Annotated in this window: 62 protein-coding genes and 1 tRNA gene (1 of these 63 running past the window's edge); 35 read left to right on the plus strand and 28 right to left on the minus strand. The window is 37.9% G+C overall.

Annotation, left to right across the window (positions count from 1 at the left end):
- Nucleotides 1-191: 191 nt before the first annotated feature.
- From Q763_RS07230 to Q763_RS07250, 5 genes are all read right to left on the minus strand, one after another.
- On the minus strand, nucleotides 192-542 hold the full coding sequence (locus Q763_RS07230) for a hypothetical protein (RefSeq protein WP_035132713.1): 351 nt from the start codon (nucleotides 540-542) through the stop codon (nucleotides 192-194).
- Nucleotides 543-958: 416 nt separating this feature from the next.
- Nucleotides 959-1,034, minus strand: a tRNA-His gene (locus tag Q763_RS07235).
- A 75-nt stretch (nucleotides 1,035-1,109) separates the two neighbouring features.
- On the minus strand, nucleotides 1,110-1,826 hold the full coding sequence (bshB1, locus tag Q763_RS07240; RefSeq protein ID WP_035132715.1) for a bacillithiol biosynthesis deacetylase BshB1: 717 nt from the start codon (nucleotides 1,824-1,826) through the stop codon (nucleotides 1,110-1,112).
- 324 nt (nucleotides 1,827-2,150) lie between these two features.
- Nucleotides 2,151-3,212 (minus strand): chorismate-binding protein, encoded by a 1,062-nt coding sequence (locus Q763_RS07245; protein WP_052123290.1) that lies wholly within the window; start codon nucleotides 3,210-3,212, stop codon nucleotides 2,151-2,153.
- Between the two features lie 110 nt (nucleotides 3,213-3,322).
- Nucleotides 3,323-3,748 (minus strand): PaaI family thioesterase, encoded by a 426-nt coding sequence (locus Q763_RS07250; protein ID WP_035132716.1) that lies wholly within the window; start codon nucleotides 3,746-3,748, stop codon nucleotides 3,323-3,325.
- Between the two features lie 204 nt (nucleotides 3,749-3,952).
- On the opposite strand from Q763_RS07250, the gene Q763_RS07255 reads away from it, so the two are divergent.
- The 4 genes from Q763_RS07255 (at nucleotide 3,953) to lpxD (ending at nucleotide 8,040) form a co-directional block, all read left to right on the plus strand.
- Nucleotides 3,953-5,509, plus strand: coding sequence for a hypothetical protein (locus Q763_RS07255; RefSeq protein WP_035132718.1), 1,557 nt, complete (start codon nucleotides 3,953-3,955; stop codon nucleotides 5,507-5,509).
- Nucleotides 5,510-5,575: 66 nt separating this feature from the next.
- Entirely contained in the window at nucleotides 5,576-6,220 is a 645-nt protein-coding gene (locus Q763_RS07260) for a DUF1579 domain-containing protein (RefSeq protein WP_035132720.1), read from the plus strand.
- Between the two features lie 222 nt (nucleotides 6,221-6,442).
- Nucleotides 6,443-6,790, plus strand: coding sequence for a hypothetical protein (locus Q763_RS07265; RefSeq protein WP_035132722.1), 348 nt, complete (start codon nucleotides 6,443-6,445; stop codon nucleotides 6,788-6,790).
- Between the two features lie 260 nt (nucleotides 6,791-7,050).
- Complete coding sequence (gene lpxD, locus Q763_RS07270) at nucleotides 7,051-8,040, plus strand: UDP-3-O-(3-hydroxymyristoyl)glucosamine N-acyltransferase (RefSeq protein WP_035132724.1); 990 nt, start codon at nucleotides 7,051-7,053, stop codon at nucleotides 8,038-8,040.
- Nucleotide 8,041: 1 nt separating this feature from the next.
- Here the strand turns inward: lpxD and Q763_RS07275 are convergent, their stop codons facing one another.
- Nucleotides 8,042-8,794 carry an NYN domain-containing protein gene (locus Q763_RS07275; protein WP_035132726.1) on the minus strand — a complete coding sequence of 251 codons (753 nt, stop codon included), beginning with the start codon at nucleotides 8,792-8,794 and terminating at the stop codon, nucleotides 8,042-8,044.
- 489 nt (nucleotides 8,795-9,283) lie between these two features.
- Complete coding sequence (locus Q763_RS07285) at nucleotides 9,284-9,508, minus strand: hypothetical protein (protein ID WP_035132730.1); 225 nt, start codon at nucleotides 9,506-9,508, stop codon at nucleotides 9,284-9,286.
- A 126-nt stretch (nucleotides 9,509-9,634) separates the two neighbouring features.
- Between Q763_RS07285 and Q763_RS07290 the strand changes: the two genes are divergently transcribed.
- From Q763_RS07290 to Q763_RS07305, 4 genes are all read left to right on the plus strand, one after another.
- Nucleotides 9,635-10,108 (plus strand): hypothetical protein, encoded by a 474-nt coding sequence (locus Q763_RS07290; protein ID WP_035132732.1) that lies wholly within the window; start codon nucleotides 9,635-9,637, stop codon nucleotides 10,106-10,108.
- Nucleotides 10,109-10,378: 270 nt separating this feature from the next.
- Entirely contained in the window at nucleotides 10,379-10,762 is a 384-nt protein-coding gene (locus Q763_RS07295) for a hypothetical protein (protein ID WP_035132733.1), read from the plus strand.
- 146 nt (nucleotides 10,763-10,908) lie between these two features.
- The gene (purL, locus tag Q763_RS07300; protein ID WP_035132735.1) at nucleotides 10,909-14,571 is read left to right on the plus strand and encodes a phosphoribosylformylglycinamidine synthase; all 3,663 of its coding nucleotides are present in this window, start codon (nucleotides 10,909-10,911) and stop codon (nucleotides 14,569-14,571) included.
- Between the two features lie 86 nt (nucleotides 14,572-14,657).
- Nucleotides 14,658-15,056 (plus strand): hypothetical protein, encoded by a 399-nt coding sequence (locus Q763_RS07305; protein WP_052123292.1) that lies wholly within the window; start codon nucleotides 14,658-14,660, stop codon nucleotides 15,054-15,056.
- 1,329 nt (nucleotides 15,057-16,385) lie between these two features.
- Here the strand turns inward: Q763_RS07305 and Q763_RS07320 are convergent.
- From Q763_RS07320 to Q763_RS07330, 3 genes are all read right to left on the minus strand, one after another.
- Nucleotides 16,386-16,865 carry a hypothetical protein gene (locus Q763_RS07320; RefSeq protein WP_157499368.1) on the minus strand — a complete coding sequence of 160 codons (480 nt, stop codon included), beginning with the start codon at nucleotides 16,863-16,865 and terminating at the stop codon, nucleotides 16,386-16,388.
- 105 nt (nucleotides 16,866-16,970) lie between these two features.
- The gene (locus tag Q763_RS07325; protein ID WP_035132742.1) at nucleotides 16,971-17,165 is read right to left on the minus strand and encodes a hypothetical protein; all 195 of its coding nucleotides are present in this window, start codon (nucleotides 17,163-17,165) and stop codon (nucleotides 16,971-16,973) included.
- Between the two features lie 26 nt (nucleotides 17,166-17,191).
- On the minus strand, nucleotides 17,192-17,989 hold the full coding sequence (locus tag Q763_RS07330; RefSeq protein WP_232297508.1) for a polysaccharide deacetylase family protein: 798 nt from the start codon (nucleotides 17,987-17,989) through the stop codon (nucleotides 17,192-17,194).
- 106 nt (nucleotides 17,990-18,095) lie between these two features.
- On the opposite strand from Q763_RS07330, the gene Q763_RS07335 reads away from it, so the two are divergent.
- Both Q763_RS07335 and Q763_RS07340 read left to right on the plus strand, forming a co-directional pair.
- Entirely contained in the window at nucleotides 18,096-18,602 is a 507-nt protein-coding gene (locus tag Q763_RS07335) for a hypothetical protein (protein WP_035132744.1), read from the plus strand.
- A 2-nt stretch (nucleotides 18,603-18,604) separates the two neighbouring features.
- Nucleotides 18,605-18,985, plus strand: a complete 381-nt coding sequence (locus tag Q763_RS07340; RefSeq protein ID WP_035132746.1) for a hypothetical protein — start codon at nucleotides 18,605-18,607, stop codon at nucleotides 18,983-18,985.
- Nucleotides 18,986-18,987: 2 nt separating this feature from the next.
- Here Q763_RS07340 and Q763_RS07345 read toward each other — a convergent pair whose 3' ends face one another.
- Nucleotides 18,988-19,695: a hypothetical protein gene (locus Q763_RS07345; RefSeq protein WP_035132748.1), complete on the minus strand. Its 708-nt coding sequence runs from the start codon at nucleotides 19,693-19,695 to the stop codon at nucleotides 18,988-18,990.
- A 92-nt stretch (nucleotides 19,696-19,787) separates the two neighbouring features.
- Nucleotides 19,788-20,096 (minus strand): hypothetical protein, encoded by a 309-nt coding sequence (locus Q763_RS07350; protein ID WP_035132750.1) that lies wholly within the window; start codon nucleotides 20,094-20,096, stop codon nucleotides 19,788-19,790.
- Nucleotides 20,097-20,653: 557 nt separating this feature from the next.
- Between Q763_RS07350 and Q763_RS07355 the strand changes: the two genes are divergently transcribed.
- From Q763_RS07355 to Q763_RS07365, 3 genes are all read left to right on the plus strand, one after another.
- Entirely contained in the window at nucleotides 20,654-21,712 is a 1,059-nt protein-coding gene (locus Q763_RS07355; RefSeq protein ID WP_035132752.1) for an NAD(P)-dependent alcohol dehydrogenase, read from the plus strand.
- Between the two features lie 295 nt (nucleotides 21,713-22,007).
- Entirely contained in the window at nucleotides 22,008-23,537 is a 1,530-nt protein-coding gene (locus tag Q763_RS07360) for a hypothetical protein (RefSeq protein WP_157499370.1), read from the plus strand.
- A gap of 13 nt (nucleotides 23,538-23,550) precedes the next feature.
- Nucleotides 23,551-24,114: a hypothetical protein gene (locus tag Q763_RS07365; RefSeq protein WP_035132756.1), complete on the plus strand. Its 564-nt coding sequence runs from the start codon at nucleotides 23,551-23,553 to the stop codon at nucleotides 24,112-24,114.
- Nucleotides 24,115-24,218: 104 nt separating this feature from the next.
- On the opposite strand, the gene Q763_RS07370 is transcribed toward Q763_RS07365, so the two are convergent.
- The 5 genes from Q763_RS07370 to Q763_RS07390 form a co-directional block, all read right to left on the minus strand.
- Nucleotides 24,219-24,443, minus strand: coding sequence for a hypothetical protein (locus Q763_RS07370; protein ID WP_035132757.1), 225 nt, complete (start codon nucleotides 24,441-24,443; stop codon nucleotides 24,219-24,221).
- Between the two features lie 262 nt (nucleotides 24,444-24,705).
- Entirely contained in the window at nucleotides 24,706-25,386 is a 681-nt protein-coding gene (locus Q763_RS07375; RefSeq protein ID WP_035132759.1) for an ATP-dependent Clp protease proteolytic subunit, read from the minus strand.
- A 93-nt stretch (nucleotides 25,387-25,479) separates the two neighbouring features.
- Complete coding sequence (locus Q763_RS07380) at nucleotides 25,480-25,746, minus strand: hypothetical protein (RefSeq protein WP_157499372.1); 267 nt, start codon at nucleotides 25,744-25,746, stop codon at nucleotides 25,480-25,482.
- Complete coding sequence (locus Q763_RS07385; RefSeq protein ID WP_035132762.1) at nucleotides 25,727-26,254, minus strand: RNA polymerase sigma factor; 528 nt, start codon at nucleotides 26,252-26,254, stop codon at nucleotides 25,727-25,729. Before Q763_RS07385 ends, Q763_RS07380 begins: the two co-directional genes overlap by 20 nt.
- Before the next feature lie 54 nt (nucleotides 26,255-26,308).
- Nucleotides 26,309-27,838 carry an alpha-N-arabinofuranosidase gene (locus tag Q763_RS07390; protein ID WP_035132764.1) on the minus strand — a complete coding sequence of 510 codons (1,530 nt, stop codon included), beginning with the start codon at nucleotides 27,836-27,838 and terminating at the stop codon, nucleotides 26,309-26,311.
- A 417-nt stretch (nucleotides 27,839-28,255) separates the two neighbouring features.
- On the opposite strand from Q763_RS07390, the gene Q763_RS07395 reads away from it, so the two are divergent.
- Nucleotides 28,256-29,116: a hypothetical protein gene (locus Q763_RS07395; RefSeq protein WP_232297509.1), complete on the plus strand. Its 861-nt coding sequence runs from the start codon at nucleotides 28,256-28,258 to the stop codon at nucleotides 29,114-29,116.
- A 2-nt stretch (nucleotides 29,117-29,118) separates the two neighbouring features.
- Here Q763_RS07395 and Q763_RS07400 read toward each other — a convergent pair whose 3' ends face one another.
- Nucleotides 29,119-30,012, minus strand: coding sequence for a DUF4421 family protein (locus Q763_RS07400; protein WP_084596028.1), 894 nt, complete (start codon nucleotides 30,010-30,012; stop codon nucleotides 29,119-29,121).
- 323 nt (nucleotides 30,013-30,335) lie between these two features.
- On the opposite strand from Q763_RS07400, the gene Q763_RS07405 reads away from it, so the two are divergent.
- From Q763_RS07405 to Q763_RS07440, 8 genes are all read left to right on the plus strand, one after another.
- Complete coding sequence (locus Q763_RS07405) at nucleotides 30,336-32,117, plus strand: AMP-dependent synthetase/ligase (RefSeq protein ID WP_035132766.1); 1,782 nt, start codon at nucleotides 30,336-30,338, stop codon at nucleotides 32,115-32,117.
- 42 nt (nucleotides 32,118-32,159) lie between these two features.
- The gene (locus tag Q763_RS07410) at nucleotides 32,160-32,558 is read left to right on the plus strand and encodes a hypothetical protein (protein WP_035132768.1); all 399 of its coding nucleotides are present in this window, start codon (nucleotides 32,160-32,162) and stop codon (nucleotides 32,556-32,558) included.
- A complete protein-coding gene (locus Q763_RS07415) occupies nucleotides 32,548-32,892 on the plus strand; it encodes a hypothetical protein (RefSeq protein WP_157499374.1) in 345 nt (114 codons plus the stop codon). Before Q763_RS07410 ends, Q763_RS07415 begins: the two co-directional genes overlap by 11 nt.
- Before the next feature lie 78 nt (nucleotides 32,893-32,970).
- Nucleotides 32,971-33,435, plus strand: a complete 465-nt coding sequence (locus Q763_RS07420; protein ID WP_035132771.1) for a hypothetical protein — start codon at nucleotides 32,971-32,973, stop codon at nucleotides 33,433-33,435.
- A 66-nt stretch (nucleotides 33,436-33,501) separates the two neighbouring features.
- Nucleotides 33,502-34,473, plus strand: coding sequence for a hypothetical protein (locus Q763_RS07425; protein WP_035132774.1), 972 nt, complete (start codon nucleotides 33,502-33,504; stop codon nucleotides 34,471-34,473).
- Complete coding sequence (locus Q763_RS07430) at nucleotides 34,473-35,021, plus strand: RNA 2'-phosphotransferase (protein ID WP_035132776.1); 549 nt, start codon at nucleotides 34,473-34,475, stop codon at nucleotides 35,019-35,021. Before Q763_RS07425 ends, Q763_RS07430 begins: the two co-directional genes overlap by 1 nt.
- Before the next feature lie 161 nt (nucleotides 35,022-35,182).
- Nucleotides 35,183-35,644, plus strand: coding sequence for a hypothetical protein (locus Q763_RS07435; protein ID WP_035132777.1), 462 nt, complete (start codon nucleotides 35,183-35,185; stop codon nucleotides 35,642-35,644).
- Nucleotides 35,645-35,653: 9 nt separating this feature from the next.
- Nucleotides 35,654-36,244, plus strand: coding sequence for a hypothetical protein (locus Q763_RS07440; protein ID WP_035132779.1), 591 nt, complete (start codon nucleotides 35,654-35,656; stop codon nucleotides 36,242-36,244).
- 3 nt (nucleotides 36,245-36,247) lie between these two features.
- Here the strand turns inward: Q763_RS07440 and Q763_RS07445 are convergent, their stop codons facing one another.
- Nucleotides 36,248-36,631 (minus strand): hypothetical protein, encoded by a 384-nt coding sequence (locus tag Q763_RS07445; protein ID WP_035132781.1) that lies wholly within the window; start codon nucleotides 36,629-36,631, stop codon nucleotides 36,248-36,250.
- 233 nt (nucleotides 36,632-36,864) lie between these two features.
- Between Q763_RS07445 and Q763_RS07450 the strand changes: the two genes are divergently transcribed.
- The 5 genes from Q763_RS07450 to Q763_RS07470 all read left to right on the plus strand — a co-directional run bounded on the left by Q763_RS07450 (nucleotide 36,865) and on the right by Q763_RS07470 (nucleotide 43,322).
- A complete protein-coding gene (locus Q763_RS07450) occupies nucleotides 36,865-37,338 on the plus strand; it encodes a MarR family winged helix-turn-helix transcriptional regulator (RefSeq protein WP_035132783.1) in 474 nt (157 codons plus the stop codon).
- 66 nt (nucleotides 37,339-37,404) lie between these two features.
- A complete protein-coding gene (locus Q763_RS07455) occupies nucleotides 37,405-39,795 on the plus strand; it encodes a 3-hydroxyacyl-CoA dehydrogenase/enoyl-CoA hydratase family protein (RefSeq protein ID WP_035132785.1) in 2,391 nt (796 codons plus the stop codon).
- A gap of 67 nt (nucleotides 39,796-39,862) precedes the next feature.
- Nucleotides 39,863-41,044 (plus strand): acetyl-CoA C-acyltransferase, encoded by a 1,182-nt coding sequence (locus Q763_RS07460; RefSeq protein WP_035132787.1) that lies wholly within the window; start codon nucleotides 39,863-39,865, stop codon nucleotides 41,042-41,044.
- Nucleotides 41,045-41,101: 57 nt separating this feature from the next.
- A complete protein-coding gene (locus Q763_RS07465; protein ID WP_035132789.1) occupies nucleotides 41,102-41,470 on the plus strand; it encodes a four helix bundle protein in 369 nt (122 codons plus the stop codon).
- Between the two features lie 52 nt (nucleotides 41,471-41,522).
- Nucleotides 41,523-43,322 carry an acyl-CoA dehydrogenase family protein gene (locus tag Q763_RS07470; RefSeq protein WP_035132791.1) on the plus strand — a complete coding sequence of 600 codons (1,800 nt, stop codon included), beginning with the start codon at nucleotides 41,523-41,525 and terminating at the stop codon, nucleotides 43,320-43,322.
- 239 nt (nucleotides 43,323-43,561) lie between these two features.
- On the opposite strand, the gene Q763_RS17810 is transcribed toward Q763_RS07470, so the two are convergent.
- From Q763_RS17810 to Q763_RS07485, 4 genes are all read right to left on the minus strand, one after another.
- Complete coding sequence (locus tag Q763_RS17810; RefSeq protein ID WP_157499376.1) at nucleotides 43,562-43,723, minus strand: lmo0937 family membrane protein; 162 nt, start codon at nucleotides 43,721-43,723, stop codon at nucleotides 43,562-43,564.
- Between the two features lie 20 nt (nucleotides 43,724-43,743).
- The gene (locus tag Q763_RS07475; protein ID WP_052123296.1) at nucleotides 43,744-44,340 is read right to left on the minus strand and encodes a DUF4142 domain-containing protein; all 597 of its coding nucleotides are present in this window, start codon (nucleotides 44,338-44,340) and stop codon (nucleotides 43,744-43,746) included.
- A gap of 120 nt (nucleotides 44,341-44,460) precedes the next feature.
- A complete protein-coding gene (locus Q763_RS07480; protein WP_084596029.1) occupies nucleotides 44,461-45,369 on the minus strand; it encodes a YihY/virulence factor BrkB family protein in 909 nt (302 codons plus the stop codon).
- 17 nt (nucleotides 45,370-45,386) lie between these two features.
- The gene (locus Q763_RS07485) at nucleotides 45,387-46,589 is read right to left on the minus strand and encodes an NAD(P)/FAD-dependent oxidoreductase (RefSeq protein WP_035132794.1); all 1,203 of its coding nucleotides are present in this window, start codon (nucleotides 46,587-46,589) and stop codon (nucleotides 45,387-45,389) included.
- A gap of 150 nt (nucleotides 46,590-46,739) precedes the next feature.
- On the opposite strand from Q763_RS07485, the gene Q763_RS07490 reads away from it, so the two are divergent.
- Nucleotides 46,740-47,936, plus strand: a complete 1,197-nt coding sequence (locus tag Q763_RS07490; RefSeq protein WP_035132796.1) for an LETM1-related biofilm-associated protein — start codon at nucleotides 46,740-46,742, stop codon at nucleotides 47,934-47,936.
- Between the two features lie 90 nt (nucleotides 47,937-48,026).
- Here the strand turns inward: Q763_RS07490 and Q763_RS07495 are convergent, their stop codons facing one another.
- On the minus strand, nucleotides 48,027-48,278 hold the full coding sequence (locus tag Q763_RS07495; protein ID WP_035132798.1) for a hypothetical protein: 252 nt from the start codon (nucleotides 48,276-48,278) through the stop codon (nucleotides 48,027-48,029).
- Nucleotides 48,279-48,680: 402 nt separating this feature from the next.
- On the opposite strand from Q763_RS07495, the gene Q763_RS07500 reads away from it, so the two are divergent.
- Nucleotides 48,681-49,115 (plus strand): SRPBCC family protein, encoded by a 435-nt coding sequence (locus Q763_RS07500; RefSeq protein ID WP_035132800.1) that lies wholly within the window; start codon nucleotides 48,681-48,683, stop codon nucleotides 49,113-49,115.
- Between the two features lie 12 nt (nucleotides 49,116-49,127).
- On the opposite strand, the gene Q763_RS07505 is transcribed toward Q763_RS07500, so the two are convergent.
- Both Q763_RS07505 and Q763_RS07510 read right to left on the minus strand, forming a co-directional pair.
- Nucleotides 49,128-50,405 (minus strand): retropepsin-like aspartic protease, encoded by a 1,278-nt coding sequence (locus Q763_RS07505; protein ID WP_035132802.1) that lies wholly within the window; start codon nucleotides 50,403-50,405, stop codon nucleotides 49,128-49,130.
- A 47-nt stretch (nucleotides 50,406-50,452) separates the two neighbouring features.
- Nucleotides 50,453-51,055, minus strand: a complete 603-nt coding sequence (locus Q763_RS07510; protein ID WP_052123298.1) for a dihydrofolate reductase family protein — start codon at nucleotides 51,053-51,055, stop codon at nucleotides 50,453-50,455.
- A gap of 167 nt (nucleotides 51,056-51,222) precedes the next feature.
- On the opposite strand from Q763_RS07510, the gene Q763_RS07515 reads away from it, so the two are divergent.
- The 4 genes from Q763_RS07515 (at nucleotide 51,223) to Q763_RS07530 (ending at nucleotide 55,627) form a co-directional block, all read left to right on the plus strand.
- Nucleotides 51,223-52,203, plus strand: a complete 981-nt coding sequence (locus Q763_RS07515; protein WP_035132805.1) for a GlxA family transcriptional regulator — start codon at nucleotides 51,223-51,225, stop codon at nucleotides 52,201-52,203.
- A gap of 86 nt (nucleotides 52,204-52,289) precedes the next feature.
- Nucleotides 52,290-52,706 (plus strand): hypothetical protein, encoded by a 417-nt coding sequence (locus tag Q763_RS07520; protein WP_035132807.1) that lies wholly within the window; start codon nucleotides 52,290-52,292, stop codon nucleotides 52,704-52,706.
- A gap of 111 nt (nucleotides 52,707-52,817) precedes the next feature.
- A complete protein-coding gene (locus tag Q763_RS07525) occupies nucleotides 52,818-53,963 on the plus strand; it encodes an ABC transporter ATP-binding protein (RefSeq protein ID WP_035132808.1) in 1,146 nt (381 codons plus the stop codon).
- A 14-nt stretch (nucleotides 53,964-53,977) separates the two neighbouring features.
- Entirely contained in the window at nucleotides 53,978-55,627 is a 1,650-nt protein-coding gene (locus Q763_RS07530) for a hypothetical protein (RefSeq protein ID WP_035132810.1), read from the plus strand.
- Here the strand turns inward: Q763_RS07530 and Q763_RS07535 are convergent.
- Nucleotides 55,624-55,857: a VF530 family protein gene (locus tag Q763_RS07535; protein WP_035133050.1), complete on the minus strand. Its 234-nt coding sequence runs from the start codon at nucleotides 55,855-55,857 to the stop codon at nucleotides 55,624-55,626. The two genes, Q763_RS07530 and Q763_RS07535, sit on opposite strands and share 4 nt — an antisense overlap.
- A 135-nt stretch (nucleotides 55,858-55,992) precedes the next feature.
- Between Q763_RS07535 and smpB the strand changes: the two genes are divergently transcribed.
- Complete coding sequence (smpB, locus tag Q763_RS07540; RefSeq protein ID WP_035132812.1) at nucleotides 55,993-56,448, plus strand: SsrA-binding protein SmpB; 456 nt, start codon at nucleotides 55,993-55,995, stop codon at nucleotides 56,446-56,448.
- 38 nt (nucleotides 56,449-56,486) lie between these two features.
- On the opposite strand, the gene Q763_RS07545 is transcribed toward smpB, so the two are convergent.
- Nucleotides 56,487-57,134 (minus strand): protein-L-isoaspartate(D-aspartate) O-methyltransferase, encoded by a 648-nt coding sequence (locus tag Q763_RS07545; RefSeq protein ID WP_035132823.1) that lies wholly within the window; start codon nucleotides 57,132-57,134, stop codon nucleotides 56,487-56,489.
- Nucleotides 57,135-57,306: 172 nt separating this feature from the next.
- On the opposite strand from Q763_RS07545, the gene Q763_RS07550 reads away from it, so the two are divergent.
- A protein-coding gene (locus Q763_RS07550) for a Gfo/Idh/MocA family protein (RefSeq protein WP_035132825.1) crosses the window boundary here: on the plus strand, nucleotides 57,307-57,671 show its 5' end (the start). The gene runs 604 nt beyond the window's last position; the window shows 365 of its 969 coding nt (coding positions 1-365); the start codon lies at nucleotides 57,307-57,309; the stop codon falls past the right edge of the window.

Genomic DNA, 57,671 nt, shown 5'->3' on the forward strand with positions numbered 1-57,671 from the left:
TGAGATTCTTCCTATCGTCAGAATGACAAACGGTACCCATAAATAGATTGCTTAGTACCTCGCAATGACACAGCGGTATTATAACAGACTACTAAAAACAAAACCCCTTAGCGAAAACTAAGGGGTTTTGTTTATTTTTAAATTTTTAGATATTTCGGCTACACTGCGTTTCGCTCAATATGACAGAGAAATTAATTCCCAAAGAATTCTATTTTCATAGTACCCCCGGCAACCGAAGCTACTTTAGCGTATACCTTGTCTTTCTTTACCCTTTTGTAAAGGTCTTTATCGTTTATTACAGCAAGCTGATCCTGTTTTGAGGTGTCCTGCTTGGCATATACCAGTACGGTTGTTCCATCAGGTTGAGGTACCATTTCGAGCTTATCGGCATAACGTAGCCCAAATTTCTCTACAAGCTCCTGTAGGTTTGCACTGTATTCCGGTTTATTACCTGGTTTTATATAGCTTGAATTTCTTTTGCTCCACTCGCGGGAAATAAAATAAATTACAAGAGCCGCTCCCATTACTACAAAAAGTTCCATAATTATAAATTTTCCCAAATGTAAAAATTAAGGGAATACAACAAAGAAAAAAGTACTGTATTTTGAGTTTCTTTACGCTACAGAGCCTAAAGCCGGTTGCTTACTCCTGCTGTCATTGCGAGCGTAATGCAATGAAGCGTGGCAATCTCACTACAGATTGCTTCGTACCTCGCAATGACTGGGTAATTGTCATTCTGATTGCAGCGATAGCGGAAAGAAGAATCTAAATACAAAAAGATTTCTCCAAAAGGTCGAAATGGAAATGAGATTCTTCCTATCGTCAGAATGACATGCAGTAGCCATAATAAATTGCTTTGTACCTCGCAATATAATAGTAGTTTAGAATTTTATCTATACAGATAAAAATAGGCTTTAAAACAAAAAACCCTTAGATTTCTCTAAGGGTTTCTATTTAGGGGTGAATGATGGGTCTCGAACCCACGACCTTCGGAACCACAATCCGACGCTCTAACCAACTGAGCTACAATCACCATCTGTTTTGCGAGTGCAAATATAGTATAGCTCTACGTTTCCTGCAAATAAATATACAAAAAAAATTGCACTTTTTTACACTAAATCAGTTAAGCTGTTGACAGCCACATACCTTTCAACCGTAAAGCCTTCGGCATATTCGCTATTTATTAGCCTTCCTAAGTCCTGCGCGCGGTACAAAATGCTTTCTTTAAAGTTTTTTGTAGCGATTGGCGTAACAGGTTCGTCGCTGTTTGGATCATAAAATTGCGACTTATATGCCATAAGTGAAGCCACTTTTGTGTCCATAAATCCGGTAACATCCACAACGAAATCAGGCGTAAGGTTTTTCCATTGTATGTAATGGTATACCAGTTTAGGCCTGTAAGCCTGCTGAGGTTCTCCGTTTAGCTCGGTCTCTATTTTGCGAAGCCCCGAAAGGAAGCATGCATCACTAACCAGTTTGCTACCCTTACCGTGGTCTATATGGCGGTCGTCTACCGCATTGCAAATCACGATTTCAGGCTGGTACTTACGAATCATTTTGATAACCTCAAGTTGGTGTTTTTCGTCGTTTGTAAAAAATCCGTCACGAAAACGAAGGTTTTCCCTTACGGAAACTCCCAGAATTTTAGCCGCTTCGGCAGCCTCTTCATCACGAATTTCGGCAGTACCGCGTGTGCCCAGTTCGCCACGGGTTAAATCAACAATACCAACGGTTTTACCAAGAGAAATTTCTTTTGCTATGGTTGCTCCACAGCTTAGCTCCACATCATCAGGATGTGCGCCAAATACAAGTATATCGAGTTTCATTATTATTTTTTTGAGTGGTGCAAAGATACGGACTTTGGTTTATATAGAGTAGCTTAGAGACTGAGTGCCTTTAATAGATTGTTTTGCACTTCACAATAACATAGTGCTTTGTCATTTCGATACGGAATGAAATGGAGTGAGAAATCTAATCCATATACAAAGAGATTTCTCCACAAGGTCGAAATGGAAAGAAGATTTCTCCTATCGTCGAAATGACATATAATATCTGTAATAGATTACTTTGTACCTTGTAATGACGGAGTGCTTTGTCATTCTGACGAGAGGAAGAATCTTATTTAAAATTCAGCATTTAGAATAAAGCTATTAAAGTACCCTTCGCATGGTCATGCTCTTGTTTACTGTTTCTATAAATTCTTTTTCGGGGTTACTGTCTTTGGTTATTCCACAACCTATAAACAACTGAGCTACATTGCCGTTTATCTTCATGCAGCGCAGGTTTACGAACAAATCGGTTTGAGCCTGTTTACCTGTTGCAAAATCACGGTTTAACTCACCCAGAAAGCCCGAATAGTATTCGCGGTTATAGTCCTCGTTATCCAGTATAAACTGTTTAGCTTTGGTTTTAGGCAGTCCGCATACCGCAGGTGTTGGGTGCAGGGTTTGCAGTACTTCCTTTAAAAGGGAAGCCTCCTTAAGCTCTGCCGAAATATCGGTTTTAATATGCACTATGTTACCCGCCCTAAAGGTATAAGGCTGTGTGGTAGTAATCTGGTTGGTGTAATCCTTTAGTTCGTTTAAAATAAAGTCGGTCACAAACTGTTGTTCCTCCTTTTCCTTATTTTCCCAAACGGCTTCCTCGTCTTCTTTATACAGCTGGGTTCCGGCAAGGGCTACGGTATGTATGGTATGGTTTTGTGCTTTAAGCAACTGCTCGGGCGTTGCCCCCATCCATAGTCCGCTTGCAGGGTGAAAAAACATATATTTAAATGCATTGGGATAAGCATACAGCAGGTTTTGGTATACCTTAGTAATATCGGTAACCGAAAGCTGCGCCATCTCACTGCGTGACGCCACCAGTTTACCAAATGCCCCTGTTTTTATAGCAGTAACGCATCGGGCAACCAAGTCTTCAAAGCCTAACTTGGATTCTGGGTTTATTGCCACAGGTTGAGGTTCGGCCGGAGCAAACCCATTTGCCTCTATGGTTACCGTTATCACATCGCTTTCCTGCATTGGGATAAACAGGTATTTATCTCCCTCAAACGGAGCGAACACAAAGCCCTGCTTGGTAAAATCGGTTAGGTAATACTCCTCAATATTGGTTTGGAAAATTCCGGTTACGGTAGCACTGCCTGGCTTGCTATAAACTGCAAACGGACGCTGCTCCTGTAACTGGTTTTGTATTTTTAAGAGTAAATCGGTCATTATTTATGTGTATTCGTGGATTTGATTATTGCGTTACTTGACACACCTACCCCCTTTCAAGACGGGAGCTCATACATGCATTCAAATAAACAGATAACCGAATTAACAAATCATCGTTTTCTTGGCAAAATCATATTGGTAATCTTGCAAAGCGAAATAAGGCGTCCCTGCTCGTCGGTTATTTTAACTTCCCACAGGTGCAGGCTTCTGCCCTGGTGCACTATTCTTGCAGTACCGGTTACCACTCCGTCGCGCTTAGCTCTAACGTGATTGGCGCTAATCTCTATACCTCTTGCCTCCTGCAGTTCAGGGTTTACAAACAGTAACGATGCCGCACTGCCCACGCTTTCGGCAAGAGCTACTGTTGCTCCGCCATGCAATAATCCCATTGGCTGATGTACGCTTGGGTTAACCGGCATTTTGGCTTCCAGAAAGCCTTCACCGGCATCGGTATACACTATATTAAGGGTTTCCATTAAGGTATTTTTCGCAAAATCGTTGCACATTTTCAGTGCCTTTTCTTTATCAAATGCCATGTATAATAATTTAAAGGGTAAAGTTACGAAAAGCCCTGTACACTTAAATAAAAGACATGAGATAATAGACTGAAGAATGTTTTAAATACTGATTTTAAATTTTGTGCGGATTAACCATAAACTAAATGACAATTTTCTCCGTTTACCATACAGCCGCTTTTTTACTTTTTAAATTAATGCTACATTTACCAAAAATTGTTATTTATGCGCTATAGCTTACTATTGTTTTTCTTTGGTGTATTTGTGCTTACGTTTACCTCATGCCGTGATGATTTTGAGTTTGAACCAAGCCAGGGCGGACTGGAGTTTTCCAGAGATACTGTGTATCTTGATACCGTATTTACCAATATTGGGTCCAGCACCTATACATTAAAAGTATACAACCGTGGCGATAAAGATATTAACATACCTACCCTAACCCTTGGACAGGGAGAGAATTCCAAATACCGACTAATGGTAGACGGTGTACCGGGGCGCGTATTTAACAACGTAGAGCTTATGGCCCACGACAGTATGTTTGTTTTTGTGGAAACTACCATAAACTATGACGAGTTTGTTAATACCGAAAATACTTTTTTATATACTGATCAGATAGAGTTTCACAGTACACAAATGGCTCCGCAAAAAGTTGAGCTGGTTACACTGGTGCAGGATGCCGTGTTTTTATACCCTCAGCGTAATGACGAGGGCATGTATGAAAGTATTCCTGTTAGTGAAACCGATGATACTCAGATTTATGGTTTTAACCTTAATGAAGACGAAAACGGTAACGAACTGATTTGGACCGATGCTAAGCCTTATGTGGTATATGGCTATGCAGCAGTACCTAACGGAAAAACACTTAACGTTAGGAAAGGTGCACATATCCATTTTCACGAAAACTCAGGACTTATTGTACGTAATGATGCCCGCCTTAATATTGGTAATATTAACGACCCTGCAACAGAGGAGAATACCGTAATTATTGAAGGGGATCGCCTTGAGCCTGATTTTGCCGATATACCAGGACAATGGGGAGCACTTTGGCTACAGGAAGGCTCTACATCAAATATTTGTAATGTAATTATTAAAAACTCAACCGTAGGTATACTGGCCGAAGGTAACAACGGAACAGCTATATCGCTAAGGCTTCGCAATACACAAATATATAACTCCACTAATGTGGGACTACTTTCACGTAACTCTACCATATATGGTGAAAATGTGGTTATAAACTCAGCCGGACAGGCAGCTTTTGCCGGTACACTGGGCGGTATATACCAGTTTAGACACTGTACTTTTGCCAATTACTTTAACAGCTTTAATCAGGTACCTGTACTTTTAAGCGATTATCTGGAAACAACAGATGCTATTTTGGTAAACAGCTTTAATGCAAGCTTTGAAAACTGTATAATGTATGGTTCATCAAACTTCGGTATATTGTTTGACCGTGTAGGCGACCTGCCTTTTGAATACACCTTCACTAATTGCTTTATTAAATTTATAGACAACATTAATAGATTTACAAACGACCCTATGTACAATTTTGGTGATCAGTCGTTATATACAGGCTGTACCATAGCGCAAAACAGTACTACTTACAGGCCGTTTTTTGAAGATCCTAACAATAATAAGCTGAACATTAGTGACGAGTCGGCCGCTAATGCTTTAGGAAAACCATCGGTAGCAACCATAGTACCTTTTGATATTGTACAAACCCAAAGAAACCTTACAGCACCCGATGCCGGAGCTTATGAAAGCGCTGTTTTCGGAGAAGATTAACAATTATTCAACCGAAATAATATATTTTTCATAATTTTGTTTAACAACTCTCAAAAACAAACAATTATGAAAAAAATCTTTATTACCTTATCGGCCGTAGCTTTGTGCTTTGCTTCCTGTAAAAAAGAAGAGAAAATGGATTCGGGTGAACCTATGATGAATGATACGGTTCCAACTGAAGAGCCGGCACCAATGGTTGAAATGGATTCTGCCACTGTAGCAAATGCCTGGAACGAATATATGACTCCCGGTGAAGCACACAAGATGATGGCAAATGAAGAAGGGAAATGGAACTGCGAAATGACTTTTTGGATGGGACCAGATGCTCCTCCACAAAAAGAAACATCGAGCTGTGAAATTAAAATGATACTTGACGGACGTTATCAGCAATCTACCTACACCGGCGACATGATGGGAATGCCGTTTGAAGGTATTTCAACAGTTGCTTATGACAATGCAACAAATGAATATGTCTCTACATGGATTGACAACATGGGGACCGGTATGATGGTAATGAGAGGTACCTTTAACGGTAATACCAGAACCACTACCCTAAACGGCACCATGGTAGACCCTGTTACCAAAACCGTTAAAGAAGTTCGTGAGCTCTATGATATAGTTGATGAGAACACTCGTAAAATGCAAATGTTTGAAACCCCAAAAGGTGGTAAAAAATACAAAAGCATGGAAATTATAATGACAAGAAAATAATCTTTATTTTTTAGAATTATTCCCCCGAATAATTTTAAATCCCCAATCCCGCCCATAAACGGCGGGATTTTTTATAAATTATACACATCATATTACGTTATTCCGTAATATAATAATCATAAAATCGATTAAGTGTAAATGAATTAGGTTAAAAAGTGTTAATTTTTTTATCATTATTTAAGACGCAATGCTTAAATTTACAAAAAACCAAATCACACCACAATGAGCGATCAGGGAACATCATTTTTATTCCTGTGCAAAAAAATGTATTTTGACGGTTATACCCCGTCAAACAAAAACCTATACCGTTCTGAAAACTACCAAACACTATGTGGTTTAGCCCAGCAACTCATCACTAAAAGAGGAAACGAAGGTTTTGCTTTATACTTTTGTGAATCACAATATCTCGTAGATTTATGGGCTGCCCATTTTATACTGGAATACGGACACCCCACCGAGGTTATGAAAACAAGGGCATTGTATGTAGTAAACAAGTATGCACATATGTCCATCAAAATAAAATTAGCACAGGAAGAAAAAGCCTGGCTTAAAGAAAACGGATATGCATAACCCCCTACTCCTCCCGCTCTCACTCACTTTGTCCAAAAGCTCAACCTAAAATCATTTAAATAAATAATATTAAATTATTACATTTTTATTATTTAATAGTAATCGCAGTAGTTTTTTAAAAATATTATATGTTAATTTGGCGTTAACATAAAAAAACAAACAATAATCATTAATTAGTAGTTACCTGATAAGACAGATAATTACCTAATATTTTTAATCTTTTCTGTACCCTACCTGCAGGACTAATACCTCATGTGCTTATGAAATCATACACGTTACAACAAATAAATGATATTATTAACGGTGTAATAGAAGGAAACACTACTAACGAAGTAACGTCTCCCGAACAACTGGAACTGGCTAATGCCAACCAAATAACATTTATTGGTAATAAAAAGTATGAAAAACTTTGGGAAAAATCTAACGCCTGCATAGCTGTAGTAAACAAAGATATATCTATACAACCGGGAGACAACAGGGCTTTTATTAAGGTAAATAATGCCGACTTAGCCATGTCTCAAATACTGGAATTATTTGCACCGGCACCTCCGTGTTTTGAGCAGGATATTCACTCTTCTGCTACCATACATCCTAGCGCAAATTTAGGAACTAATGTAAAAATAGGTGCAGGCAGCTATATTGGTGCTAATGTAACCATTGGCGATAATGTAGTTATTTATCCTAATGTAACTATACTTGATGAAAGTACAGTAGGAACAGGTACAACAATATGGTCGGGGACTGTAGTACGTGAACGCTGCATAATAGGTGCTTTTTGTATTTTACACCCTAACTGCACTATTGGTGCCGATGGATTTGGGTTTAGACCATGCCCGCAACAGGGACTGGTTAAAGTACCACAAATTGGTAATGTAGTAATAGGTAACAAGGTAGAAATTGGCGCAGGTTCGTGCGTGGATCGCGGTAAGTTTAGCTCTACCATTATTGGCGACGGCTGTAAAATTGACAACTTAGTACAAATAGGTCACAACAGTGTTATGGGACGTTTTTGTATTATGGCCGGAAACAGTGGGCTGGCAGGATCGGTTACTCTGGGTGACGGAGTGGTTATAGGCGGAAGTGCCTCTATTAAAGACCACGTTACCATAGGTAGCGGTGCTGTTGTAGGAGCCGGTTCGGGTGTTACAGGTGATGTTGCTGCCGGGAAAACCGTTTTAGGCTACCCTGCTGTTGATGGAAGAGTAGCACTTAAACAATGGGCCATACTTAAAAGAATGGCAACCTCATAAACTACCTTTTTTTAGATTTCTTTTTTACTAAAGGATGATTTAGTCCGTTTACAATGTTTTTAAGTATTTCATATTTAGGAAGGTTGTCAAACAATTGCGTGAGCGTTTTAAAGCCAAAAGCCCTGGGGTCAAAACTCGGATCTATTTTTCTTAGGTTAGACCCTATGGTTGCAATATAAGCTTCCTCATCCTCATTTATGGAGATATCAAAAGCCTTATCAATTATAGCAGTGCTAATAGCAGGTTTTGGTTTAAGCCTTGCTTTAGCTTTTGCTGTAGCGGTTTTTGCAGGTTCGTCTTCTTCATCTTCAGGAATTATCTCCGAAATGTTTTCGGTATAGGTAAAAATCTCACACGACTGCACAAAGGCTACCGGAGTTTGCTTTTGGCCTATTCCCATAACAAATACACCGTCTTCCCTTATCCTTTTTGCCAGTCCGGTATAATCACTGTCACTGGAAACTATACAAAAACCTTCAACATTTTTACTGTGAAGTATATCCATAGCATCAATGATAAGGGAGCTGTCGGTTGAGTTTTTACCCGAAGTGTAAGCAAATTTCTGTACAGGATTAAACGAATACTGATTAATAACCTCTTTCCACCCGTTCATTTGCGGAGTGGTCCAGTCGCCATATATTCTTCTTATAGTTGCCTTACCATATTTAGAAACTTCTTCTATAATAGCCTGTATAAGCTTTGGCTGAGCATTATCGCCGTCTATAAGTACGGCTATATTAAATTTATTATCCATTTTACTTTATTAAATAAACTACTGACATACAGGTAAAAAAACACCTTTATCAGATATTCAATAAAGATAGGCAACATATACGGGTTTAACACGCTAAACCATAAAGTTTTCGGTATACTGTAAAAGCAAAGGTATTATGAGGCTCAATCCAAACCAATAGACTACCTTTACACAAATCCTGAATCGTGTACAGATAGTTGTTGTTTAGGCATTATGTAGAAAAACTATCGTGAGACGGCATACTCAAAAAATTTGCTCTAACCCCATCACCTTACATCAAAAAGCAAATTATCATGAAAATTTCAATTTTTTCCCTCTCCGTTTTTGGAGTAATCCTTACTATATACACTCTTATTGCAGGAGTAACCTACTCGCAAACCCTTAATAATTGGATTCATTTCAGCCTCCTTATTATTTTACTTTTAATAAGCATTATAGGAATACTGCTAAATTTTGAAGGCATCAGCATATACCGAAACCGTGTAAGGTTTAGGTAACTAAGTACAAACTATACTTTATATCTTCTTTTTCAGCACCTTTACTGTAAATAAGCTCATAGTCATATTTTTGATGAGGTTCTATAAACGATGAAAACGTTATAAATGTTGGCACCAATACTACAATAGACAATAGGGTAAAAACAGCTCCTAAGAGAAATAATTTATTGCCTTTTATAAGTTTAAAAAATAACTGGAAACCAATTTGGGTTAGCATGTTGAGGTTTGTTTAGTAGTGCGAAAGTAAAACTTATTTACATGTTTGCAAAGCGCACACTTGCTCCTACTCTTACATTAAAATATTATTTTCATATATTTACTTTTAACCAATTAACAAGTAAATATGAAAAAAATTACCTTACTACTATTTGCATCATTTTTAGTACTATCGTGTTCTGTAAACAAATATGCCGATACCTATTATCCTTTTAGCGATGGTGTGGAGTTTAAAATTAAGTATGTGAACTTTAGCAAATATTCTGATTTAGGCGAAGACCCTAATTATCAATACATAGCAGGAAAAGAGGGACGTATATTACAAACCATCTTCTCACTTAAAAACAATACTCAGGAAGACAAGGAGTTAAACCTTAATGAGTTTTACCTGCTGGACAGCAAAAACCAAAAGTACGAACCAACTGCGATTGTACAATCGGGAAAAGTAGGCGGTATGGCACAGGGACAGCTTGACATCAAACTGAAAGCCAACAAAGAGAAAACATTTACAATGACATTTAAACCTGCAATAAACAAGAATGAAAAAATTACAGGTGTTTTAGTTAACGGAAAAGAACATAAACTATCTCCGTCTTCATAAAACAACAGTATTATTTATATAAAAATCCCGCAAAATTGCGGGATTTTTTATTTTTAAAAAAGTAGTCTAAAATAAACATGTAACACATTCCTTACTCTATTTATCACAACATTTGAAATTATTCATAACACCTTAATCACAACTGCCAAATGGGAAGACACTCACTGGTATCGGTCAGAATAACAGTATAACCTGAAAATCATGATAAAACAGTCGCGTTTTTACAAACTCTAAAAAAACGACGATACTTATCCTTACATACGTACCGAAATGTTTAGCACAGGTACTAAAGAAGTACCCCATCAATACTTTACTTCTATAATTGCTTTTGCTGCCAGCTATAAAAACATAGAAGATCACTTTACAGATTTTGTAATAAAGTTTGAACATGTGCTGCGTAACATTGATTTTGATACCTGTAAACTCCATCTTGAAACCGAATTTCTTGGTGATTACAACTTTATGTGGGTAAATAAAAAAATTAATCACATGAAGAATGATGATGTAGTAAAAAATCAGCTTATTGAAACAGATACTTTTTATTTTGGTTATGGAAACCGTACTAAGTATGGAACTCTTAGAGATACACTAAATGATACAGACTGTTTTGATAAATGTAATTTTGGCTTTAGTTACCCAATAAATAAAGAGTAACGTATCATACTTCCTGCTGAGGTTAATGGGAATTATACACTTTCAAATCAACAAAAAACCAAATGTATAAATAGGCATTTATGGTATTGCCAGTTATGGAAAATTAGATTAATTTTGCATTTTCAACAACGTAACTACTTTTTCTAATGATCCATTTCTTCGGAAACCAGACGAATACCGTTTTTGCAGTACAAACGCAAGGCGAACTTTCTACAGAGGATATTTCAAAACTGAACTGGCTTTTTGGCAACGCACATAAGATAGAGAAATCCGTACTGACGGATTTTTTTGTTGGGCCACGCGCCACAATGATAACGCCATGGAGCACCAATGCCGTAGAGATTACTCAAAACATGGGTATACAGGGTATTGTAAGGATTGAAGAGTTTGAAAAAACTACAGAAGACAATACTGATTTTGACCCTATGCTTTCACAAAAGTATAACGGACTTAATCAGGATATTTATACCATAAACATACAGCCGGAACCTATACTGGAAATTACAGATATAGCGGCTTACAATGAGAAAGAAGGACTGGCACTTAGCCCTGATGAGGTTGAGTATCTTGAAAACCTTGCTACAAAACTGGGCCGTAAGCTAACGGACTCTGAAGTGTTTGGTTTCTCTCAGGTGAATTCAGAGCACTGCCGTCACAAAATATTTAACGGTACGTTTGTGATAGACGGTGAGGAAAAACCATCATCTCTATTTAAACTTATCAAGAAAACATCGCAGGAAAATCCTAACGATATTGTTTCGGCTTACAAAGATAACGTAGCCTTTATAAAAGGACCACGTGTACAGCAGTTTGCTCCAAAAACTGCTGATAAGCCCGATTTTTATGACGTTAAGGAATTTGACTCGGTTATATCGATAAAAGCTGAAACGCACAACTTCCCTACTACTGTAGAGCCGTTTAACGGTGCTGCAACCGGTAGTGGTGGTGAAATTCGTGACAGGCTGGCCGGCGGACAGGGTTCAATTCCGTTAGCAGGTACAGCAGTGTACATGACATCATACTCACGCCTTGAGGAAAACCGCCCTTGGGAAAACGGTATGGAAGAGCGTAAATGGCTTTACCAAACCCCAATGGATATTCTTATAAAAGCATCAAACGGTGCGTCTGACTTTGGTAACAAATTCGGGCAGCCACTTATCTCGGGTTCAGTACTAACATTTGAGCACGAAGAAGATGCACGCAAACTTGGTTTCGATAAAGTAATTATGCTTGCAGGTGGTATTGGCTACGGTAAAGAGAGTCAGTCAATAAAACAAAAACCACAAACAGGCGATAAAGTAGTTATCCTTGGTGGTGAAAACTACCGCATTGGTATGGGTGGTGCTGCGGTATCCTCTGCCGATACGGGAGAATTCAGCTCGGGTATCGAACTTAACGCTATACAGCGTTCTAACCCAGAGATGCAAAAACGTGCAGCAAATGCCGTGAGAGGTCTTGTGGAGAGTGACGAAAACCCAATTGTTTCTATTCACGATCACGGTGCGGGCGGACACTTAAACTGTCTGTCAGAACTTGTTGAGGAAACAGGAGGTAAAATAGATTTAGACAAACTGCCTGTGGGTGACCCTACCCTTTCGGCTAAAGAAATAATAGGTAACGAGTCGCAGGAACGTATGGGACTTGTTATCGGTCAGAAAGATATTGATACCCTTAAGCGTATTGCCGATCGTGAGCGTTCGCCAATGTATGCTGTGGGTGATGTAACGGGTGACCATAGGTTTACATTTGAGTCGGCTACTACAGGAGCTAAGCCAATGGACTTTGCACTGGAAGATATGTTTGGCTCATCGCCTAAAACAATAATGACCGATAAAACGGTTGACGCTAAATATGCTAACCCTGAGTATACTCAGGAAAACATTCACAACTACCTTAACCAGGTACTTCAGCTTGAGGCTGTAGCGTGTAAAGACTGGTTAACGAACAAAGTTGACCGTTGTGTGGGCGGACGTGTTGCTAAACAGCAAACTGCCGGACCAATACAGTTACCGCTTAATAACGTAGGTGCTATGGCGCTTGACTTTGCAGGTAAAGAAGGTATTGCAACCTCTATAGGGCACTCGCCTGTTGCTGCCCTTGCCGATGCTGCTGCCGGTAGCCGTACTGCTATTGCAGAGGCTTTAAGTAACATTGTTTGGGCTCCGCTTAAAGACGGACTTAAAAGTGTATCGCTTTCGGCAAACTGGATGTGGGCCTGTAAAAACGAAGGTGAAGATGCAAGGCTTTATGAGGCTGTACAGGCATGTAGCGACTTTGCTATCCAACTGGGTATTAACATCCCTACCGGTAAAGACTCTTTATCAATGAAACAAAAGTATCCTAACGGCGATGTTATTGCTCCGGGTACTGTAATTATATCGGCTGCAGGTAACTGTAACGACATTAACAAAGTAGTAGAGCCTGTACTTAAAAAGAACGGCGGAAACATTTACTACATTAACCTATCGGGCGATACATTTAAGCTTGGAGGTTCATCGTTTGCACAGGTACTTAATAAAGTAGGTAACGATGTTCCTACTATTAAGGATGCTGCCAAATTCAAAACGGCTTTCAATACCATACAGGAGCTTATTAAAAACGGTAAAATTGCTGCCGGACACGATATAGGTAGTGGTGGTTTAATTACTACGCTTCTTGAAATGAGCTTTACTGAGGTGAACCTTGGCGCTGAATATGACCTTACTGCCCTTAACGAGGCCGATACGGTTAAAGCCCTATTTAACGAGAACATTGCCCTTGTTATACAGGCAGATGCAACTGTAGAGGCAGAACTTGCTAAAAACGGTGTAGACTTTACCCTTATAGGTAAGCCGGTAGAAGGTGCTGTGGTTACCGTTAAAAACGGTGAAAGCAACCTTAGCTTTAACGTAAGCGAGGTTAGGGATACATGGTACAAAACGTCGTACCTGTTAGACCAAAAACAAAGTGGAAAAGTAAAAGCGCAGGAGCGTTTTGACAATTATAAAAACCAACCGCTAACATACAGCTTCCCTAGCCATTTTGATGGTAAAAAGGTAGCTGTAGACAGCAGTAAACCAAGACCAAAAGCGGCTATTATTCGTGAGAAGGGTTCGAACTCTGAACGCGAAATGGCAAACGCTATGTACCTTGCCGGATTTGATGTTAAGGATGTACACATGACCGACCTTATATCGGGTCGTGAAACGCTTGAGGATATTCAGTTTATTGGTGCTGTAGGTGGTTTCTCTAATTCAGATGTGCTTGGTTCGGCTAAAGGATGGGCTGGTGCTTTCCTATACAACGAAAAGGCTAAAACGGCTTTAGAGAACTTCTTTAAGCGTGAAGATACCCTATCGGTAGGTATTTGTAACGGTTGTCAGCTTTTCGTTGAGCTTGGGCTTATAAACCCTGATCACGAGAACAAACCGAAAATGCTTCACAACGATAGCCACAAACACGAAAGTGCATTTACATCGGTTACCGTACAGGAAAACACATCTGTAATGCTTTCTACCCTAGCCGGTAGTACGCTGGGTGTTTGGATTTCGCACGGTGAAGGTAAGTTTAACCTGCCTTATGGCGAAGACCAGTATAACATTGTTGCCAAGTACGGTTATGAAGGTTATCCTGCAAACCCTAACGGATCTAGCTATAACGTAGCAATGATGGCAAGCAACGACGGTCGCCACCTGGTAATGATGCCACACATTGAGCGTTCTATGTTCCAGTGGAACTGGGCTTACTACCCTGAAGGTCGCCAGGATGAGGTTACGCCTTGGCACGAAGCGTTTGTTAATGCCCGTAAGTGGATTGAAAATAGAAAATAAGACGTTTAGGTTAGATAATAGACAAGAGCCCCGCAACTTGCGGGGCTTTTGTGTTTATATTTGAGTATAATGCAAATACACATTACATGAGATATTTTCTTTTACTACTCACTGTTCTAATTTTATCTTGTGGATCTCATAACAAGAATAATAAAAGTCCAAATACCGCTTACATTTATAAAATTGAATCTATCAATGATTATTATCTTATTTATGCTAAACGTAATGATTCGTTATTTAAAATTGTAAGTAAAAAGGAATCTATAGAAAATTGCCTTACTATCAAAAAAGGGCAGTCGTATAATCTCAATCTTAAATCACTATATGATGTAGCACCTATAATTAATGGTGTAAAAATATATACTTTTCAAATAGATTGTTATGCTTTTGATGAGCAAACTTCTATTTGTCTTGAACGTAATAATGGTATTCATGACTTATACTTTACTGATGACATTATTGGTCTGTGCTATAAAAAAGAATGATATTGCCAGTGCAATTATTAATATCCCCCTGCTCGCGCAAGCGTCCCGCTCGTGCTTTATTAAACACACATTTCAAATAATTAAAAATGAGAATAATATCAGGATTAACCCTTATCACTGCAGGCATATCGCTTATTTATTTCACTTATAAGAGACCTAATAAATTTTTGCCAACAGGAAATGCAAGAGCTTATTTAGTTTCATTAGGGCTTATAGTTTGTGGATTTCTTTTAATTTTTAATAATAACTTTCATATACTTAATTTGTGATGCAAATTATGTTACCATAATGGCACGAGTGGGATGCTCGCACTAGCTATAGATTCCTCACTTCATTTCATTACGTATCGGAATGACAAAACCTTGTGTCATTTCGATATGAAGCGAAGCGGAATGAGACACGAGGCTGAAAAGCCGACTGATGGAATAAACCTCCATCTAATGAAAGAGACGTCTCCACAAGGTCGACATGGAACAACAGCAAGAGTGAAGCTCCGGGATAAAACGCCGTGGCGTGAGCAAATTACAAAGGAGGCGTTAATAAGCATCCGGTGTTTGAGGTGACAGCCGAGTTCGGATGGTTTAGCCGAGTGCCGTAATTTGTAGCCTAAGGGGTTAGAGCCTTGAATTTTTCGTTCTTTTGTTTCAAGACAAAAGGACAATTATACTAAGAGATCCTTCCTCCCGTCAGGATTACAAACCATTCAAACTTCACAGAGATTGCCACGTCGTACCTCCTCGCAATGACAGGAGGAACTAATATATAATAGATTTGCCACTATACCACACTGCGTTGCGGTCGACATGGAACAACAGCAAGAGTGAAGCTCCGGCATAAAACGCCGTGGTGTGAGCAAATTACAAACGAGGCGTTAATAAGCATCCGGTGTTTGAGGTGACAGCCGAGTGCCGTGATTTGTAGGCTAAGGGGTTAGAGCCTTGAATTTTTCGTTCTTTTGTTTCAAGACAAAAGGACAAAACACAATTTGAGATTTCTCCACTACACTGCGTTGCGGTCGAAATGGGAAAAAGAATCTTTCCTATCGTCAGAATGACAGGCTATCCAAAAAATATAAAAAGCAGTATTAGTATAACTACCACATACATCACTACAAGAAATGTATTGTTCTTTTTGGGTTTTACCTCAAATTGATCAAAACCCTTTGTTTGTTTAGAATTACATACATAACAAAAAGTAGCACTTTCGGCCAGCATATTACCACAATTAGAACAAGATACCATAGTGTAATTATTTTACTATTAAGTAAATATAGCAAATAAAAAAGGCTCTCTAAGTTAGAGAGCCTTTTATTATATTTTTAAATAAAGCTTATGATAAAAGTTTTCTGTTTATTGGTAGCCAGTACAGCACTACAAATAAGAGTCCGAAGGACAAACCAAATCCCACAGAAATAAGCATTACTATAAAATCAAAATTTTTAAATATTGATATTCCTGTATAAATTGATAATAATACACTTATCACAGCTGCTGCTGTATAAATATAAAGTCCTTTTAATTTTTTTTGAAGCATAAAAACAGCTCCAAATATTTTACCAGCTGCCAAAGTACCGTTAACAATTATTACCGGCACAAGCGGATATCCTAAATCAATACTCTGAGGTAAACGCGGTGCAGTTATTAAATTAGAAAACGAGGTTATAACTGTAAAGGCTGCACCTATTATAGTAAGCACACATAGTATTTTTAGTAATAAATCGCTTGATTGTGGTTTTATTTCAAAATGCTCAAAACCTTCTGTTTGATTAGTATTACATACATAACAATAAGAGGCTTCTTCAGCAAGCATATTACTGCAGCTTAAACATGGTTTCATGGTGTGATTATTTTTAAAAATTTTAGGTTCGTAAAAATAAACATTCCAAAATTATAACAGCAGTTTATAAAACAATATTTAGTTTTTACACTTAGCTTTTACTTTCCCTTTTTTAATAGAGGTAAAACCATAGTAAAATATAATAAACAGTATCGCATAATTAAAGTAGCGCTCCAGTAGAGGTTGCTGTACATTGTAAACAACACGGTAAATATTATACGCAAATTTTAAAACCACTAATATTAGTGTAGCGATTGCCATTTGTTTTTTCATAGCTTTAAAGATAGTAATTAAAAAATTTATTTACCTTGTTTTTCCTTTATATATTCCCCAAGTTGCAGCATGGTGGGTACCCAAATATCTTTTTTATGTTTTTTTAGGTAGTCCAATAATTTACGGTGTTCTTCAATATCAATATTAAGCGGATGCCCGCCTCCTACTCCGTGAAAAATAAACACAATGCAACTCCCTTTTTTCTCGGCCTCTTCAATTTCGGCAATCATGTGCCCGGCTGTAGTCCCCGATTCCCCAAAGGCGTATACATCGTTGAGGTCAATTTCCTTTAACGGTGCATAAACCGATGCTACTCCCCTAGCAGCCACAAATTCGTTTTTCACCTCTTTGTAAAACAGGGTATCGTTTATGGTAAGATCACCACACGGGTAAGCAAAAGTACGTTTATCCTTTCCGTCTATAGCCTTAAGTAAAGCGTTTGTAGCCTTTATCTCGTTTACGGCACGGGCAACAGTGTATCGGGACAAATCGGCTTCGGCTGGCACCCATTCCCTGTTTTCCTGCGAACCATCGCAAGGGTGGTTTAGAGTATGGTTACCCAATTCATGCCCCTGCTTTGCAACCTTACGCCATTCCTCCAGCCTGTTTGCCACAACAGGCGAAGCTCCTATAAGGTAAAACGTACCTTTAAGTCCGTAATCGTTAAGAACAAGTACTACATTATCCAAATGTTCATTTAGAGCATCGTCGTAAGTTAGTACAACGGCACATTTTTTTCCGTTCCAGTCGGTTTGGGCAAAACCAATACCGTTAATGGTTAAGGCGATAACCAAAACTATGTTCTTAAAGCTTATTTTTGTCAAGGTATACTATTAAAAGATGTAGCCATAAATATAAGGTTTTTACTGCTATTGCTAAACGAACTGGTAAAATGATTATTTTTACAATAACCAATTTCAATCACACCTAATGAAAAACCTATTACTTACCATTGCATTACTAGTTACTGTATTATGCCAGGCACAAATTGATTTTAGCAGTAAAACATTAATGGGAGAAGTTACACCAAACGGACCTGTTTTGCTTATTGAAGAATCTACTCTTGTTACCGAAATAAATAATAATTTTGGTAGTAATGTAACACAACTTGAAAAATGTGAAATAGTAAAGGGAGTTACTATGGGAGAAAAAAAAGAGGAGTTTTACTATCTAAAATTTACCACCTCTATCACTAACAAAACATTGGTAAAATATCTGTTTAATTATAACGGTAAACTTTACATTGATCCAGTTAACGAAACCGAATCCTATCAATACAGCTATACAAGTTGCGAGGGTGTGGAAGACTGTAAACCTCATCTTTTTGTAATAGACGGTGAAAAAGGCTGGACTTGTGGCACTAGCTTAGTATGTGTTGCTGAGGTTACCGAAGAAAATAAATGTATCAAATCGTCCTCTATTTTCATACCTGAATAAATATGAACCTCAAAAAGCTTATATCCCTAAAATTTGTAATCACGCTGATTTGTAATCTTGCTTTAATATTCTTTGCCTACAAAGCATTTGAACATGACAAAAACCAAACAGAACTCTATGAGTTAAAACTGGAAAAAAAAACATATATAGAACTCCTTGAAACAACTCTTCAAAAACCGGAAGAAAGTGTTAGTAAACTTGAAAAGTTACTCATTGAAAATGAAAATAAGATAAAAGAAAAAGAAGCAATTAGCAGTTCAACTAATTACTTCTTTTATTTTCTTATAGGTGTAATGATTTTACTTTATATCCTTGACTTTTTTTTCGAAAGGAAAATAAAAGAACAAAAAAATATTGAAAATGATACAGGCGAAATGCTCTAAGCCTATTGGCTTCCGCCGTTTTGTTCACATTCCATAAAACATATATTTAAATCCATAGGTATGTAGAAATTCATAGCCATTTCATGATCTTGTATGGCAGATGATGCAAACTCATAATCTCTTAAATAATAAACTGCCAAGAAGAGTTGCTGAACAAAACCATGATTTTCTACATCAATTGCTGTACTGGTTGCATCCATACATGCCTCTTTACATGCCTCTATATCACCTAGTGGCTCTGGCTGAGGCATTAACTCGGGCTCAAAAATTTGCAGTAACGCGGTCGTATCGTTTGCAGCCTGTTCTATAAGGTCAAACAAATCGGTATTATTTTGGTGCAACAATTCAAATTTTGTTACATAGTCATCAAACATCCCTTCAAACTGGGCTACTGTTGTAAAACCTGTATTAGAGATATTACCTGTTATCCAGTTCATCCATTGTGATTTGCTTGAAAAGCTTACCCTGTTAGGAGCTACTTTACTATTAAAAGCACTTATGGATGATTTAAAGTTAATATAGTCCTGCGTTTGTGTCATTAATACATACATTCTTGCTGCCTTAGTGATACTGTCTGTAGGCATTGATTTCAGCTGAAATGAAATAGTTTCGGGTTGCTGATTATCTGTTACATTATCAATATCTGAAGAACATGAAAAATAAAATAATGTCGAAACACAAAAAATAAAGGGTAAGGCTAGTTTTTTCATAGGGATAGTTTCTAAAATTAATTTAACAATTTTAGATATAAAAAACCATTTTTATGTTAAATAAAACATAAAACCTTAAAAAACAAGCAAAACTACAAACTTAAAATACCATATACTTTTGTAATACCTGCGTCAATAAATACTATTTGGTTAAGCGTTCCTGTTATTTTTACTATCCTGAGTTTTTTGTATCCGTTTTCCTTTTTAAGGTTTTTAAGAAGTTCCTTAAGGGCAGTAAGCTCCTTTTTATCTTTTTCTATAGTTTCTCTTATTTTATATACACTTACAATTTGGCTAATTTCCAAATCGGTTGGATTAATACTTATATTATTCTTTTTTAGATCGGCTTTCGTAAGAATGCCTTTAGCTAACAATAGCTGTTCACACAGTTTTTGTTCCATACAGTTGAGGGATTGAAGTAACTTATTATTTTTGAGTTTAATACGGAAATATAAATTTACACCTTTTAAATTTATTAATCTACACCTAAAACACTCACTACCCCTATTTTAGCATAATTTAAAGAAAAGCGTCCTTTTTTAACTTAATAAACAAAAAAGCCCCGCTAATGGCAGAACTTTTTAACAATATGGGTAAAAATCAATATATTGTGATATAATCAGCTACTAGCTCTTGAATTGCTAATTTGATGTGTTCAGGCATTCCTTTACTGGCTTTAAAACCGATTAAAATTTAGCTTTTCTACCGATTACTAAACTGAACCAAAAAACAATGTTTGAAAAACGTAATTTATTGTTTGAATTTTGCAAGTTTACCTATTTACCCTTACCTAAATTTACATGGCTTTAAGGCAGGCATCCGCAAATTAAAAGGAAAGCTTATTGGCTTTTGATTTACTGATACTTATCTTAAAAATTAGCAAAATATTAAAACTTGTTAAACAGGTTTTACCTTCAAAAATATCTAACTTTAAAGATTACCAAAAAACAAATAGATTATGAGTGTAACAAACGTAAAGGCTTATGGTGCACCAGCTGCCGATGCCGACTTAAAACAACTTAATATTGACCGCAGGGAACCAACTACTAAAGATGTTGAGATTGACATTTTATACTGCGGTGTATGCCACTCTGACCTGCATACAGCACGTAACGACTGGGGCGGAAGTATGTACCCTGCTGTACCGGGACATGAAATTGTAGGCCGTGTAACCCGTGTGGGTAGCGAAGTAAGCAAGTTTAAAGTAGGCGACCTTGCAGCTGTAGGTTGTATGGTAGACTCCTGCGGTGAGTGCCCTAGCTGTAAACAGGACTTAGAACAATACTGTGTACCTGGCTTTACCGGTACTTATAATGGTAAAGACACTCACTTGGGCGGACATACCTATGGAGGATATTCTGAAAAGGTAGTGGTAGATGAGCATTTTGTACTTAAAGTGCCTGAAAATATTGACCTTGCAGGGACTGCTCCGTTACTGTGTGCAGGTATCACAACATGGTCACCATTACGCCACTGGAACGTGGGTCCGGGGAGTAAAGTAGCAGTTGTAGGTCTTGGCGGATTAGGCCACATGGCTATTAAACTGGCTAATGCTCTTGGGGCTAATGTTACCCTGTTCTCAAGAACCCCGGGAAAAACCCAGGATGCGCTTGATCTTGGTGCACATGAGGTGGTTATCTCTACCGATGACGAACAAATGAAAAGTGTAGCAGGTAAGTTTGATGTTATTATCGATACTGTGCCTTATGTGCACGACCTTAACCCATATGTAGGTACACTTGCCATTAACGGTACTCTGGTAGTTGTAGGTTACCTAGGCGGACTGGAGCCGTTACTTAATACCGTACCTATGATTTTAGGAAGAAAAGCCGTAGCCGGATCGGTTATTGGTGGTATTGCCGAAACTCAGGAGATGCTTGATTTTTGTGGTAAGCACAACATCACATCGGAAATTGAGGTTATCAAAATGCAGGAAATCAACGAAGCGTATGAGCGTATGATAAAAAGTGATGTACGTTACCGTTTTGTAATTGATATGGCTTCATTAAAAGCCTAATTGTATTACCATATAAACACAACAAAAATCCCCGCCACTGGCGGGGATTTTTATTTACTAAACTATTGTTAATCTTTTGTTATTATAACAGTTAATATATATATTTCGATGGTTACTAAAAAATACTTTAGATAATCCTGATTGAATCAGTAATATTCTTTTTAAAATTCAATCAAAGAAATATGACAGAGTAGTTAGCATATCTAACATTTTTTAGTAAAGACATAAAAAGGGAAAATAAGCCGAACCGACACCTTACAAATAATAGTAGGCATTATCAAACTTTTAAAAAAATATGAAAAAGTTATTTTTTGCATGTTTAAGTCTGTGTTTATTATATTCATGCTCAGAAGCTGATTTAACCGAGACTCAAGACCAGACATTAAATGTAAAGTCAACTCCCCGAAATGACAACTATCTTCTTAAAAAGAAATTTGCTATTGCTCTGCACAAAGCAATGAAAGAACATCAAGACGTAAGAGATTTCCTGAAAACTGAAGCCTTAAAAAAATTTGACGGAGATTATGACATCTTGTACGGCTACATTAGCGATGAATTAATAAACGGAACTAGTTTTAGGGATATACTATCATCTTACTTTGATAGCTTAGCAGAATTAGAAGAAATAGAAAATACAATACCAGCACTTACCATTTTTATTCCTGAATTGCCGGAAAATTCATTTTCTGCGACAAACTGGAACACTTCAAATGATGTACCAATGGTCGCAATTAGGCTTTTAGACAACGATAAAACGCCTGTGATAACAAGTGATGCTGGTAATTACCTGTTAGATGGAAATGCTATCCCCGCATTTCCTGTAGTTGTTATAAAAGAATGTGAAAGAGTAATTGTTTCAAGCTTTCCTTTTTATGGTGAGAAAACTTCAAAAGAATACATTGGACCACGAAATTTCAGATTTAGATTTAGCGACCCTATTTTTGATTTTATAGGACCCAGAGGTCCTGTACCACCGGAAGCTGATCCAGACCCTCTTGTAGCTGCCTGGGAATTAAATGGAAAAGGCGAAAATTTGGGGTGGCATAGAGACTATATATACTACACTATTAATCCAGGTACACCAAACGGTTACTTTATAAATAATTTTGAAGAGCACTTGCGATCATTTCGACTTGAAGGCGATGCACAACAAGCACTTGAATTAATTTCTTCACCATCAACTGTAAACTCTAATCTCTCAGACCCTAGTCTAACACCCATAACTGTTAGCGGAAATGTTAATTACAATAGTTTTTGGACAGATGGAAGTTTTGAATTTAATGTTTTTACAGATTATAATGTGAATACTTCAGTACTTGAAAAAGGTTTTCACGCTAGTCCCTATGATTTATTTGATATCGTTTTTCAACAATCAATACCAATCTTACCTGTTTATCACGTAGTTAGTTTAACTAAAAAAACTTACCATATCAATTTACCAATAATAAATTGGAAATTACACGAATATAGTAACACATTCAAATTTAAATTTGAGGAGCAGGATTTAGATGTTGAAGTAACCACACAGGAAAGCAGACAATCTAAATACAATACTAACTTCTCGTATGAAGGAGAAATTTTAAAAATAGGATACAAATTGGGAAACAGTGCAGAAACAACTTTAACAACTACTACTTCTGCCAAATGGCATGAGCAATCTAATGATTTAAGGGAAGTATTAGTTGATTTTGGAGATAATGTAATCATCGGTGAAGAAGTAATACAACATCCATTTGTTATTAATCATTCAATTACTAATTATGCTATAAGACAATATACAACTGGAAAATGTTCATTCTCATTAGTACCTGTTAAAGTACAATAACAATATTAATATCATGAAAAAACTTATTTCCCTACTCGCTATAGTATCTTTATTTTCCTGTAGCAATGATGATGCTCCACAGGAAAACCATGAGTTTCTTAATAGCCTTGTAAGCAAATATAAATTAGTATCTGTAGATACTGATGTCCCTATAGATCTTAACGGTGACAATATACCACAAACCGACCTGATGCTTGAAGCCGATTGCTTTTTATTCGGTTCATTTGCGTTATATATGGGAGAATTTGTATATAAACCATCATCCGGATATAAGGAATTTGGATTACATGTTCCTTGTGTATATTATGATCTTGCCAATGAATCATATACCACATGTTTGGTGGGATTATCATTATTCTGCTTTTATGAAGTTAATGAGGAAACAAAAGAGATTATAATTACAGGCAGGAATGAGGAAAGAGAGGCAGAGTTTGGCTCGGTAACAGAGGTATATTGGGAGGACAGCCTTATACATTTTATAGTTAATAAAGAATTATATACTACAAATGGATGGCAGGAGGTTAATATCCATATGGTATATCAAAAATGGGATTTTCTAAACAATGTGCCTAACTAGCAGTACTGTTTTTCATGATACATCATACAACAAAAATCCCCGCCACTGGCGGGGATTTTTTATTCTTTAGATTATCGGGTTGTGGTTCCGAAGGCTGTAACTATTTAATTGCTGGACTTTCTCACGGCATATAATCCGCCGGCAAACAAAAGTATTGCTCCGCCTAAATATATAAAGCCCTGCATTTGCCCTGATTCGTTTGAGGCATCAATTTCAATTCCTAAAAAGTTGATTGCTTTAGTACTGTCGGCTACTTTATTCACACCAATATACCCCACTCCCAAGCTTATCACAATCAATATAATACCTATTACTTTTGATACATTCATAATCTTTTGGTTTTAATGTTTCTCTAATTTAACAAGAATATTTTGTATGAATAAATCCTGACTTGTAATTAGCTTTTTTTTAGTACATAACCTTAAAATATTACACTAATTTTAAGAAAACCATATTACCATGTCGAGAAGATACAACGAAGCAACCTCAATAATTATATAGATTACTACGCTTCATTTCATTGCGCTCGTAATGACAACTTTCATCTTTAAAAGCTACGTCCAGAGAAGGGGAATTTAAAATTTAAAACCACTATCTCGTCAACACCTCATCAATCATCCCGAAGGCTTTGGCTTCTTCGGCGGTCATCCAGTAATCACGTTCGGCACTTTTATTAATGGTATCAAAATCTTTACCACTATGGCGAGCAATTATATTGTAAAGGTCTTCCTGCACTTTTAATACCTGGCGTACGCTTATATCCATATCGGCTGCCGTACCCTGCGCCCCACCCGATGTTTGGTGTATCATGACCCTAGCATGCTGTAGTGCCGACCTCTTACCTTTGGCTCCCGCGCATAATAACACTGATCCCATTGAGAGTGCCACTCCGGTACAAATGGTAGCTACATCGGGCGTTATGTACTGCATGGTATCATAAATCCCGAACCCTGCATACACCGATCCGCCCGGAGAGTTGATGTACAACTGTATGTCCTTTTTAGCATCCAGCGACTGTAAAAAGAGTAACTGTGCCTGTATAATATTTGCATTTCGTTCTTCCACCTGCTCGCCTAAAAAAATAATCCTGTCCATCATGAGCCGTGAAAAAACATCAAGCTGGGTAATATTAAGTTGGCGCTCTTCCATAATGTAAGGTGTAAGTGCAGTTGGGCTGGCATAGCGCTGTGTATTACTAATGTATTTGTCTACATACAGGCTGTTTACCCTGTGGTGCTTTACCGCATAATTGCGAAATTCTTTTGCGTTCATAACTGTTCGTTTTTTGATTTGATTAAAGCATAACTATCCTGCCACCGCTTTAGCACAGGGTGTTACTGATTGTGATTGTATTTTTGTATTTGATTATTTAAAGAAGCTGAATACCTTTTCCCTGAAGGAAACATATTTACCGGCAGTGAACACATGGTGGGCTACCTGTTCTACTTCGGCTTTAAGCTGTTGCCTGCCATACTGCTGTACGATGGCACGGGTTGTTTTTTGCCAGTGCAGGTTTTCTTTTAAATCGGGTTCAAGGAGCAGGCGCGCCTCAAACAGTACTTTCGCTTCTCCGCTGCATTCTCCGTTGAGGTAGTTATCGGTCATAACCGTATTATTCCATGAAGTCTTCATACTGCAACGATTTTTGTTTTACGGTTTCCTTTACTTTTTCCAGGCATTTGTGCTTTTGTACTGTAGCCGACCTACCTCCCGAAAAACCGAACCTTTGTGCCAGTTTTTCGGCATCCAGTTTTTCATAATAAAAAGCCGATAGCAAATCCATACACTTTTTACCGGTTGTACTAAGCAGGTGCATCAGTTTTGGAGTGGCAGCTTCGGTATAATTGTCATCAATATCGGCAAAAGGGATATCCCCGTTGTACATTCTGGTCACCTCATCAAAGCGTTTACTCCACAAATGTTTTGAGATTCCCATTATATAAGCCTGTTCGTTGCCAGGGACTTCCCTCCCGTTGTGAATATGCTCCATATAAACAACAAGGGTATCATGGAAAACATCTTTAGCCTCATCGGGAGTTCCTCCCCTTTTTGCAACATAGCGTGCTACGGCAGGGAAAGCTTTTATATATAAAGCCTCCAGTAATTCTGCGCGGGGTATTGTTGGATTATTTATAGCCATACTACATGGTGTTTATATATATGTGCCAAAAGTGAGGCAGATATCACCATAAAATTACTCTATTTCTAAAACAACTACCGAAAAAGGAGGAATTTTTACAGTTAATTCCTCTGCTTTAAGCTTCATATCATGAAATATTTCCGGTTTAATAATTTCGGGATTTGCAAAAGTATTATGGTCATTCATATCTTTTGAGGTAAGTATCCTTCCCGATACTTTTTTATATTTTTTATTGGTGGGTATAGTAATGGTTTGCGAAACCTTATTATCTACATTTACTAAAGATATATGAGTTTTACCGTCTTTTATAGATGCTGATGCAGTAACCGCAGGTATACTCTCTGCTTTATATGTAAAATTAGCAGAATTGACTTCCAGAGGTACAAGCGTTGCATCCTGATGAACCTTATACATTTCCATTACATGATAAGTAGGTGTTAGCAGCATCTTTTCGCCATCAGTTAAAATAACAGCCTGAAGCACATTTACAGCCTGTGCAAGATTTGCCATTTTTACCCGTTCGGCATGATTATTAAAAATATTAAGATTCATCCCGGCGATAATAGCATCACGCATTGTATTTTGCTGATAAAGCACTCCTTTATTGTCAGCCGGATCAGTATCATACCAAGCTCCCCATTCATCTACCACAAGTGCTATTTCCTTTTTTGGATCATATTTATCCATTATTTCAGAGTGCTTCTCAATTTGCTCATTCATAAACCATGATGCCTTCATGGTATTAAAATATTCCTCATCGGTAAAATTCGTTGCTTTCCCTTTGTTATTCCAGTCTACTACAGTATAATAATGCAATGCAAGCCCCTTCACTAAATTTTTTGGAATCTTTTTCATTAATGTTTCTGTCCAGTTATAATCGTCTCCACTGGCTCCCGAAGCAATCCTGTAAAGTTCCTTATCATTCCAGTTTGACATAAAAGTGGCGTACTTCCTATACACATCAGCATAATAATCAGCCGTCATGTTACCTCCACAGCCCCAAGCCTCATTACCTACTCCCCAAAACTTAACATTCCATGATTTATCCCTACCATTATCACGACGCATATTACTCATGGGGCTTGTCCCTTCAAAATTTACATACTGTACCCAATCGGCTAATTCCTGAACCTCGCCGCTTCCCACATTACCTGCTAAATAGGGTTCAGCCCCCAGCACTTCACATAAATTTAAAAAATCGTGTGTACCAAAACTGTTATCTTCGGTTACCCCACCCCACCACATATTTACTATTTCAGGACGTTCTGTTTTTGGCCCCACCCCATCTTTCCAATGATATGTATCGGCAAAACAACCTCCGGGCCAACGCAAATTAGGTATATTAAGTTTCCTTAAGGCTGCAATAATATCATTACGCACACCATTTGTATTCGGAATTTTAGTGTTTGATTCACCAACATATATACCGTCGTATATACATCGCCCTAAATGTTCGGCAAAATGTCCATAAATGTGACGGCTTATTATAACAGTATCATTTTGTGGGGCAAAACGTATGGTGTTTTGTGCCCAGCCTGTTATTCCATAAAATAAAAACAGATAAAAAAAGTAATGTTTTTTCATGAATTACAAATTTGTTATAAATCTATTTGCAATATAGTCATTTTGACAACATGGTGTTTGTTTGTAATTTTTATTCTATGAATTTTACATATCTCTATATTGTTTAATGCCTTGCAAAACATACATCTCAACCCATTATCACAGCTTTTTTAATTACATCATTCGGAGCGCTTGGCTCTTTTTAGTCCGCTGTAACACTTAGGCTACTTCAAAAGGTAATACATAATGATAGGCAGGCGGTAATGTGGTAGAGAAAATAACCAATACGGATAAAATTTTGAAGGAAGTCCTATAGAGACTTTAACTATAAAGAAGTCAAAGGCATTTAAATTACCGCTATTTATATTTTAAACTACTCTTTATACTATTTTACATACGCTTACAGTTATTATAGCTAAACGCCAACACTGTAAAATAATGATAACCAAACACTTTACTATTCTCTTTATAACCCTTAGTCTAACTTTTGTGAGCTGTGGTAAAAAAAAGGAAGAGCCCGTAGTTAATCATGAAACAGCCTTAACCGATACTACTAAAACAAGTCTGCCAGTAAATAATATAGTTTTTGATACAATGGCCAAAACCATTCATGTTTATGTGGCACTGTGCGACAATAAATATCAGGGTATAGTACCTGTACCAAAAGCAATAGGTAACGGTCAGGATCCCGATAACAACCTGTACTGGGGTTGTGGTTATGGTGTAAGGACATTTTTTAAAAAGAGTACCGAATGGAAGCTTCTTAAAAAAGAGAAAAAAGACACTCTAATAATGGAGCGACTGGTGTTTAAACACACCTCTAAAAACTATTACCTGATAGCTGATGCTTATAATGGTAAATACATAAAACAATGCACCAAAGATTTTTTAAACAGTAGCGCAGGTAAACTTAAAGATACTCTCAATGTAAACGGAACAACACTGGGCATTGCAGGAAACTCCAAACTTATTACCTACACAGGTCATGACGGACTAATGGATTTTAATCTGTATGACGATTATACCAATACCGATGGTAAAAAACGGGATGTTATTATACTGGCCTGTTACAGTAAAAGCTATTTTGGCAAACATTTAAAAAAAGCCAATGTAAATCCCTTAATATGGACAACAGGACTTATGTGCCCGGAAACCTATACCCTGCATGATGCTATTACAGGTTATATAAAGGGCGAAAACAATACTCAAATACAACAGCGAGCGGCCGCCGCTTACAGCAAATACCAAAAGTGTAGTGTAAAAGCTGCCGAAAATTTACTTGCTACGGGTTGGGAGTAATTTTAAAAATCAATATGCTTTACAAACGACATCTGGAAATTGATTCCGGTAAAGTTTAGGTCATTTTCGCCATCAGGGTATACTACTTTATTATTAACCAGTACGGTTGCTGCAAGAGCCCAGTCGTTTTTATGATACACACCAGACCATCTTCCCAAAGCCGTTGGGTAGGCCTCCAGCTTCCAGTCCTTGAGCATATCGGGGTCGTTACCCACATTGACTCCGGCAGTAAGTATACCCGTAAGCAGCCAACGTTCGTTAATAACCCAAGTATAGGCATATCCCGCATTTACACCAAACTGAAGGTTATCCAAATGATTGGGATCATTTTCCCAAAGTTCGCCACCCGGATTGATCCTGAAAAGATAAGCACCTCCGCCAAGTATAAAACTTCCTGCCGACTTCAGTTGTATTTCACTTTGCTGAAAAGCCGCCTTAGTGGAGAATTTATCCCCTTTAAAAACATAGGCAAATTCGGCTCCAATATTTCTAACCGACATATCAGGGAACAGTTGAATATCATCATTATTATCACTATAAAACCCTTTGTATTTCTGGTAAAATAAATCCAGTACAAAGTACCTGCCATAATGGTGTAATTGTATATCTACAGCTTTCGTATCTCCCTGCCTTTTATCGGCAAGAGGCGTAAGCCCAAAGTTATAGCTAAGGTTAATTACCGTATTCTTTATTGCTATCCCAGCCCCTATCTTTAAAGGGTTGTTGGGCATGTATTCCTTCTCCTCAGTACTCAGCTGAATGCTGTTTTGCGTTAAAAAGCCGGTAAGCATTACCCTTTGCGGATATTCGGCTACATAGGAGGTATCGACTTTCGCCTGACCCAAAACCAGATTAGTAAACAATAACAAAGTAATAATAGCGAAGTATCGCAGCATGACTGATGATTTATGTAAAGTCTTTCTGATAAACGGTACAAATATAGGCTTAGTATTTTCAAAAGGAGATTAACTACCATTTAAGAGAAGAAAATATTTGGGTTAAAAAAATGCATATACTTTAATATGCATGCATATAAAAAGCAGATAATGCAAAACCAAACGTGACTTTTGTTGAACTTAAAATCAAAAAAACGCAGCATTAAACCAACCTATTTACATAGTTATCAAAAGGTTACTTATTAAACTTAGCATAATCTCAAAAAAATTGCTTTTTATCATATATTTTCATAATTTGCATTAAGCAATTTTTAACAATACACATGAACACTATCACCCGTTTATTCGATTTTCCTTATTACCAGTTGGAAAAGTATAATTTACCCGATGCGCTTGTTACTAAATACGGTAACGAATGGGTAAAAACATCAACACAGGAATATGTAGATAAAGCCAATGCTTTTTCCCGCGGGCTATTAAGGTTGGGAATCAAGAAAGACGACAAGATAGCTGTTATCTCCTCTAACAACAGGACCGAATGGCATATAGCCGATATTGGCATACTGCAAACCGGTGCACAAAACGTGCCTATTTACCCTACAATTAGCGAAGAAGACCAGGAGTATATTTTAAACCATTCGGGTGCTACACACTGTATTGTTTCAGATCAGGAACTGTATGACAAGGTAATGTCTATTAAAGACAAAACCCAACTAAAGGAGGTTTATTCCTTTAACGACATACCGGGCTGTAAAAGCTGGAACGAAATACTGGAACTGGGTAAAGACGACAGTAACCAACAGGAAGTTGAGGATATTAAAAGTACCATTACCGAAAACGACCTTGCTACTATAATTTACACATCGGGTACTACAGGTAGACCTAAGGGTGTAATGCTTTCGCACAAAAACATTGTATCTGATGTTTTAATGAGTGCCGAAAGGGTTCCGTTTGAGGCAGGTAAATACAGGGGGCTTAGCTTTCTCCCTATTTGCCATATTTATGAACGAATGATACTTTACCTTTACCAATACTATGGCGTGAGTACTTACTTCGCGGAATCTATTGAAAAGGTTAGCGATAATATTAAAGAGGCTACACCCGATGTTATTACGGCCGTGCCAAGGCTTCTTGAAAAAGTATATGATAAGATTATTGCCAAGGGTAGCGAACTTACGGGAATTAAGCGTAAACTATTCTTTTGGGCAGTTGAGGTTGGCCTTGAGTACGAACCTTATGGTGCAAATGGTGCCTGGTATGACTTTAAGTTGGCTATTGCCCGTAAACTGATTTTCAGTAAATGGAAAGCAGGACTTGGTGGCAGACTTGGACTTATGGTAAGCGGTAGTGCTGCCATACAACCAAGGCTGGCACGCGTATTTGCTGCAGCCGAAATTCCGGTAATGGAAGGTTACGGACTTACGGAAACTTCTCCTGTTATTGCCGTGAACGATCAGCGTAACGGCGGTTTCAGAATCGGTACGGTAGGTAAACCATTAAACGGACTGGAAGTTAAGATTGCTGAAGACGGTGAAATACTTTGTAAAGGCCCTAACGTAATGATGGGATATTACAAGGATGAGGAAAAAACAAATGAGGTTATGACCGACGGATATTTCCACACTGGGGATATCGGGGAAATTGATAAAGATGGTTTCCTTAAAATTACCGACAGGAAGAAAGAGATGTTTAAAACATCGGGAGGTAAATATGTTGCCCCTCAGCTTATAGAAAATGCCATGAAACAGTCGCGCTTTATAGAGCAGATTATGGTAATAGGCGAAGGTGAGAAAATGCCTGCCGCATTTATACAGCCTGACTTTGAATTTGTAAAAGAATGGGCTTCGCGCAAAGGCATTAAAGTAAGCTCTAACGAGGATATTGCCAATAGTAAGGAAATACACGACAGGATACAAGAAGAGGTAAGCGACATTAATAAGAAATTCGGACACTGGGAACAGATAAAACGATTTGAGCTTACTCCGGAATTATGGTCGGTTGACGGTGGAGAAATGACCCCTACCCTTAAACTAAAGCGTAAAGCCATTAAAGAAAAGTACCAAAAACTGTATGACAAAATATACCGCACCGAAGGTGACAGATAAGATATACTCCCCAAACCGGGGAGTATTTTGTATAAAAACACGATGAAAAAACTACTTTATATATTACTACTCTTACCCTTTGCTACAATGGCTCAGGAGATACCCACAGTTAACGGTTACAAAACCTACCTTGATAATAAACAGGTAGATATTACCCATTATTTTATAGATCCGGCTAATGTAGCTAACGTACATACAGATAAAACCAACAAAGAAGTACACATTACCCGTAAAGAACAAACCGAACTGGTATGCCTTGCAGATATTTTAAAAGAGATTAATAAAGACGGGGCAAATGCTGTTATTGTGGTAAACGACAATCTTATTCAAAAGCCTGAAGCTTACTATATGGAAGATAATTCTTTATCTTCTATGTCTATAGAGAAAGTAAATGAAGTAACCCGCATTAAAATCACAACTAAGAATGTGGGTGAAAATTAATTTCAAACCAGTTACACTAATCCTAATACTATTTACACTTCTAAGTTGTGGGAGTACTGTAAAAAGCAGGAATGAAGCCCAAAAGGAATTTGAAGCAAAACTGGCATCGCTTAACAGTTTTCTAAACGGAGAACCCGACACCAGCCTGAGAATAATAGGAACCATTAGCTTTTTTGAAAAAGTAACAGGTATAATGTCGGAATCAGATGGTAGTGATATAGGTAAATTCAACCCTACAAAACAGGATTATTTAAACTGGCAACAATGGTATGAGGTAAACAAAACTAAAATATACCTAGACAGTGATACCGGAAAAATTGCAGTAAAACAATAACAAACTCTTACTTATCCATTCAATATTATTTTTAATCATTTGGATTAATTTGATAAATTAGTGCTTTAATACATTTGCATGATACCTTACAAACGCTACATCATACAATCACAATTAAGCTTTGACGAAATTATGAGCAGGCTTAACCGCCTTACGCAAAGTGAAAATTTATGGAAAATCTTTCCAAATAAAAAACAAAAATATTTTACCGGCGCGGTTCAAAAAAACAGCTTTAAGATCATGGAAACATCGGGGGCTACAAAAAAGTCTGTTGTAAAGGGCACGGTAACACCAATGGGCAACCATACAGTTATTGAGTTTAAAATCAAACTCTCCTCAGGTCTTATACTACTCCCACTTTTGGTTACCGGTTGGTTTATTTACCTTAACTACAGGAACGATACATTAACCGACATTTATCTTGCTATAGGCTCATCGATATTAGTATTAATTATATCTCTATGGACTTATTACAATAATTCCTTACTACTTAAAAAAAACCTCGTTCCCCTTTTTACCGAAGCAACTCCAGATAAAGAGTAAAACTTTATTTATATTTTTTTGTTATTTTCGCTAGCCTAAAGAGAAAATCAATCCACACCGCTTAAAATGAAAAAAGCATTATTCGCACTATTCCTGTTAGCAATCGCACTACAAAGCTGCGACACTAAACCAGAAACCGTTTCAAATAACGATATAGACCCAAAACTAAGGGAAGTTATAAAAGCCAAAAACGACAGCCTTTTTGAAGCCCTTTCTAACAGTAGTACAAAAGTATTTAGCGTATTGGGGTCTGACAGGTTTAACGAAAATCTAACGGCAAACCTAAGCGATGTAATTTGGCCTTTTAGAAAAGGAATGCTGGAAACAGATCATGAAGTGTATGAGGAGTTTTACAGCAAACATACCAAAGTAAACCATGAAGCTACTATACTATCATCACAGCATAACTATAAGTTACAGTTTGTAAACCAAAATTACGAAACCTATGTTTCGCTTTTAAAAAGTACCTACAGGGATGTTACCGATTATCTTGTTACCGTTATTTATGAAAAAATAGATAACAAATGGAAAATTACTCACATTACTATGGGAACACTTGGCTCATATGATAAAGATGCCAATGACCTTTTTAATGATGCAAAAAAATTTCATGATAATGGTTATGATATAGATGCCTTACATCATGCCAGCATGGCAAAAGGATCCCTTGAGCCTGCTAAAAACCTTATTAAGTATAATTTTGCAAAAGATATTGATGATTTTGGCGAAAAGTTATCTAATGAAATTAACAGAACTTACCCGTTACCGGATACGCTTTTCCAAATTCAAAGTAAACCTGTTGTTCTTGATCTTAAAGTTGTACAAAATGCCGAAGGTGTTTTCCCGCTTATAAGCTATGAGAGCCAAATACCGCCAAACGATGAAACATCACTAAACAATGAGTTTGAAGTAGTGAAAAAAGAGATTCAGAAAAAATACAAAATAGATTATAGTCAAAAGTTCGTTTACTACAGGGCTTACAACAAAAATGCACAGGGACTACTATCTGAAAGTAAAACCTTTACCGAGACGAAGTAATGCTTTCCGAAAAAGAAAATACCCATATCAGTAAATTTCTGAGTCTTGTACTGCGACACAAGCCCGACCAAATAGGTATTAAACTTAATGAAAACAGATGGGTAAATGTTGAAGACTTAATTATCCTATCGGGTAAGGCAGGAGTTAACTTCAACTTTAACGAACTAAAGCACATTGTAGATACCAATAATAAAAAACGCTTTGCATTTAATGACGACTGCACCCTTATAAGAGCCAGTCAGGGACATTCGGTTATAATAAACAGTGGGTATGAACCACAGCAACCACCTGAAGTATTATACCATGGTACGGCAATAAAAAATCTTGATTCCATAATCGCAAACGGATTAAACAAGGCAAACAGGTTACATGTACACCTAAGTTCTGACAAAGAAACTGCAGTAAACGTAGGCAGTCGCCACGGCAAACCCGTTGTATTGGAAATTTTGGCACTACAAATGCATAACGACGGTTTTGCTTTTTACCTCTCGGACAATAAAGTATGGCTAACAGATAATGTGCCTGCTAAGTATTTAAAAGCCCTTTAAACATCGGTTATGAATGAAAGAAAATTCAATTTTTTCCCAAATAAAAAAGAGTACATTACTACTCCGCTAAGAAAATTATTTTCAATCTATTTTTTTTCAGTTTAGTAACGCTTTTATTAATCTTTTTTGAAGATATTTTCCTTACTCTTCAGGTTTTCTTTATGACATTAGGACTTTTTATGATGCTTTTTTTAATCGTATTCCTATTACCTACCCTACTTATATACTATAATCATAAGAAATTTAATGAAAATAGCACATTTAATATCAGGTTAAGTACAGGTGAGTACTATTATTCGGATAAAAGCGGCGAACTGATTTTTAGAGATCGGGATATAAAAAAAGTAGTACTATTTTTACCGTATGGTTTAGGAGCTCGAACCTCTGTATGGAATCAATTGTTTTATACTCTTATAATACTTAAAACAGGTGAAAGGATTGTTTTATCCTGCTTGATTTTCAATCAGGTTAACATATATCCTAATACTTATAAATATTTTCCTGAAGCATCTTTAACAAGTTCATGGAAGGTTATACGCGAAAAGGTAACTTTCCCTAATGTAAAGAAAGGTTTAGCTCCTGCTTCAAACAATAATCTGGATAAACACATTAAACAGTTTTAACAAATATTCATGTTTCAAACAAAATTTGACTTCACCACAAACAAAAAAAGATACGTTTGGAAAACTGTTTTACCGGTACTTTTAATTCCTTTTGGTACAGGACTATTTGTGTATTGCCTAACAGGTTTATTAAATACTGCACTTTATGCTATAGGCATTTCCGGAACGTTAAGCCTGTTAGTATTTCTATTACCTTTTATACTCATTTACTATAATCATAGCAAGCACAACAGGTATAGCATATTTCACATAATAAATCAGGGTAAAGAAGGCATATATAACTATACCGACAACAACATAGAAATAACTTTTACCGATGACGACATAGAAAAAACTGAGGTAGTATATAGCACACAAGCTTATCGAAAAAGAAGCAAACAATTACCATGGAGTGAAATATTCTATACAGTATTCACATTAAAAAACGGAAAACAAATAATTATATCGTCCTTCACCTTTAGCGATATTGATTTCTTGCAAAGTACTACAGTATGTTTCCCTAAAACAGGTTTTACACGATCGTGGCCTTTAATTAAAATCCATAAAACTATTCCTTTAATAAAGGAAAAACATTCTTGTTCAGGTAAAACTTTACCCTAGCCTCTATATATAAAAAGCATCGGGTTTTTCTTCGGTTTCATTCATAACCCTTAGTGCTTGTTTTGCCAGAGAATTTAATTTTACCCAGTCTTTAAAACCATCCATTTTATCATCGGGTATCTTTCCAAAATCAGGACTGCATAATGCAAAATCAACATTAATGTAAAGACGCACCAATGCTCCTGTAGCCTCAAGACTTAAATACCTGTTATCAATAAGCTGAGGGAGTAATACAAAAGCCTTCACATACCCGTCAAGCACCTCAAAAGGCCTGTCGGTAAAATCAGGCAAATATTCTTTTTGTTCTTTAAAAGGCAGGCAAAGCCATTTAATATTTTCTACAAGTTTTTTATAATATCTTTTAAAATCTTCTTCCGTTTCTTCCATAGTGCTAAATTATTAAAACATCATATGCCTTACTACACTCCTAACTGCCAAATATTTTTACAAAAATAACATTTACTTAACTGATAATATTCATGCATAATAATTAACAATACCGCAGTAATGCGTATATTTAACTCTCCTTATGTGGAGAGTTTTTTAATTTTAGATAAAATTATTTTAAATTTAATATGCACGCATAATAAATTTTTATTACCTTTGAGAAACCATTATTTATGAAAGATAAAACTATAGATTACATTCTCAGGGCAACCTGGCAGGCAGTGGCAAGAATGTACAACGAAGAAGCCGGAAAGTATGGAGCAACAATGTCCATTGGATTTGCTTTACTTTCTATTGACAAGGAGAAAGGCATCTCGTCTACAGCACTGGGTCCGCAAATGGGAATGGAGGCCACAAGCCTCACACGCACATTAAAATCAATGGAAGAAAAAGGACTTATTGTCCGTAAAAAAAATCCTGTAGACGGTCGTGGTGTAATTATACACCTTACTAAGTTGGGCAGGGAAAAAAGAGATCTTTCAAAAGAGGTAGTTTTAAAATTCAATGAGGCTGTAAAGCAACGTGTATCCCAGCAAAAAATGGATCATTTTGTGGAAGTGGCCGAAGTTATAAACGAGCTGATTGCCGAAAAACAAATTTTTGCAACCGAACAGCCCGAAGCAGAGATTGAAAACAAAGCAAAATAATAACAGGTGAAACCGCCTTGACGGGCTGTTTCATTTAACAAACAACTAAAAATACAACTATAAAAAATGAAACGCACTATTAAAAAGGCGGCCGTAATAGGCTCCGGTATTATGGGATCGGCAATTGCCTGCCATTTTGCCAATATAGGTGTTGAGGTTCTTTTGCTGGACATAGCCCCAAAAGAACTTACGGAAGCCGAAAAGAAAAAGGGGCTTACACTGGAGGATAAGGTAGTTAGGAACAGAATTGTAAACGAACACCTTGCCAACTCCCTTAAGTCTAAACCCTCCCCTATTTACCATCAAAAATTTGCTTCAAGAATAGCTACTGGTAATATAGATGACGATCTTCCTAAAATTGCCGACTGCGACTGGGTAATTGAAGTAGTTGTAGAAAGGCTTGATATTAAACAAAAAGTGTTTGAACAAATTGAAAAGTACCGCAAACCGGGAACACTTATCACATCAAACACATCGGGTATACCTATCCACTTTATGAGCGAAGGCCGCAGTGAGGACTTCCAGAAACATTTTTGCGGAACACACTTCTTTAATCCGCCACGATACTTAAAACTTTTCGAAATTATACCGGGGCCTCAAACTTCACAGGAGGTACTGGACTTTTTAAATAATTATGGTGAGCAATTCCTTGGTAAAACATCGGTAGTTGCAAAAGACACCCCTGCCTTTATAGGTAACCGTATTGGTATTTATGGTATTATGAGCCTTTTCCATCAGGTTAAGGAAATGGGACTTACCGTAGAGGAAGTTGACAAACTTACCGGTCCTGTAATAGGTCGCCCTAAGTCGGCTACCTTCCGTACGGTAGATGTGGTGGGGCTTGATACCCTTGTACACGTTGCAAACGGTATTTATGAAAACTGCCCTAACGATGAGGCTCACGAACTGTTTAAAGTTCCGGGATTCATCGATACCATGATGGAAAATAAATGGCTGGGTAGCAAAACAAAACAGGGCTTTTACAAAAAAGTAGACAAAGATATCCTTGCGCTTGATTTAGATACGCTGGAATACCGTCCGCAGAAAAAAGCATCGTTTGCTACACTCGAGCTTACCAAAACTATAGACAAGCCTATTAACCGCTTTAAAGTACTTGTAAAAGGTACAGATAAGGCCGGAGAGTTTTACCGTAAAAACTTCTCGGGTATGTTTGCCTATGTATCAAACCGTATACCTGAAATTACCGATGACCTTTATAAAATAGACGACGCCATGAAAGCCGGATTTGGCTGGGAAAACGGTCCGTTTGAAATATGGGATGCCGTAGGTGTTGAAAAAGGTATCGAACTAATGAAAGCCGAAGGGCTTGAGCCTGCAGCTTGGGTTAACGAAATGCTGGCATCGGGCAACAAAAGCTTCTACACTGTAAAAGAAGGAGCTACTTACTATTACGACATTGCATCTAAATCCCAGAAAAAAGTTCCGGGTCAGGATGCCTTTATTATACTTAACAACATTCGCGAGAGCAAAAAGGTATGGAGCAACAGTGAGGCCATTATACAGGACCTTGGCGACGGTATCCTTAACCTTGAGTTCCAGTCTAAAATGAATACCATTGGCGGTGGTGTACTACAGGGCATAAACAAAGCCATAGACCTTGCCGAAAAAGAGTACGACGGACTGGTTATTGGTAACCAGGCGGCAAACTTCTCGGTTGGTGCTAACATTGGTATGATATTCATGATGGCTGTAGAGCAGGAATATGATGAGCTTAACATGGCTATCAAAATGTTCCAGGATACTATGATGCGTGTACGCTACTCATCTATACCGGTAGTGGTTGCACCACATGGTATGACACTGGGCGGTGGCTGTGAAATGAGCATGCATGCCGATAAGGTTGTGGCTGCTGCCGAAACATATATCGGGCTTGTGGAATTTGGCGTTGGGGTTATCCCGGGCGGTGGCGGATCGAAAGAGATGGCACTGCGTGCTGCCGATACCTTCCGTAAAAACGACGTAGAACTTAACGTACTTCAGGAGTATTTCCTAACCATAGGTATGGCTAAGGTATCAACATCGGCCTATGAGGCGTTTGACCTTGGTATACTTCAGCATGGTAAAGACGTTATTGTGGTTAATAAAGACAGGCAGATTGCCGAAGCTAAAAAGCATGCCAAGCTGCTAGCCGAAGCGGGTTACACCCAGCCGGTTAAACGTAAAGATGTAAAAGTACTGGGTAAACAGGCACTGGGTATGTTCCTTGTTGGGACAGACAGTATGGAGGCCGGACATTACATCTCTGAACACGACAAGAAAATTGCTAACAAACTGGCTTATGTTATGGCCGGTGGTGACCTTAGTGAACCGACACTGGTTACAGAGCAGTACCTTCTTGATCTTGAAAGGGAAGCATTCCTGTCACTTTGTGGCGAGAGAAAAACGCTGGAACGTATTCAGTTTATGTTAACCAAAGGGAAACCGCTACGCAACTAATTATTTTGAATGCTGAATTATAAATTTTAAATGATTCGGCAAGTTCAGAATCTAAAATCTAAAAAAAATGAAAACAGCATATATAGTAAAGGCATACAGAACGGCTGTGGGGAAAGCACCAAAAGGAGTTTTCCGCTTTAAAAGGCCTGACGAACTGGCCGCCGAAACCATTCAGCATATTATGAATGAGCTTCCGCAGCTGGATAAATCAAGAATTGACGACGTAATGGTAGGTAACGCGATGCCGGAGGCAGAACAGGGCTTAAACTTTGCCCGCCTTATTTCCCTAATGGGACTAAAGGTTGAAGATGTTCCGGGGGTTACAGTAAACCGTTACTGTGCATCGGGGCTGGAAACCATCGCTATGGCTACAGCCAAAATACAAAGCGGAATGGCGAGCTGTATTATTGCAGGTGGTGCCGAAAGTATGAGCTACATCCCTATGGGGGGGTACAAACCTGTACCGGATTATAAACTGGCTAAAAACGGCCATGAGGATTATTACTGGGGAATGGGACTTACTGCCGAAGCGGTTGCCAAGCAATATAACGTTAGCCGTGAAGACCAGGATGAGTTTGGTTACCAGTCACACCAAAAAGCACTTAAAGCTCAGGCAGAAGGTAAATTTGACAAACAGATTGTGCCTATTACCGTAGAGCAGGTATATGTAGATGAAAATGGTAAAAAAGCAACTAAAAGTTATACTGTAACTAAGGATGAGGGTCCGCGTGCCGACACATCGGTTGAAGCGCTTGGAAGACTACGCCCTGTATTTGCTGCCGATGGTAGTGTAACAGCGGGTACATCTTCCCAAATGAGTGACGGTGCTGCCTTTGTTATGGTAATGAGCGAAGAAATGGTTAAGGAACTTAACCTTGAGCCTATTGCCCGTCTGGTTAGCTATGCTGCTGCCGGTGTGGAACCAAGAATTATGGGTATAGGTCCGGTGAAAGCGATTCCTAAAGCGGTACAAATGGCAGGCTTAAATCTTAATGATATAGAACTTATTGAGCTTAACGAGGCATTTGCTTCTCAGTCGCTTGCTGTTATCCGTGAGCTTGGGCTTAATAAGGATATTGTAAACGTGAATGGTGGTGCTATTGCACTGGGTCACCCACTGGGATGTACAGGTGCTAAACTGTCTGTTCAGTTATTCGACGAAATGAAAAACCGCGGAAGCAAATACGGTATGGTTACCATGTGTGTAGGTACCGGACAGGGAGCTGCGGGAGTTTATGAACTAATGTAAAAGACTTGAAGACGAAAGACAAAAGATAATAGACTAAAAACGTATCGCACCTTACCGATGAGTGATTATAAAAGACACAATTTTAAAAAGCTTAAAATATGGCAGATGGCCATGGAAATAGCTCGTGAAACACTTGATTTGACAGATACTTTTCCTTCACACGAAAAGTATGGATTAAAAAATCAGATGGACAGATGCTCAATCTCCATACCGTCTAACATTGCGGAAGGTTCCAGCAGAAGTAACAAGTCATTTAGTCATTTTATCAATGTCTCTTTAGGTTCTTCTTTTGAATTGCATACTCAATTACTGTTAGCCTTACACAGAGGTTATATACCTGAAGAGGCTTCGGTAATTATTGAAAATAAATTAGAGGAGTTCCAGAGGATGACAATGAGTTTTCAAAATGCTCTGGTTCCCGCTTAAGTCTGTTATCTATTATCTATCATCTAAAAGTCTAAATTAAAATATTACAAAAATGAGCGAAGCTAAGGATATAACAAGAGGAGGTCAGTTCCTTGTAAAAGAAACCAAGTGTGAAGATGTGTTCACACCCGAAGATTTTTCGGAAGAGCAGGTTATGATGCGCGACACGGTTAAAGAATTTGTTGACCGTGAATTATGGCCGCACAAAGACCGTTTTGAGAATAAAGACTACGCCTACACTAAAGAGTGTATGGAGAAAGCCGGAGAGCTTGGCTTTCTTGGTGTAGCTGTACCGGAAGAGTATGGCGGACTGGGCATGGGATTTGTTTCAACCATGTTGGTTTGTGACTATATCTCGGGGGCTACAGGTTCGTTCTCAACAGCATTTGGTGCACATACCGGTATTGGTACTATGCCAATTACCCTATACGGAACTGAAGAACAGAAAAAGAAATATGTACCTAAGCTTGCCAGCGGAGAGTGGTTTGGTGCTTACTGCCTTACCGAACCGGGCGCTGGTAGTGATGCCAACTCGGGGAAAACAAAGGCTGTGCTTAGTGAAGATGGTACGCATTACAAGATAACAGGACAAAAAATGTGGATTTCCAATGCGGGATTCTGTAGCCTGTTTATTGTATTTGCCCGTATTGAAGACGATAAAAACATTACCGGATTCATTGTAGAGAACGACCCAAGCAACGGTATCTCTATGAATGAAGAGGAGCATAAACTGGGTATCCGCGCCTCCTCTACCCGTCAGGTATTCTTTAACGAGACTAAAGTACCTGTAGAAAATATGCTTTCTGAAAGAGGTAACGGATTCAAAATAGCTATGAACGCCCTTAACGTAGGTCGTATTAAACTGGCTGCCGCTTGTCTTGATGCACAAAGAAGAACCATCTCGGGCGCTGTTAAATATGCTAACGAAAGAGTACAGTTTAACACTCCAATCTCAAGCTTTGGCGCTATACGTTCCAAACTGGCAGAAATGGCTGCAAGTGCCTATGCCGGAGAAAGTGCGTGCTACCGTGCTGCAAAAAGCATTGAAGACCGTATTGAGGCTCGTGTTGCTGCCGGAGAATCACATCAGGATGCTGAGCTTAAAGGTGTAGAAGAATTTGCTATTGAGTGTTCTATCCTTAAAGTAGCGGTATCTGAAGATATTCAGAACTGTAGTGACGAAGGTATCCAGATTTTTGGAGGTATGGGCTTCTCTGAAGATACTCCAATGGAAAGTGCATGGAGAGATGCAAGGATTGCCCGTATTTATGAAGGTACAAACGAAATTAACCGTATGCTGTCGGTAGGTATGCTTGTTAAAAAAGCAATGAAGGGTCATGTAGATCTTTTAGGTCCTGCAATGAAGGTTGCCGAAGAGCTTATGGCTATACCATCGTTTGATACACCTGATTATTCGGTATTATTTGCTGAAGAAAAAGAGCTTATCGGTAAGCTTAAAAAAGCATTTTTAATGGTGGCAGGTAGTGCCGTACAAAAATACGGACCGGACCTTGACCAACACCAGCAACTGCTTATGGCTGCTTCTGATATCCTTATTGAAATATACATGGCCGAGTCGGTTATCCTGAGAACAGAGAAACTGGCAAAAAGCAAAGGCGAAGAAAACGTAAAAGAGCAAATCGCAATGGCACAACTATACCTTTACAGAGCGGTAGATACCGTTAATACTAAAGGTAAAGAAGGTATTGCATCATTTGCCGAAGGTGACGAACAACGCATGATGCTTATGGGCCTTAAACGATTCACTAAATATACCAATATGCCAAACGTAGTAGCCCTAAAGGAAACTATCGCAGCAAAACTGGTAGACGAAAACGCATATGTATACTAATACCACTAGTAATCACTAATTTCCGTTTTTAGTTTAGTTTATTCGAAAAAAATCCCGCCTGTTGGCGGGATTTTTATTTATAACTTTATGAAAAAGAAACTTGTCCACAATGCGGAAATTATAAAAATTCATTTGAAGAATATTGTGATGATTGTCTAAATGAATAAAGAAGAATCATAATAAATAAAAAAGCCGCTGCGAATGTATTGCAGCGGCTTTTTAAATAGCATATCGTATTTTTAACCAAGGGGCTTTTTTCCTCTAAACACATTAACCAGTATAGCGATAAGTGCCACCACCAATAAAAGGTGTATTAAGGCACCGCCAACATGAATTACAAAACTTCCCAGGGCCCATAGTATAACTAACACAATAGCGATTATAAACAACAGATTTTTCATAGCAATTTTTCCCTTCCTGTTTATTTCATTTCCTTAATAAGATCCTGTAGTCTTACAGCCTCATTATAGTGTGTTTTAAGCGTAGGTAACATATCGGCAGCCCACATTTTTATCTCTTCGTCATTAGCTTCCTCACTGGCCTTCTCCATCTTCTTAACTGCCTCTTCATGACCATCTACCATCATATCCACATACTTTTTGTCAAAGTCCTCTGTTTTCTCTTTGCTTAGTTTATCATAAACTTCTTTCCCGTCTTCACTTAAAGCTGTGGGCAGCGATATATTTTTTAATTCTGCATTTTTCTTCAGGTCTTCCATTGCCTTTGTATGGTCATTAAAAAGTATTTCGGCAAAAGCTCTCACCTCAGCATTAGTACTTTTTTGCTGTGCCAGTTTAGCTAGTTCAATCTCTTTCATGTTCAAATCGGCAGCAAAAACAAAATACTCGGCATCTTCTTCTTTAGCCTCATTAGTATCTTCAAACTTAGCTTCGTTTTGCTCTTCGGCAACTTCTGTAGGATCTGTTTCCTTATTATCCTTACACGAAGTAGCCCCTAATGTCATGGTTATAAGCGCTGCGCCTAACAGCATTTTCCCTAATATTGATTTCCTTTTCATAGTCACTTGTTATTTAGATTATTTGGTTACTTCATGTTTACAATGTCAAAATTAACACATAAAGTATGACTAAAATATTAAGGGATTCACAATTAGTGTTAGGGAAATACTAAATGTAATTTATTCGTCTATAACATCTTTTCTAATCTTAACGGCATAGGCGTTAGGCGTAATTTTCTTACCGTGAAGGCGTGCATAAACCTTGGTAAATTCGGCACCGAAGTATAATATAATAGCCGAATAATACACCCATAAAAGTATAATAATAATAGAACCTGCTGCCCCAAAAGCCGAAGCAACATTTGAATTGGTTAAGTAGATACTGATCCCAAATTTCCCCAGCATAAAAAGTATTGCCGTAGTACCCGAACCCACAAGGGTATCCCTCCAGGTTACGTGTCCGTCGGGCAGAGTACGGAAAACAATAGAGAACAATAAAGTTATAATACAAAACAGAAGTCCGAAATTCAATACATACACAAGATACACTGTAGTTTCGGGCAGGAGTTCTTTTAACTGACTACGTAATAAATCAAGCAAGGTATTAGCCAGTAAACTCACTAATAGTAAAAAGCCTATAGCCCCAATCATGGAGAAGGACATAAGTCTGTTCTTGATGAACTTTTTTATACTCTTATCGGGTTTAGCCTTTAGCCCCCATATATAGTTAATGGAACTTTGTATCTCTACAAACACCCCCGATGCTCCTACAAGTAGCACCACAATACCTATAATAAGACCCAATGCACTATCACCCGAAAGTTTTGTATTGGTAATGATTTCCTGAATTTGTGCTGCGGCATTTGGCCCTACAAACTCATTTATTTGCCCGTAAAACTCCCCTTTAACGGCATCTTCACCAAAGAAGAGTCCGCAAACCGATATGATTATAATGGAAAGCGGCGCAATGGAAAATATGGTATAATAAGACAGTGATGCCGCCAGTTTAATGGCATTATCTGAAAAAAATTCGGTAAACGTAGTCTTTAAAAGCGTCCATACGGTAAGGCCTTTATGCTTTATGCTCATGGTTGTAACAGGTAATTTTATCGGTCAAACGAAAACAGGGACAAATCGTTATTGTTTTTGCCCTGCAGCAGGTCACACAGTATTTGTGCTCCTACCACGCTAAAGGTAATGCCGTTTCCGCCAAACCCCAAAGAAAAATATCCGTTTGGTAATTTTTTATACGGCCCAATGTACGGGAGTCCGTCTTTAGTAGAGCCGAAGGTGCCTGTCCAACTGAACTCAGGTTTAAAATTGAGGTTTGGAAACATCTTATTAATATCGTTAGTAAGCTGCTTTGTTTTCCTGTCTATCAGTTTATCACGCCTTGCCGGATTAGAGAAATCTTCATCCCTGCCCCCTACCAATACCCTGTTATCGGGGGTGGTACGCACGTAGAGGTATGGGTCGGCAGTATTCCATATAAGTACCTCATCTTTCCAAAAAGGCCTGTCGTTATACTGTTCACTCACCACCGCATAGGTGGACAGCAGGTTAACAATATCCTTATCAATAAAATCAACCACCTCATAACCTGTGGCATATATCAGTTTATTGGCTTTGATGGTGTGCCCTGATTCGGTTTTAAGAACCACACCATTTTTGTTATGCTTTATATCGGTAACGGGACTACGGTCAAAAACATTTAGATCCTCCCCTTTTTTGCCGTGCTGTAAAAGGCAGTGTGTAAGCATATAGGCATCTACCTCGGCAGCCTTGCTTGATACTATTGCACCATAGCCCTTAAAACCATATTGGTCTTCAAGTTCGTCTTCATTAAGCCAGTGTACTTTAAACCCTGCTTCCTTTCTTGCCTCATATTCCTTTTTAAGCCAGCTTACATCTTTTTTATAAGCGGCATAGTAGAGGCTTTTACGTTTTTTAAATCCGTCGAGCTTAAAATCCTTAGTAATCTCCTCAAGAGTATCAATAGCCTCTCCACATAACTGATAGGCTCTCTGGGCATTTTCTTTACCTATCATTTCGGTGAGCTTATACAAAGGGACATCTATTTCATACTGAAGCAGTGCAGTACTGGCACTGGTACTACCCAGCCCAATAGTACGGGCATCTATAGTAGTGCATTGTATACCTGCATTTACCAGATAATACCTAACCAACGCGCCTGATATACCTGCGCCTATAATAACAACATCGGTTTCCACATCATGATCTAACTTAGGGAATGTAAATGGTAGTCCGTTTTTTACCAACCAGAACGGATAGCCTGCTTTAAGGGTCATATACTTATTAATTAAGGATTTAATTATAAAGTTATAGCATATTACATTTGTAACGGAAGTGTTAGCCCAATTATAGGATTTATTTAACTCTTGTTAAATTGGTTTTTTAATTTATAAAAAGTCATAGTTTTGCAATACAATTAACACAGTATGATCAACCCTTCTGCCAGCGGATGGATCGATAAGTTTTTTGCTAAGCTTAAAGATAATCCACACATAAATAACAGTTCCCGTGAGTTTTACCTTTGCGTAAGGGAAACAGGATTTATATATGGGCATGTGGTAACCTTTAACGACCTGGACGATGCCGAGACCAAAGGATGGACATCGGAAGAGACTACAAAGGCAGCATTGCTTAACACTTTGTATGCCTTATACAGGCTGGTAAACCAGAAGGAGAACAAAACCGACTTTATTAATCAGGCGATTGCCTTTTACAGGGAGATGACCCCTGAAGGGTTTAATCCGCTTAAAATGGTACTGCCGGCAGGTGACCCCAGCCATCAGCTTGAAGCCATACTGGAACAGCGCATTAAAACAAACGACAATATTATAAGCCGTAACTTTTCGCATATACTTACTAATGCGTTACTGTTTATGGATGTACTGGCTTTTCGCCAATACCTGTTGTACCATGAACTTCCTGAAAAGTACCTGCGTAGGCTCGAAGAAACGGTTATGGGCATTGTTGCTATTGCTCTTACCGAGAAAACCGAAAAATCATATTACGACGGCCTCATCCTTAAACTATTTGAATCGTCTGTTCGCTATACCAAACTATCCAAAATAAATAACGGTAATATTACTATGCCAGAACTGAGTTTTGCAGAATCAGAACTGGAAAAAAACTACCTTTTGGATATGGCCGGAATGGCGGTGTGGAGTGATGGCGTAGAGGAACAAACGGAAATTGATTTTTTATACAACCTTGCTGCTCAGCTTAAGCTTAGCAGGGATATTGCCAAACAGAGTATAGAGTCGTTTGACCTTTTTATTGAAAAATATAAAAACGAGATACCGTACTTTAAGTACTCAAATCCTGTGAAGCATTTTTACGGACACGCAGCAAAAACCGTTTCGTTGCTTATCACCCGTAACAAAAAGCGTCTTATTAAGGAGATTTCTAATAATGGCGAACTGATGCTGTTGCTTACCCACTCTACCCACCGTAGCCTGGATGAAAGCGAAAAGAAAAAGGTTAAGAAACAGCTTCTTGAAATTTGTAAAACTGTACCGTCGCTTACTATTTTCCTGCTACCGGGCGGTAGCCTGCTTTTACCGGTACTGATTAAGTTTATCCCTAAAATGCTGCCTACCGTATTTAACGAGAACCTTGATAACGAATAGCAACAAAAAAGCCGGAAAACGTATGGTTTTTCCCGGCTTTTCGAATTAACACACCTTCTATAATTATCGATTAACTAAACTCAATTTTTATTAGTCTGCATTGTACTCTTTGTACCTATAGTATTCCTGTATTGTCATAATACCCTTATGTACGCTTTTTCTTTTAATGGCAAGCACTAACAACACTACTGTAAGTATTGCAACACATGCTAACAGAAATATAAAAAGAGTATTTAAGAGGAAACCGCTAAAGCTTTCGTTGTCAAAGCTAAAATCGTTAATATACAGGTATCCTCCTAACAGTACTACAAACAATAATAGGAAATAGTAAAGCAGTTTCATGATTTTGTTTTTGGTTGATTTTGATACTGCAATTTCTAAATTTATATACTTACATACCAGCACTTTATGAGTATATAACTTTTGTTTAAGAAATATTTAGCAGGTAAAACGCCACACCATTTTAAGGTATACCCCACAAACAAAGGGAAGTGTAAAAAACTATTAAACAGTTGTTTATCTGTTAAATAAAAACTAAAACCAGTATAAAACAATTACTAATGGATTTATATAGAAAATGCTTCCGTTTGAAAGCGGATACGACAGGGTTTTTCTGTTCGATTTTTTCAAATCAGAGATTATTGAACTCAAAACCAATTTATAAAGTGAAGTTAAAGAGCGTTAAATAGCTTACCGGTACATTTTGCTTTGATTAATTTTAAGGTAAAATCAAACTAAAGAGCTATGAGTAAATCACTTATTGTAAAAAACAACATCAGGATAAATGCACCGCTTAGCCGCGTGTGGGAGGTACTTACAAAACCCAGATACATTCGCCTGTGGGACAGGCTTCCCGAAGACTTTGGCGATTATGATATTGATCCTGCCACGGTGATAGAATGGCCGGGATACTCAAGACTTTCGGTAATTGAGTTTATCCCTAACCAAAAGTTGCGATACGAACTGTATGTACCTACATGGGAAGAACGCGTAACCAATATTGGCTATACTTATACCCTAACTGTAGATGACGACGGTAATACATGGCTGGGTGTGGAAATAGGCGACTTTGCCATACTTGCCGAAGGCGACAAATACTATGATACCAGTGTGGACTTTGAAAAAACAGCTTCACAAAAAATAAAGGAACTGGCAGAAAAAAGGGAAATTGCATTGTAATTTCCCTTTGCTTTATCTGTCAAATTTTATGTACATGTACTCAAAATTAAGCGTCATTTTATTAAACTGCTTTATTACATCCTGACCAATATTTCCATAATACAGGTTCTCTTTTGCGCCTATGTTTTCGGTAAAGGCCTGTACGCTGTCCAGCACCAGTTCGTGCCCTTCAACATTGGGTTTAAAAGTAATATAATAGCCTTTTTTGGAAAGGGTTCCCCCTGCTCCGCCAAAGGTAAGATCGGTCAGTTTGTAACTGCTCTCTATTTCTTTTTGGTATCGGTTAAAGTATTTTATATACAGTGAAGTGCCCACCGCCCCCGAATCGAACGTGTAATGATTACCCTCTATACAAATTACAGGATTTAGAAAATCAAGCGCCATATTACGCAACGGATACTGGCGTGGTACTTTTTGCACTATAAACTCATCGTTTTGGGTAATTTGAACTTCTTTTAAGGCTTCAATGACGGGAAAGCCCAAAATTCCGTTTATTTGGTAATTAATTTGCGGAAATGCCAGTGCATCATCAGGAAATACTAAAAACACGGCATTACTAACCGTTATATCGCCTATGGTAAATTCAGGACAAATAGCCAGTTGTGATTTTACCGAAAGCCCTGTTATAGCTCCAACCTCTATTACCCCGTCAAGCATTTTCATATTAAACTGCTTTGCGGTAGTTATGGTAACTGTTGAGATATTTGCCCCGGTATCAAAAATAAAGTCGGCTTCGGTATCACCTGCTTTAACAGGGAGATTTGCCAACCCTGCAATATCTCTTTTCATGGTAATGGAAGTAAGCCTGTTTACTTTTACCTCCTGCTTTGGCTGAGCCGAAAGCGCCGTCCACATTATTTGTGAATTCTTATAATCGTCAACCTCTTCTTTAGAGAGTACTTTGCTGTACTTATCCAGTATCTCCTTTACGGTTCCGTTTGCCTTTTCATACTCATACATGCGGGCATAGTTACCCTGCTGTATTTCCAGTAACTGTTGTTTAACTGAATCACTAACCTGTAACGTGTAGTCTTCAAAAACCTCATCAATCTTTTGATTAGACGCTTCGGGTTTATTAAAGGCGTTATCTATGAAAGCCTGCAGAATGAATTTTTCGGGTTTACCTATTTCGGGTTTGTAATACTCAAAAGTATCGCGGGCTTTAAAGAAATCCTTTTCCTTAAGATAACCGTTTACCTGCGCATATCGTTCCAGTGATAAGGGACTGTCGGTTTTAGCACCACAGGCTGCCAGCAGAGTTAATATAGTAAGAGCTAAAAATCGGTTCATAGATGTATGTATTTGTCTATACATAAAGATATTAAAAAGCTTTATACCTATTGCTTACGCCTGTAATAAAAGAGCACGACTCCGTTACGGAATTCCTTTGTGGCTACCAGTTCCAAAAAATGTGGAGCCATCGATTTGAACAACAGTTTCCCCCTGCCCAGTTTTACAGGATGTACCCATAACTGAAACTCATCTATAAGCTGACTGTCTATTAAATACCAAACCAGTTGTGCACTGCCATATATCATAATAGCCTCGCCATCCTGTTCTTTTAATTGCTTAATATAATTGGCAGGATCATCATTTACCATAATACTGTTATTCCAGGCACTATGGGTTAGCGTTTTAGAAAATACCACTTTGGTATAAGTGTTAATCATTTGTGCAAAGGCACGGTCTTCAACCGGAGAAGATAAATCAACTCCCTTATTGGACCAGTAGGCCGACATGGCATTGAAGGTAATCCTTCCGAAGAGAATGGTATCGGCCTTATTAAGTTCGTCTGCAAGGCACTCAGCCATCTCGGTAGTCCAGGTATTAAAATGCCAGTCGAGTTCGCAGTGCGGTCCCGAAAGGTAACCGTCACTGGTTACATTCATGGAGAGTATAAGCTTTCGCTTACTTTGTGTTTCTTTATTTGTGTGTAGCATAGCGGTTTAAGGTGATTAACAAAGATATAGCGCAGTAACAGCCCTTCACGGTGCAGGTATAGACATTTTAAGGGGCGGTTACCGACATAAATAATTTTATTACCTTAGCCTTAGTTTTCATGTTTATCGCTACCACCTTTACGTTTTACTAAATAGAAAAAGGAATTATGATACATGTATCGATACTGGTGCCAAACGAGGCTATAATGGCAAGCATAGTAGATCCCCGAACCATTTTTACAGGAGCAAACAATTTTCTTGAAGCTGCCGGGCACTCCCCTGTTTTTAATATTCAGTTTGTAGGACTGTCACGCGAGGTGGAATACCACGAAGGACTTTTTGCCGTGCGTACTGATGCCCTGCTGAAAGACATTAAAAAAACCGACCTGATTATTATACCTGCCATTAGCGGGCAACTGGAAAGGGCTATAGATATTAACAGGGATTTTATTCCGTGGATAATAAAACACTATAATAACGGCAGTGAAGTAGCGAGCCTTTGTATAGGTTCGTTTTTACTGGCATCTACAGGACTGCTTGACGGTAAAGAATGTTCCAGCCACTGGCAAACAGCAAACGAGTTTAGGCAAATGTTCCCCGATGTAACCCTTGTAGACGGACGCATTGTTACCGAACAGCACGGACTTTACTCCAGTGGTGGTGCTACCTCATATTGGAGCCTGCTGCTGCATTTGGTTGAAAAACATGCCGGTCGTGATATTGCCATTGTCGCCTCTAAGGTGTTTGCTCTTGAAATTGACCGTAAAAGTCAGTCACCATTCATTATGTTTAACGGACAAAAAAATCATGATGATGAGCCTATACGCAAGGCTCAGGAGTTTATAGAGCAAAACATTGCCGAAAAAATATCTATAGATGAACTTGCCGATAAGTTTGCCATAGGACGAAGACATTTTGACCGACGCTTTAAAAAGGCTACAAACAATACAGCAGGTGAATACATACAGCGCGTTAAAATTGAAGCTGCAAAAAAGCAACTGGAAACCAGTAATAAAAACATTAACGAAATAATGTATGAAGTAGGTTATAACGATACTAAAACCTTTAGAAACCTCTTTAAAAAACTTACCGGACTCTCCCCTGTTGAATACAGAAACAAATACAACAGGGAAACAATAGTTGCATAACTATAAAATTTAGTTAAAATTTGCAGTTTACCAGCAACCTTTTCAATACTGTTGCATCTAATTATCAAAAACAACGAAGAAGCATTATGAAGTACCTTAAGTTTTTAGCACTTTTTATAGGAATGACAACCCTTAGCGGATGTTTAAGTGACGATGAAAATTATTGTTCACAAACCGTACAACCCTATGTAACTCAGGTTACGGGGCCCGACACAGCCTTAACAGGTGAGGAAATAACCCTAAATGTATCATTTGGCATGACCGAAGGCTGTAGCACATTTGTAGCCTTTTATAACAATAACGTATATCCAAGAACTATTGCTCCGGCGGTACAATATGAAGGTTGTACCTGTAGCGGTGATGCAATTACAGGTACAGAAGAATATATATTCTCTGAAGACGAACCGGGTGAATACGAACTTAAGTTTGCAAATGGTGTAAATGAAGAAGGAACAGCTTTGACTTATATCTATAAAACCATTACAGTAAGCGATCCTGACTAATCGCATAAACTTTAGTTTATTTATATTGATGTATAGCCCTGCAAATTGCAGGGCTTTTTTTGTTAAATATTACTCTGATTTTGATATATTTGAAGCTTACACGCTTTACTTATGAACGAATTTGAAAAACAGTATCAGGAAATTTTAGACTTCCTGAAGTTTGAAGACTATCCGCTTGCCGTTAAACGTATTATTGACTTTACCCTCGATACTCAGGAAATAGGCTTTTACACAAAAACATGCAACCTGCTTAACTGGCTTGACAATAACCCTGATGACAATTCTAAAAAGGAAAAGCTACAGGAACTACTGGCAGAACTACATTCGGCATTAGTAAAGCGACCGCAACAAATAAGGCAAAACATACTTGAAGCCAGTGAGCTTACAAAAAAATACTCGGGCTTTTCCCTTGGTCCGGTTAACCTATCGCTTAATGAAGGAGATATTATAGGGCTTGTAGGTGAAAACGGTAACGGTAAAACAACCCTTTTACGCTCCCTGTGTGGTGAGCTTCACCCTACCAGCGGACATATTAGCTATAACTTTAAGCATGAAGATTTGTATGACCTGCGTACCAAGTTGGTTTACATACCGCAGCGAACAGATACCTGGTATGGTTCCATGATGGATAACCTGCTGTTTACAGCCACAAGCTACGGCTTTTCCCCACAGGAATCTCCGCTTGTGGTAGAACTGGTAGTTGCCAGGCTGGGACTTAGAAAATTCAGGAAACATAAATGGAAAGATCTTTCATCAGGCTATAAAATGAGGTTTGAACTGGCACGTATGCTGTTACGAAAACCTAAAGTACTGCTTATAGATGAACCGCTTGCCAATTTAGATATACTGGCACAACAAACCGTGCTGGAAGATTTTAAGGCCATCGCTAAATCGGCCTTCAGGCCAATAGGAATAATAATGAGTTCGCAGCAACTGTATGAGGTAGAAAAAACATCTGATGAGGTTATATTCCTGAAACAGGGAATACAAAAAAACCTCAAAGAAAACAATGAGGCTAACGATACTGAAAAACATTTAGTAATAGAGTTTGAAAGCGCCTGGTCACAAAGTAATTTAAACGATTGCCTGTTAAGTACAGGCTTGGTGAGCCTACAGTTTAACGGAGGTACTTATATCGCCACATTTAACGGTAATGTTACCATAAATCATTTTATGAAGGCAGTTATAGACCAAAATATACCGGTGGTTTATATACGTGATATTTCTAACTCAACCAGACGCTTTTTTGTTTCCTAAAAACCACACCAGCCATGTTTAAAAAAACACAAAACTATTTACTGCTTCACCACCCTTTGCTGTGGAATACAAAGTTTATCCCTGTAATCATAATAACCCTTATCATTAATATTTTATTTTTTGCCGGGGGGTACCTTACAGGAGCTGTAGATTTTAATGATCCATATCGTCTTAATGAATACAGGCATTATGAGCCAATGGCTATATTTCTAAACCTGATTATAGGTTTACTGGTTATTATAGTATGGCTTACATTTTACTTTAGAAACAATGGTTTTAAATCACTTTACCCTAAAAAAAACAACTCCTTATACAAGGAATGGCTTATTATATTAACTGTATGCCTGTTAACTTGCAGTAATACTGCGATATATGAATATGCCTTTGATTTAAGGGCAAGGAATTATTACAGTAAAGAAGAAGTAATAAAGAGAACAAACTTATTGAGTAGGACATCAATATTTGTAGACGGTCCGTTTCATCACTGGAGTCGTTTTGACAGAACACAGCGTAATGAACTTCTCGATTCATTAGAAAATAACAATCACAGGTATGAATATAAGGAATATGATGAAGAGATGGTAGTGATTCCGGAAGTTGAAGCTGTAACTAATGTATATAATGAAGGAAATAAATTATACAACCCTGAATGGGACACAGTATGTTATTTTGAGAACCAATATCCTATTACTTCTTTAATTAACAAACAAAATTTAAAATTCAGTATTCAGGAAAATATACATGATTCTATTAATGAATGGAGAGTAAAAACCTGGATGCTAAACAGGGAAAAAGACTCTATTAAAAAACTGCTTGATGATTTTTTTGTTTTAGTTAACGAACATAACTTACAAGCCAATATAACCTCAAAACAGTGGTTTGATTTTGTGTATAAACCAAATGATTATAATGATTACCAGATAGTAGGAAACGATGAATTTAATGAAATAAATGATGAAAGAAAATCACGGGACAATGAAGAGTATAAAACCAGAAACGACTTAGAAAATAATATCATTCAAAAAAACGGAAGTGTAACCATTGTCTTACCCAAATATTATGTACCGCTTCAACGTATGGAAAATACATACGACAGAATTTCCGGAGCTTACGTATCTCCTATTAATTACGGGGACATTCTTGGCATTATTTATTTTGCCTTTATAACATCTCTTGTTATTTTTTCTTTCAGGATATCTTCAGTTAAAAACTGGCTTATTTCAGTTATTTCATTGGGTATAACAGGCCTTATTACCTTTATTTTTTCACTTATAATAATTTATAGTTTAATAGAATACCACAGTCGTAGCCAGCCATTTACCTTTATTACGATATGGGCTGTAATACTAATAGTATGCCTTATATACTTTGTATATATTAACAGGCAAAAAACATCAAAAAAGCTTTCGGGTATAGTAGTAAACGCCCTTTTATGGATATTGCCATTTAGCTTGGTAATGGTATATTTCTATTTATACACATACTATGATGCCACAGCAATAAGAGATATTAACGGAAGTCGTATATATGAGATGACCGGATTAGAAAAAATTATACATAATAACGCTCTTGAATTTTTTTATATAAATCTGGGTTTTATATTACTATATATGTATCCGTTTACAAAACTTATAAAAAAATGGAAAGGTATTGCAGAGGCTTAGTCCTGCTGCATTTTTGGCAGGGTACGTATATACAGGTTTTCCACCTTTTTACGTGCCCAGTCGGTTTTCCTTAAAAAGGTAAGGCTCGACTTTACACTTGGATTCTCGTTAAAGCATTTTATTTTTATCAGTTCGCCAAGGGTATCAAAGCCATAAAAAGCCACAAGGTCTTCCACTATCTTTTTTAAGGTTATGCCGTGTAAAGGATCGTTTGATTGTTTTGTTTCCATAGTGTAAATATAGTCAGTATTTTTAATACCCATCGGAAAGGAGAATTACGCATACATTATCAATAAAATATAATTATTACAGGCAGGGCTAACCCCTTGCTGCATTAAACTATTGTACTTACCTTTGCAATCCTTATGCAAAAAACAGTTAACATACTAAACAAAAGAGCCCGCTTTGATTATGAGATACTGGAGCGTTATACAGCCGGTATCGTTTTGGCAGGATCTGAAATTAAATCCATTCGTTTGGGCAAGGCTTCTATTGCCGAAAGTTTCTGTGAATTTCACGGTCATGAGCTGTTTGCCATAAACACCAATATAGAAGAATACACCTATAGCAGAAGCTTTAGCCACGCTCCAAAAAGTGAACGTAAACTACTGCTTAACAAAAGAGAACTTAAAAGCCTTTTAAAAAGTGTACAAAACAAAGGTTTGACTATTGTTCCGCTTAGGCTGTTTACAAACGAAAAAGGACTTGCCAAACTGGAAATTGGACTGGCACGCGGTAAAAAGAATTACGACAAGCGTGATACCATTAAAGATCGTGATGTAAAGCGAGACCTGGACAGAATCAAAAAAATATACAAATAAAAAAAGGGTTGACATTAAGTCAACCCTTTTTTTATACGTTAGTTTTTATTTTCCAACAATGGTACAAACCTAAATTCACCAAATTCATGTTTTTCAAACTGGGTTTCGTTTTTTCTTATCAGCATTGTCATTATCTGTACACCCTGCTCGTTATCAACAGGGATAATAAGCCTGCCTCCTATTTTTAACTGCGCCATTAAAGGCTTAGGGATAAACGGAGCACCGGCAGTAACTATAACACTGTCAAACGGAGCAAAATTAGGCAGTCCTTTGTAGCCGTCGCCAAACGAAAGGTGTTTAGGTCTTATACCCAGTTTAGGCAGCAACAGCGACGTGGTTTTAAAAAGTTCCCTTTGTCTTTCCACACTGTATACTTTTGCCCCCATAGTACATAATACAGCGGTTTGATAGCCAGACCCCGTGCCTATTTCAAGTATTTTATGTTCGGGCTCTACTTCCAGTAATTGTGATTGGAATGCTACGGTGTAAGGTTGAGATATAGTTTGACCTGCCCCAATAGGGAAAGCCTTATCCTGATAGGCATAATCTTCAAAGCTGGAATCTAAAAAAAGGTGTCGCGGTATCTTTTTAATGGCCGCAAGCACATTTTTATCTGTAATCCCTTTTTGTTCCAAAACGCTTACCAACTGATTACGAAGCCCCTGATGTTTTCCTGTATCTCTCAATGCTGTATAATGTTTATTCTGTAAAAATAGAAAACATTTCACATAGGGTGCAATACTAAATGCACTATCATATTAACAATGCAGTATTCTCAAAAAACATACATTATTTTTAGTGCTGTGTTCTTGCGTTTTACAGCGAAATAGTTTTATTTTTGTTAAAAATTTTTTCTTTATGCTTAAAGTAGGAGTATTGGGCGCAGGCCATTTAGGGAAAATCCACCTGCGTTTACTCAACCAATCCCAAAAATATGAACTGGTAGGGTTTTATGACCCTAACAGCGCCAATGCCGATAAAGTGGCAAAAGAACACGGCTACCGTAAATTTGACTCTATAGAAGAACTTATAAATGCTGTGGATGTGGTAGATATTGTAACCCCTACCCTTTCACATCACGATTGTGCCAAAGAGGCCATTACTGCCGGCAAGCATGTTTTTGTTGAAAAACCTATCTCTAACACGGTAGAAGAAGCTGAGGAGATTATAACCCTTGCCAAACAACATAACGTAAAAGGACAGGTAGGACACGTAGAGCGTTT

It is taken from the genome of Flavobacterium beibuense F44-8, from assembly GCF_000769915.1.
Classification (GTDB): domain Bacteria; phylum Bacteroidota; class Bacteroidia; order Flavobacteriales; family Flavobacteriaceae; genus Flavobacterium; species Flavobacterium beibuense.

Coding starts and splice junctions, on each gene's coding strand:
- Q763_RS07230 (WP_035132713.1), bottom strand. CDS start 542: ATGGAACTTTTTGTAGTAATGGGAGCGGCTCTTGTAATTTATTTTATT.
- bshB1 (WP_035132715.1), bottom strand. CDS start 1,826: ATGAAACTCGATATACTTGTATTTGGCGCACATCCTGATGATGTGGAG.
- Q763_RS07245 (WP_052123290.1), bottom strand. CDS start 3,212: ATGACCGATTTACTCTTAAAAATACAAAACCAGTTACAGGAGCAGCGT.
- Q763_RS07250 (WP_035132716.1), bottom strand. CDS start 3,748: ATGGCATTTGATAAAGAAAAGGCACTGAAAATGTGCAACGATTTTGCG.
- Q763_RS07255 (WP_035132718.1), top strand. CDS start 3,953: ATGCGCTATAGCTTACTATTGTTTTTCTTTGGTGTATTTGTGCTTACG.
- Q763_RS07260 (WP_035132720.1), top strand. CDS start 5,576: ATGAAAAAAATCTTTATTACCTTATCGGCCGTAGCTTTGTGCTTTGCT.
- Q763_RS07265 (WP_035132722.1), top strand. CDS start 6,443: ATGAGCGATCAGGGAACATCATTTTTATTCCTGTGCAAAAAAATGTAT.
- lpxD (WP_035132724.1), top strand. CDS start 7,051: ATGAAATCATACACGTTACAACAAATAAATGATATTATTAACGGTGTA.
- Q763_RS07275 (WP_035132726.1), bottom strand. CDS start 8,794: ATGGATAATAAATTTAATATAGCCGTACTTATAGACGGCGATAATGCT.
- Q763_RS07285 (WP_035132730.1), bottom strand. CDS start 9,508: ATGCTAACCCAAATTGGTTTCCAGTTATTTTTTAAACTTATAAAAGGC.
- Q763_RS07290 (WP_035132732.1), top strand. CDS start 9,635: ATGAAAAAAATTACCTTACTACTATTTGCATCATTTTTAGTACTATCG.
- Q763_RS07295 (WP_035132733.1), top strand. CDS start 10,379: ATGTTTAGCACAGGTACTAAAGAAGTACCCCATCAATACTTTACTTCT.
- purL (WP_035132735.1), top strand. CDS start 10,909: ATGATCCATTTCTTCGGAAACCAGACGAATACCGTTTTTGCAGTACAA.
- Q763_RS07305 (WP_052123292.1), top strand. CDS start 14,658: ATGAGATATTTTCTTTTACTACTCACTGTTCTAATTTTATCTTGTGGA.
- Q763_RS07320 (WP_157499368.1), bottom strand. CDS start 16,865: ATGCTTGCTGAAGAAGCCTCTTATTGTTATGTATGTAATACTAATCAA.
- Q763_RS07325 (WP_035132742.1), bottom strand. CDS start 17,165: ATGAAAAAACAAATGGCAATCGCTACACTAATATTAGTGGTTTTAAAA.
- Q763_RS07335 (WP_035132744.1), top strand. CDS start 18,096: ATGAAAAACCTATTACTTACCATTGCATTACTAGTTACTGTATTATGC.
- Q763_RS07340 (WP_035132746.1), top strand. CDS start 18,605: ATGAACCTCAAAAAGCTTATATCCCTAAAATTTGTAATCACGCTGATT.
- Q763_RS07345 (WP_035132748.1), bottom strand. CDS start 19,695: ATGAAAAAACTAGCCTTACCCTTTATTTTTTGTGTTTCGACATTATTT.
- Q763_RS07350 (WP_035132750.1), bottom strand. CDS start 20,096: ATGGAACAAAAACTGTGTGAACAGCTATTGTTAGCTAAAGGCATTCTT.
- Q763_RS07355 (WP_035132752.1), top strand. CDS start 20,654: ATGAGTGTAACAAACGTAAAGGCTTATGGTGCACCAGCTGCCGATGCC.
- Q763_RS07360 (WP_157499370.1), top strand. CDS start 22,008: ATGAAAAAGTTATTTTTTGCATGTTTAAGTCTGTGTTTATTATATTCA.
- Q763_RS07365 (WP_035132756.1), top strand. CDS start 23,551: ATGAAAAAACTTATTTCCCTACTCGCTATAGTATCTTTATTTTCCTGT.
- Q763_RS07370 (WP_035132757.1), bottom strand. CDS start 24,443: ATGAATGTATCAAAAGTAATAGGTATTATATTGATTGTGATAAGCTTG.
- Q763_RS07375 (WP_035132759.1), bottom strand. CDS start 25,386: ATGAACGCAAAAGAATTTCGCAATTATGCGGTAAAGCACCACAGGGTA.
- Q763_RS07380 (WP_157499372.1), bottom strand. CDS start 25,746: ATGAAGACTTCATGGAATAATACGGTTATGACCGATAACTACCTCAAC.
- Q763_RS07385 (WP_035132762.1), bottom strand. CDS start 26,254: ATGGCTATAAATAATCCAACAATACCCCGCGCAGAATTACTGGAGGCT.
- Q763_RS07390 (WP_035132764.1), bottom strand. CDS start 27,838: ATGAAAAAACATTACTTTTTTTATCTGTTTTTATTTTATGGAATAACA.
- Q763_RS07395 (WP_232297509.1), top strand. CDS start 28,256: ATGATAACCAAACACTTTACTATTCTCTTTATAACCCTTAGTCTAACT.
- Q763_RS07400 (WP_084596028.1), bottom strand. CDS start 30,012: ATGCTGCGATACTTCGCTATTATTACTTTGTTATTGTTTACTAATCTG.
- Q763_RS07405 (WP_035132766.1), top strand. CDS start 30,336: ATGAACACTATCACCCGTTTATTCGATTTTCCTTATTACCAGTTGGAA.
- Q763_RS07410 (WP_035132768.1), top strand. CDS start 32,160: ATGAAAAAACTACTTTATATATTACTACTCTTACCCTTTGCTACAATG.
- Q763_RS07420 (WP_035132771.1), top strand. CDS start 32,971: ATGATACCTTACAAACGCTACATCATACAATCACAATTAAGCTTTGAC.
- Q763_RS07425 (WP_035132774.1), top strand. CDS start 33,502: ATGAAAAAAGCATTATTCGCACTATTCCTGTTAGCAATCGCACTACAA.
- Q763_RS07430 (WP_035132776.1), top strand. CDS start 34,473: ATGCTTTCCGAAAAAGAAAATACCCATATCAGTAAATTTCTGAGTCTT.
- Q763_RS07435 (WP_035132777.1), top strand. CDS start 35,183: ATGACATTAGGACTTTTTATGATGCTTTTTTTAATCGTATTCCTATTA.
- Q763_RS07440 (WP_035132779.1), top strand. CDS start 35,654: ATGTTTCAAACAAAATTTGACTTCACCACAAACAAAAAAAGATACGTT.
- Q763_RS07445 (WP_035132781.1), bottom strand. CDS start 36,631: ATGGAAGAAACGGAAGAAGATTTTAAAAGATATTATAAAAAACTTGTA.
- Q763_RS07450 (WP_035132783.1), top strand. CDS start 36,865: ATGAAAGATAAAACTATAGATTACATTCTCAGGGCAACCTGGCAGGCA.
- Q763_RS07455 (WP_035132785.1), top strand. CDS start 37,405: ATGAAACGCACTATTAAAAAGGCGGCCGTAATAGGCTCCGGTATTATG.
- Q763_RS07460 (WP_035132787.1), top strand. CDS start 39,863: ATGAAAACAGCATATATAGTAAAGGCATACAGAACGGCTGTGGGGAAA.
- Q763_RS07465 (WP_035132789.1), top strand. CDS start 41,102: ATGAGTGATTATAAAAGACACAATTTTAAAAAGCTTAAAATATGGCAG.
- Q763_RS07470 (WP_035132791.1), top strand. CDS start 41,523: ATGAGCGAAGCTAAGGATATAACAAGAGGAGGTCAGTTCCTTGTAAAA.
- Q763_RS17810 (WP_157499376.1), bottom strand. CDS start 43,723: ATGAAAAATCTGTTGTTTATAATCGCTATTGTGTTAGTTATACTATGG.
- Q763_RS07475 (WP_052123296.1), bottom strand. CDS start 44,340: ATGAAAAGGAAATCAATATTAGGGAAAATGCTGTTAGGCGCAGCGCTT.
- Q763_RS07480 (WP_084596029.1), bottom strand. CDS start 45,369: ATGAGCATAAAGCATAAAGGCCTTACCGTATGGACGCTTTTAAAGACT.
- Q763_RS07485 (WP_035132794.1), bottom strand. CDS start 46,589: ATGACCCTTAAAGCAGGCTATCCGTTCTGGTTGGTAAAAAACGGACTA.
- Q763_RS07490 (WP_035132796.1), top strand. CDS start 46,740: ATGATCAACCCTTCTGCCAGCGGATGGATCGATAAGTTTTTTGCTAAG.
- Q763_RS07495 (WP_035132798.1), bottom strand. CDS start 48,278: ATGAAACTGCTTTACTATTTCCTATTATTGTTTGTAGTACTGTTAGGA.
- Q763_RS07500 (WP_035132800.1), top strand. CDS start 48,681: ATGAGTAAATCACTTATTGTAAAAAACAACATCAGGATAAATGCACCG.
- Q763_RS07505 (WP_035132802.1), bottom strand. CDS start 50,405: ATGAACCGATTTTTAGCTCTTACTATATTAACTCTGCTGGCAGCCTGT.
- Q763_RS07510 (WP_052123298.1), bottom strand. CDS start 51,055: ATGCTACACACAAATAAAGAAACACAAAGTAAGCGAAAGCTTATACTC.
- Q763_RS07515 (WP_035132805.1), top strand. CDS start 51,223: ATGATACATGTATCGATACTGGTGCCAAACGAGGCTATAATGGCAAGC.
- Q763_RS07520 (WP_035132807.1), top strand. CDS start 52,290: ATGAAGTACCTTAAGTTTTTAGCACTTTTTATAGGAATGACAACCCTT.
- Q763_RS07525 (WP_035132808.1), top strand. CDS start 52,818: ATGAACGAATTTGAAAAACAGTATCAGGAAATTTTAGACTTCCTGAAG.
- Q763_RS07530 (WP_035132810.1), top strand. CDS start 53,978: ATGTTTAAAAAAACACAAAACTATTTACTGCTTCACCACCCTTTGCTG.
- Q763_RS07535 (WP_035133050.1), bottom strand. CDS start 55,857: ATGGAAACAAAACAATCAAACGATCCTTTACACGGCATAACCTTAAAA.
- smpB (WP_035132812.1), top strand. CDS start 55,993: ATGCAAAAAACAGTTAACATACTAAACAAAAGAGCCCGCTTTGATTAT.